The organism is Stappia albiluteola, from assembly GCF_014050225.1.
Lineage (GTDB): Bacteria > Pseudomonadota > Alphaproteobacteria > Rhizobiales > Stappiaceae > Hongsoonwoonella > Hongsoonwoonella albiluteola.
Genome location: NZ_JACFXV010000048.1, coordinates 292,608 through 349,105, shown reverse-complemented (window position 1 = coordinate 349,105; position 56,498 = coordinate 292,608). Strand labels below are relative to the sequence as shown.

At 64.0% G+C, this 56,498-nt stretch carries 51 protein-coding genes (1 of these 51 only partly in view); 23 read left to right on the top strand and 28 right to left on the bottom strand.

Going from position 1 to position 56,498, the window contains the following annotated elements; genetic code table 11:
- The first annotated feature begins 75 nt into the window (after nt 1-75).
- A complete protein-coding gene (locus H2509_RS09775; protein WP_182164774.1) occupies nt 76-414 on the top strand; it encodes a hypothetical protein in 339 nt (112 codons plus the stop codon).
- A gap of 674 nt (nt 415-1,088) precedes the next feature.
- On the opposite strand, the gene hppD is transcribed toward H2509_RS09775, so the two are convergent.
- A complete protein-coding gene (gene hppD / locus H2509_RS09770) occupies nt 1,089-2,201 on the bottom strand; it encodes a 4-hydroxyphenylpyruvate dioxygenase (RefSeq protein WP_182164772.1) in 1,113 nt (370 codons plus the stop codon).
- 135 nt (nt 2,202-2,336) lie between these two features.
- Between hppD and H2509_RS09765 the strand changes: the two genes are divergently transcribed.
- Complete coding sequence (locus H2509_RS09765; RefSeq protein WP_182164836.1) at nt 2,337-2,801, top strand: Lrp/AsnC family transcriptional regulator; 465 nt, start codon at nt 2,337-2,339, stop codon at nt 2,799-2,801.
- A 12-nt stretch (nt 2,802-2,813) separates the two neighbouring features.
- On the opposite strand, the gene H2509_RS09760 is transcribed toward H2509_RS09765, so the two are convergent.
- The 7 genes from H2509_RS09760 to H2509_RS09730 all read right to left on the bottom strand — a co-directional run bounded on the left by H2509_RS09760 (nt 2,814) and on the right by H2509_RS09730 (nt 10,644).
- Entirely contained in the window at nt 2,814-4,157 is a 1,344-nt protein-coding gene (locus tag H2509_RS09760) for a sigma-54-dependent transcriptional regulator (protein WP_182164770.1), read from the bottom strand.
- A 20-nt stretch (nt 4,158-4,177) separates the two neighbouring features.
- On the bottom strand, nt 4,178-5,998 hold the full coding sequence (locus H2509_RS09755; RefSeq protein WP_182164768.1) for a sensor histidine kinase: 1,821 nt from the start codon (nt 5,996-5,998) through the stop codon (nt 4,178-4,180).
- A 66-nt stretch (nt 5,999-6,064) separates the two neighbouring features.
- Nucleotides 6,065-7,150 (bottom strand): molybdenum ABC transporter ATP-binding protein, encoded by a 1,086-nt coding sequence (gene modC, locus H2509_RS09750; RefSeq protein WP_182164766.1) that lies wholly within the window; start codon nt 7,148-7,150, stop codon nt 6,065-6,067.
- Nucleotides 7,147-7,845, bottom strand: coding sequence for a molybdate ABC transporter permease subunit (modB, locus tag H2509_RS09745; RefSeq protein WP_182164764.1), 699 nt, complete (start codon nt 7,843-7,845; stop codon nt 7,147-7,149). The genes modC and modB overlap by 4 nt, the downstream gene beginning before the upstream one ends.
- Before the next feature lie 7 nt (nt 7,846-7,852).
- Complete coding sequence (gene modA, locus H2509_RS09740; RefSeq protein WP_209001890.1) at nt 7,853-8,617, bottom strand: molybdate ABC transporter substrate-binding protein; 765 nt, start codon at nt 8,615-8,617, stop codon at nt 7,853-7,855.
- Between the two features lie 36 nt (nt 8,618-8,653).
- Nucleotides 8,654-9,034: a winged helix-turn-helix domain-containing protein gene (locus tag H2509_RS09735; protein ID WP_182164759.1), complete on the bottom strand. Its 381-nt coding sequence runs from the start codon at nt 9,032-9,034 to the stop codon at nt 8,654-8,656.
- Nucleotides 9,031-10,644 carry a GMC family oxidoreductase gene (locus tag H2509_RS09730; protein WP_182164757.1) on the bottom strand — a complete coding sequence of 538 codons (1,614 nt, stop codon included), beginning with the start codon at nt 10,642-10,644 and terminating at the stop codon, nt 9,031-9,033. Before H2509_RS09730 ends, H2509_RS09735 begins: the two co-directional genes overlap by 4 nt.
- A 308-nt stretch (nt 10,645-10,952) precedes the next feature.
- Between H2509_RS09730 and H2509_RS09725 the strand changes: the two genes are divergently transcribed.
- From H2509_RS09725 to denD, 5 genes are all read left to right on the top strand, one after another.
- Nucleotides 10,953-13,184 (top strand): heavy metal translocating P-type ATPase, encoded by a 2,232-nt coding sequence (locus tag H2509_RS09725; RefSeq protein WP_182164755.1) that lies wholly within the window; start codon nt 10,953-10,955, stop codon nt 13,182-13,184.
- Between the two features lie 87 nt (nt 13,185-13,271).
- Nucleotides 13,272-15,071, top strand: a complete 1,800-nt coding sequence (locus H2509_RS09720; RefSeq protein ID WP_182164753.1) for an IlvD/Edd family dehydratase — start codon at nt 13,272-13,274, stop codon at nt 15,069-15,071.
- Between the two features lie 168 nt (nt 15,072-15,239).
- A complete protein-coding gene (locus tag H2509_RS09715; RefSeq protein WP_182164751.1) occupies nt 15,240-15,521 on the top strand; it encodes an SCP2 sterol-binding domain-containing protein in 282 nt (93 codons plus the stop codon).
- A 122-nt stretch (nt 15,522-15,643) separates the two neighbouring features.
- Nucleotides 15,644-16,483, top strand: coding sequence for an isocitrate lyase/PEP mutase family protein (locus tag H2509_RS09710; RefSeq protein ID WP_182164749.1), 840 nt, complete (start codon nt 15,644-15,646; stop codon nt 16,481-16,483).
- Nucleotides 16,484-16,572: 89 nt separating this feature from the next.
- Nucleotides 16,573-17,550, top strand: coding sequence for a D-erythronate dehydrogenase (gene denD / locus H2509_RS09705; protein WP_182164747.1), 978 nt, complete (start codon nt 16,573-16,575; stop codon nt 17,548-17,550).
- Here the strand turns inward: denD and H2509_RS09700 are convergent.
- A complete protein-coding gene (locus tag H2509_RS09700) occupies nt 17,547-18,722 on the bottom strand; it encodes a citrate/2-methylcitrate synthase (RefSeq protein WP_182164745.1) in 1,176 nt (391 codons plus the stop codon). The genes denD and H2509_RS09700 overlap by 4 nt on opposite strands.
- Nucleotides 18,723-18,807: 85 nt before the next feature.
- On the opposite strand from H2509_RS09700, the gene H2509_RS09695 reads away from it, so the two are divergent.
- Entirely contained in the window at nt 18,808-19,914 is a 1,107-nt protein-coding gene (locus tag H2509_RS09695) for a citrate synthase/methylcitrate synthase (protein ID WP_182164743.1), read from the top strand.
- Between the two features lie 60 nt (nt 19,915-19,974).
- Here the strand turns inward: H2509_RS09695 and H2509_RS09690 are convergent, their stop codons facing one another.
- The 9 genes from H2509_RS09690 to H2509_RS09650 all read right to left on the bottom strand — a co-directional run bounded on the left by H2509_RS09690 (nt 19,975) and on the right by H2509_RS09650 (nt 31,030).
- Entirely contained in the window at nt 19,975-21,378 is a 1,404-nt protein-coding gene (locus tag H2509_RS09690) for a TRAP transporter large permease (RefSeq protein WP_182164741.1), read from the bottom strand.
- A 9-nt stretch (nt 21,379-21,387) separates the two neighbouring features.
- Nucleotides 21,388-22,008: a TRAP transporter small permease gene (locus tag H2509_RS09685; protein WP_182164739.1), complete on the bottom strand. Its 621-nt coding sequence runs from the start codon at nt 22,006-22,008 to the stop codon at nt 21,388-21,390.
- A gap of 100 nt (nt 22,009-22,108) precedes the next feature.
- Complete coding sequence (locus H2509_RS09680; protein ID WP_182164737.1) at nt 22,109-23,110, bottom strand: DctP family TRAP transporter solute-binding subunit; 1,002 nt, start codon at nt 23,108-23,110, stop codon at nt 22,109-22,111.
- Nucleotides 23,111-23,341: 231 nt separating this feature from the next.
- A complete protein-coding gene (locus H2509_RS09675; protein ID WP_182164735.1) occupies nt 23,342-24,337 on the bottom strand; it encodes an ABC transporter ATP-binding protein in 996 nt (331 codons plus the stop codon).
- 11 nt (nt 24,338-24,348) lie between these two features.
- Nucleotides 24,349-25,365, bottom strand: coding sequence for an ABC transporter ATP-binding protein (locus tag H2509_RS09670; RefSeq protein WP_182164732.1), 1,017 nt, complete (start codon nt 25,363-25,365; stop codon nt 24,349-24,351).
- 8 nt (nt 25,366-25,373) lie between these two features.
- Nucleotides 25,374-26,318, bottom strand: coding sequence for an ABC transporter permease (locus H2509_RS09665; RefSeq protein ID WP_182164730.1), 945 nt, complete (start codon nt 26,316-26,318; stop codon nt 25,374-25,376).
- 25 nt (nt 26,319-26,343) lie between these two features.
- The gene (locus H2509_RS09660) at nt 26,344-27,321 is read right to left on the bottom strand and encodes an ABC transporter permease (RefSeq protein ID WP_182164728.1); all 978 of its coding nucleotides are present in this window, start codon (nt 27,319-27,321) and stop codon (nt 26,344-26,346) included.
- A 130-nt stretch (nt 27,322-27,451) separates the two neighbouring features.
- A complete protein-coding gene (locus H2509_RS09655; RefSeq protein WP_182164726.1) occupies nt 27,452-29,038 on the bottom strand; it encodes an ABC transporter substrate-binding protein in 1,587 nt (528 codons plus the stop codon).
- Nucleotides 29,039-29,323: 285 nt separating this feature from the next.
- Nucleotides 29,324-31,030 (bottom strand): adenylate/guanylate cyclase domain-containing protein, encoded by a 1,707-nt coding sequence (locus tag H2509_RS09650; protein WP_209001889.1) that lies wholly within the window; start codon nt 31,028-31,030, stop codon nt 29,324-29,326.
- 254 nt (nt 31,031-31,284) lie between these two features.
- On the opposite strand from H2509_RS09650, the gene H2509_RS09645 reads away from it, so the two are divergent.
- Together H2509_RS09645 and serA are read left to right on the top strand one after the other, a co-directional pair.
- Nucleotides 31,285-31,650, top strand: a complete 366-nt coding sequence (locus tag H2509_RS09645) for an ArsC family reductase (RefSeq protein ID WP_182164722.1) — start codon at nt 31,285-31,287, stop codon at nt 31,648-31,650.
- 122 nt (nt 31,651-31,772) lie between these two features.
- A complete protein-coding gene (gene serA / locus H2509_RS09640; protein ID WP_182164720.1) occupies nt 31,773-33,017 on the top strand; it encodes a phosphoglycerate dehydrogenase in 1,245 nt (414 codons plus the stop codon).
- A 60-nt stretch (nt 33,018-33,077) separates the two neighbouring features.
- Here serA and H2509_RS09635 read toward each other — a convergent pair whose 3' ends face one another.
- The gene (locus tag H2509_RS09635; RefSeq protein ID WP_182164718.1) at nt 33,078-33,887 is read right to left on the bottom strand and encodes a creatininase family protein; all 810 of its coding nucleotides are present in this window, start codon (nt 33,885-33,887) and stop codon (nt 33,078-33,080) included.
- 187 nt (nt 33,888-34,074) lie between these two features.
- Here H2509_RS09635 and H2509_RS09630 point away from each other — a divergent pair, with 187 nt between their 5' ends.
- Complete coding sequence (locus H2509_RS09630; RefSeq protein ID WP_182164716.1) at nt 34,075-34,923, top strand: putative metalloprotease CJM1_0395 family protein; 849 nt, start codon at nt 34,075-34,077, stop codon at nt 34,921-34,923.
- Between the two features lie 58 nt (nt 34,924-34,981).
- Here the strand turns inward: H2509_RS09630 and H2509_RS09625 are convergent, their stop codons facing one another.
- Both H2509_RS09625 and H2509_RS09620 read right to left on the bottom strand, forming a co-directional pair.
- Complete coding sequence (locus tag H2509_RS09625; RefSeq protein WP_182164714.1) at nt 34,982-36,325, bottom strand: 8-oxoguanine deaminase; 1,344 nt, start codon at nt 36,323-36,325, stop codon at nt 34,982-34,984.
- 167 nt (nt 36,326-36,492) lie between these two features.
- Nucleotides 36,493-36,882 (bottom strand): RidA family protein, encoded by a 390-nt coding sequence (locus H2509_RS09620; protein ID WP_182164712.1) that lies wholly within the window; start codon nt 36,880-36,882, stop codon nt 36,493-36,495.
- A 354-nt stretch (nt 36,883-37,236) separates the two neighbouring features.
- Here H2509_RS09620 and H2509_RS09615 point away from each other — a divergent pair, with 354 nt between their 5' ends.
- The 7 genes from H2509_RS09615 (at nt 37,237) to H2509_RS09585 (ending at nt 44,098) form a co-directional block, all read left to right on the top strand.
- Nucleotides 37,237-38,238 carry an ABC transporter substrate-binding protein gene (locus H2509_RS09615; protein WP_182164710.1) on the top strand — a complete coding sequence of 334 codons (1,002 nt, stop codon included), beginning with the start codon at nt 37,237-37,239 and terminating at the stop codon, nt 38,236-38,238.
- A gap of 36 nt (nt 38,239-38,274) precedes the next feature.
- The gene (locus tag H2509_RS09610) at nt 38,275-39,090 is read left to right on the top strand and encodes an ABC transporter ATP-binding protein (RefSeq protein WP_209001888.1); all 816 of its coding nucleotides are present in this window, start codon (nt 38,275-38,277) and stop codon (nt 39,088-39,090) included.
- Entirely contained in the window at nt 39,087-39,962 is an 876-nt protein-coding gene (locus H2509_RS09605) for an ABC transporter permease (RefSeq protein WP_182164708.1), read from the top strand. Before H2509_RS09610 ends, H2509_RS09605 begins: the two co-directional genes overlap by 4 nt.
- 7 nt (nt 39,963-39,969) lie before the next feature.
- The gene (locus H2509_RS09600; protein ID WP_182164705.1) at nt 39,970-41,274 is read left to right on the top strand and encodes a cytosine deaminase; all 1,305 of its coding nucleotides are present in this window, start codon (nt 39,970-39,972) and stop codon (nt 41,272-41,274) included.
- A gap of 5 nt (nt 41,275-41,279) precedes the next feature.
- Nucleotides 41,280-42,680 (top strand): FAD-binding oxidoreductase, encoded by a 1,401-nt coding sequence (locus H2509_RS09595; protein WP_182164703.1) that lies wholly within the window; start codon nt 41,280-41,282, stop codon nt 42,678-42,680.
- Between the two features lie 48 nt (nt 42,681-42,728).
- Nucleotides 42,729-43,319 (top strand): NAD(P)H-dependent oxidoreductase, encoded by a 591-nt coding sequence (locus tag H2509_RS09590; RefSeq protein ID WP_182164701.1) that lies wholly within the window; start codon nt 42,729-42,731, stop codon nt 43,317-43,319.
- Nucleotides 43,320-43,579: 260 nt separating this feature from the next.
- Complete coding sequence (locus tag H2509_RS09585; protein ID WP_182164699.1) at nt 43,580-44,098, top strand: MarR family winged helix-turn-helix transcriptional regulator; 519 nt, start codon at nt 43,580-43,582, stop codon at nt 44,096-44,098.
- 5 nt (nt 44,099-44,103) lie between these two features.
- On the opposite strand, the gene chrA is transcribed toward H2509_RS09585, so the two are convergent.
- Together chrA and H2509_RS09575 are read right to left on the bottom strand one after the other, a co-directional pair.
- A complete protein-coding gene (gene chrA / locus H2509_RS09580) occupies nt 44,104-45,450 on the bottom strand; it encodes a chromate efflux transporter (RefSeq protein ID WP_182164697.1) in 1,347 nt (448 codons plus the stop codon).
- Nucleotides 45,447-46,256, bottom strand: a complete 810-nt coding sequence (locus H2509_RS09575; protein ID WP_182164695.1) for a chromate resistance protein ChrB domain-containing protein — start codon at nt 46,254-46,256, stop codon at nt 45,447-45,449. The genes chrA and H2509_RS09575 overlap by 4 nt, the downstream gene beginning before the upstream one ends.
- A gap of 302 nt (nt 46,257-46,558) precedes the next feature.
- Here H2509_RS09575 and H2509_RS09570 point away from each other — a divergent pair, with 302 nt between their 5' ends.
- Nucleotides 46,559-47,476, top strand: coding sequence for a DMT family transporter (locus tag H2509_RS09570; protein WP_182164693.1), 918 nt, complete (start codon nt 46,559-46,561; stop codon nt 47,474-47,476).
- A gap of 95 nt (nt 47,477-47,571) precedes the next feature.
- Nucleotides 47,572-48,636, top strand: coding sequence for a LacI family DNA-binding transcriptional regulator (locus tag H2509_RS09565; protein ID WP_182164691.1), 1,065 nt, complete (start codon nt 47,572-47,574; stop codon nt 48,634-48,636).
- A 25-nt stretch (nt 48,637-48,661) separates the two neighbouring features.
- Here H2509_RS09565 and H2509_RS09560 read toward each other — a convergent pair whose 3' ends face one another.
- The 4 genes from H2509_RS09560 to H2509_RS09545 all read right to left on the bottom strand — a co-directional run bounded on the left by H2509_RS09560 (nt 48,662) and on the right by H2509_RS09545 (nt 52,274).
- Nucleotides 48,662-49,570 carry a LysR family transcriptional regulator gene (locus tag H2509_RS09560; RefSeq protein WP_328805041.1) on the bottom strand — a complete coding sequence of 303 codons (909 nt, stop codon included), beginning with the start codon at nt 49,568-49,570 and terminating at the stop codon, nt 48,662-48,664.
- Between the two features lie 76 nt (nt 49,571-49,646).
- Nucleotides 49,647-50,624, bottom strand: a complete 978-nt coding sequence (locus H2509_RS09555; RefSeq protein ID WP_182164689.1) for a WD40 repeat domain-containing protein — start codon at nt 50,622-50,624, stop codon at nt 49,647-49,649.
- A 3-nt stretch (nt 50,625-50,627) separates the two neighbouring features.
- Entirely contained in the window at nt 50,628-51,692 is a 1,065-nt protein-coding gene (locus tag H2509_RS09550; RefSeq protein ID WP_182164687.1) for a CobW family GTP-binding protein, read from the bottom strand.
- A 126-nt stretch (nt 51,693-51,818) separates the two neighbouring features.
- Nucleotides 51,819-52,274 (bottom strand): methylated-DNA--[protein]-cysteine S-methyltransferase, encoded by a 456-nt coding sequence (locus H2509_RS09545; RefSeq protein ID WP_182164685.1) that lies wholly within the window; start codon nt 52,272-52,274, stop codon nt 51,819-51,821.
- Nucleotides 52,275-52,532: 258 nt separating this feature from the next.
- On the opposite strand from H2509_RS09545, the gene H2509_RS09540 reads away from it, so the two are divergent.
- Nucleotides 52,533-53,714 (top strand): pyridoxal phosphate-dependent aminotransferase, encoded by a 1,182-nt coding sequence (locus H2509_RS09540; protein ID WP_182164683.1) that lies wholly within the window; start codon nt 52,533-52,535, stop codon nt 53,712-53,714.
- 20 nt (nt 53,715-53,734) lie between these two features.
- Here H2509_RS09540 and H2509_RS09535 read toward each other — a convergent pair whose 3' ends face one another.
- On the bottom strand, nt 53,735-54,841 hold the full coding sequence (locus H2509_RS09535; RefSeq protein ID WP_182164681.1) for a Leu/Phe/Val dehydrogenase: 1,107 nt from the start codon (nt 54,839-54,841) through the stop codon (nt 53,735-53,737).
- Between the two features lie 316 nt (nt 54,842-55,157).
- Here H2509_RS09535 and H2509_RS09530 point away from each other — a divergent pair, with 316 nt between their 5' ends.
- Both H2509_RS09530 and H2509_RS09525 read left to right on the top strand, forming a co-directional pair.
- Nucleotides 55,158-55,814, top strand: a complete 657-nt coding sequence (locus tag H2509_RS09530; protein WP_182164679.1) for a DUF1007 family protein — start codon at nt 55,158-55,160, stop codon at nt 55,812-55,814.
- A gap of 17 nt (nt 55,815-55,831) precedes the next feature.
- On the top strand, nt 55,832-56,498 hold the 5' portion of the coding sequence (locus H2509_RS09525) for a nickel/cobalt transporter (protein WP_182164677.1). 356 nt of this gene lie beyond the right edge of the window; only the first 667 of its 1,023 coding nucleotides appear in the window; the start codon lies at nt 55,832-55,834; the stop codon falls past the right edge of the window.

Genomic DNA, 56,498 nt, shown 5'->3' with positions numbered 1-56,498 from the left:
GGTGTCGGCTTTCTAGCTCCCCGGTCGCCAGAGGTCTTCCTCTGGCGTTCACCGTTTCATTCGGGGAGGAAAGCCATGGCCGATGGCTACAACTTCGCTGCGGATCTGCTGACCACCTGGCGCTCGACAGCTGACTGGGTGAAGGCCATGGGCGTCACTGCCTTCGGCATCACCACCATCGCCTTAGTCAATGCATGGCTGGACTACCGCCTGCGCCGCTACGAGCTTACCCTCGCCGACAAGCACCATACGCCGCCTGTCGAGGGGGCTGCGCATCTATCCCCTCACCCGGCGCTAACGCGCCGACCTCTCCCACATGGGAGAGGTGAAGCCCCACATGGGAAAGGTGAAGAGCGCGTGGGGACCGCCCTTCCGAAAATGGTCGGTCGCTCCGGCTGGGGAGCTGCTGATTGAAGCCGGCGGCGCCTCCTGCGCCCCCTCTCCCGATCGGGAGAGGGTTGGGGTGAGGGGCGTGCCCGCCAATTCACGAAACACGCCCTGACGGGCGAAGCAATCGTCATGTCCAGGCCCAGTTGGACACCCGCTCGCCCCACGCGCCACCCGCACCTCAACCAGGCGCGGCGGGCGGGTCGCCGGTCAATGGCCCGGCGATGACGACCTTGTCTATCGGGCGGGCTTCGCCCGCACTGATTTCCGGGTCCCGGCTCTCGCGATGCGCTTGCGCGCACGCGGGCCGGGATGACGTCGGAGGATCGGGGCATGGAATTGCCCACACTCCGGTGTCATCCCCGTGAAAACGGGGATCCAGTAAACACATGCGCCTAAGGCTAGACCTCCGGCGTTGGCGGTTACTGGATGCCCGGTCGAGCCGGGTATGACAGAGATTGTGGGTGCTCTTCTGCCGCAACCTCTCGGCTCGTCATACGCGGGCTTGACCCGCGTATCCAATCGGCGTTTTGACGCGTCGCAACCTTCCATGGATCGCCGGGTCGGTTCCCTGTACTGGGCCCGGCGAAGACGAGGGGAGAGGGGGGCGTCACGTCGAAGGTCGGCGGTCAGGCAAACCGCTTGCTCGGAACTCTGGTGTCATCCCGGACGTCGCGTCGATCTTCGTGCTGGCCTGCCTGTTACTCCGCCGCATCCGCCTTGAGGACGCCGCGACGGATCTGGTCTTCCTCGATCGATTCGAAGAGCGCGCGGAAGTTGCCTTCGCCGAAGCCTTCGTCGCCCTTGCGCTGGATGAATTCGAAGAAGATCGGTCCGATCACCGTCCTGGAGAAGATCTGCAGCAGGATTTTCGTCATGCCGCCATCGACCACGCCTTCGCCGTCGATGAGAATGCCGTGGCGCGTCATGCGCTCGATCGGCTCTTCGTGGTCGTGCACCCGTTCGCGGGAGCGTTCGTAATAGGTGTCGGGCGGGCCGGGCATGAACTTCAGCCCGTTATCGGCAAGCCGGTCTGTCGCATCGTAGATCGCGTCGGTGCCGACGGCGATGTGCTGGATGCCTTCGCCCTTGTATTTGCGCAGGTATTCCTCGATCTGGCTCTTGTCGTCGGTCGACTCGTTGAGCGGAATGCGGATCTTGCCGCAAGGCGACGTAATCGCGCGCGAGACGAGGCCGGTGAGCCTGCCCTCGATATTGAAGAAATGGATCTGCCGGAAGTTGAACAGCGTCCGGTAGAAATCCCACCACTTGTCCATGTTGCCGCGAAAGACGTTATGGGTGAGGTGGTCGATATAGTAGAAGCCGACGCCTTCCGGCTTCGGGTCGACGTCGCCCAGCCAGTCGAATTCCGCCGAATAGGGCGAGCCTTTCGCGCCGTATCTATCGACGAAATAGAGAAGCGATCCGCCGATGCCCTTGATCGCGGGGACGTCGAGCGTCTTGTCGTCGCCGGTATATTCCTCCGCGCCCATGGCCACGGCATGGGCAAGGGCGTGGTCGGCGTCGACGACCCGCCAGGCCATGGACGGCGCGCAGGGGCCATGCTTTTCCACGAAGCGGGCGGCGAAGGAGCCGGGCTCCGCATTCACGATGTAGTTGATGTCGCCCTGGCGATAGACGGTGATCGCCTTCGTCTTGTGACGGGCGACCGGCCGATAGCCCATGCGGCGGAAAAGCGCGTCCAGCTTGCCGGCTTCGGGATGGGCGAATTCCACGAACTCGAAACCGTCGGTGCCGGCGGGGTTGCTGTCGGAAATGACGGCCGGCGGCGCATCGTGCGGAAACGGACCCATCTTGACCCTCCTCGGTCGGTGAATGCTCGATGCTGTCAGTTTCGCGCAGGATGACCGCAATGTGCGTGAGAAAGCTCTTGCCGAACGGCTAGCCGGCGCATCATTCTCGCATCGATTGGCTGAATGGTGCACGACATGACGGAAATGGACGGTTTCGACCTGAAGCTGCTGGCGGAGTTGCAGGCGGACGCCTCGGCCACCAACCAGGCGATCGGCGAGCGGATCGGCCTGTCCGCCTCGCAGGTCTCGCGCCGCCGGCAGCGGCTTGAGGCTGAGAAGGTCATCCGCCGCTACCGTGCCGACCTCGATCCGGCAGCCCTCGGCCTCACGGTGACCGCCTTCATCGGCGTGGCGCTGGCCACGCACAGTCCGCAGAATGCCAGCCGGTTCCGGGCGCTCGTGAAGGCCATTCCCGCCGTGCAGGAAGCTCATACGATGACGGGGGACATGGATTATCTGCTGAAAGTGGTGGTGAAGGACCTGAAGGCGCTGGGCGCCCTCATCAACGACGACCTGTTGCCGCATGATTCGGTGCGCAACGTGCGCTCCTTCATCGCGATGGAAACGCTGAAGGACGATTGCCTGCTGCCGCTCGACTGAGCGCGGGCCGGTTCAGTCGAACAGCCGGACATCCTTGTCGAGGTCGTATTTCTTCATCTTCTCGTAGAGCGCCTTGCGGGAGATGCCGAGCGCCTCGTAGGTGGCCTTCAGGCTTCCCTCGTTGCGCGCCAGTTCCGTGGCGATGAGCGAGCGTTCGTAGGCGCCGACGCGCTCCGGCAGGGTGGAGCCGTTTGCGGTTCCGGCATCCGCATCCTCCTCGCCGGTCTCCAGGCCGAGCACGAAGCGGTCCGCGACGTTGCGCAATTCGCGCACGTTGCCGGGCCAGTTGCGGCCCATCAGCTTCTCGATGAAGTTGCGCGGCGTGTCGGGAATCTCGCGCCGATAGCGGGCACGGGCCTCGCGGGCCAGGTGATGGAAGAGAAGGGGAATGTCTTCCTTGCGGTCGCGCAGGGGCGGGACCCCGAGCGTCACCACGTTGAGCCGATAGAAAAGATCCTTGCGGAAGCGGCCCTCGTTGCCGGCTTTCTCCAGGTCTTCCTTGGTCGCCGCCACGAAGCGGACGTCGAGGGGGATTGTCCTGTTGGAGCCGAGACGCTCGATGGTCCGTGTTTCGATGACGCGCAGGAGTTTCACCTGCAGGTCGAGGGGCATGGATTCGATCTCGTCGAGAAACACCGTGCCGCCATGGGCATGCTCCAGCTTTCCGATACGTTGCCGGCTCGCCCCGGTAAAGGCGCCCTGTTCGTGGCCGAAGAGTTCGGATTCGATGATTTCGGCCGGCAGTCCGCCGCAATTAAGCGCGACGAACGGGCCGTTGCGGCGGGCGCCTTCCTCATGCAGCGCGCGGGCGACGACTTCCTTGCCCGAGCCGGTCTCGCCGAGGATCAGCACGTCGGCATCGGTGGAGGCGAGTGCGGCGACCATCGAGCGCAGCCGCTCCATGATGGCGGAGCGGCCGACCAGCCGAGCCTCCAGTCCTCCGCTTGCGCCGAGCTGTTCGCGCAGCGCCCGGTTTTCCAGCACCAGCCGGCGCTTTTCCAGCGCCCGCTCGACGACGGCCGCCAGCTGGCCGACGGGAAAGGGCTTCTCGATGAAATCATAGGCGCCCGCCCGCATCGCCTCCACGGCAAGCGGCACGTCGCCGTGACCGGTAATGAGCACCACGGGCATCGCGGGATCGACCTCGAAGGCGGTGCGCATCAGTTGCAGGCCGTCGGTCCGGGGCATGCGGATATCGGTGACGAGCACGCCGTAGAAATCGCGGCCGAGATGCTCCGTCACCCCGTCCGCGGCGGCGAACGGCCTGACCCTGTGGCCGTGCAGTTCAAGCCCCTGCGTCAGGGCTTCGCGCAGGTCTTCCTCGTCGTCGACCAGCAAAACGGATGCCTGATCCATCAACTCGCTTTCCGTTCCCTTCACTCCGCCGCGGCGCGGCTCGCGGTGTCGCAACGCGGCAGCCGAACCGTAAAGAGGGCGCCGCCTTCCGGCGCTGCCGATACCGTCAGCGTGCCGTCGAAGTCATGGACGATCTTGTAGGCGATGGAAAGCCCGAGCCCCAGTCCTTCGCCAACCTCCTTGGTGGTGAAGAATGGGTCGAAAATGTTGGCAATGGCGTCCTGCGGCACGCCCGGTCCGTTGTCGGCGACCTCGATCACCGCGTGCTCGTCGGTCTCCGCCAGGGAAAGACGAACGATACCGTCGGCTCGATCACCCACCGCATCGAGCGCGTTGGAGAGGAGATTCAGCACCACCTGCTCGAGGCGGATATGGCCTGCGAGCGCGACGGGATCGCCCGCCGGCCGCTCGATGACGATCTCGATTTCGCTGCGCTTGATGCGCGGCGAAAGCAGCATCAAGGCTTCGTCGATCACGGAATTGAGGCGCACCGGCTTGGTTTCGGTGCCGGCACGGCGGGTGAAACCCTTCAGGGTGCGCGAGATCTCCGCCATGCGCTCGACCATCGCGATGATCTTGGCAAGATTGCCTTCCGCCTTCGCCCCCATGTCGCGCGACAGCAGGATCTGCGCGTTTTCCGCATTGGAGCGGATCGCAGCGAGCGGCTGGTTGAACTCATGGCTCAGGGCGGCCGACATCCGCCCGAGGGTTGCGAGCTTTGCGGCCTGCACCAGTTCCGCCTGCGCGCGGCGCAGCTCGACTTCGGCGGCTTCCCGTTCCTCGACCTCGCGGGCAAGCTGGCGATTGGCTTCCGAAAGGTCCAGGGTGCGCTCGCGCACACGGCGTTCCAGCCGCAATGCGGCGGCCCGGTCGTCGCGCATGCGGCGCAGCGTCGCCCGGCGGCGTTCGAGCGCCACCCAGCCGACGCCGGAAATAAGCAGGCAGGCCAGAAGGGCGATGATCGTTGCCTTCTCCGCCTGCGAATGGGCAAGCGTGGTGTCGAAGAAAGTGCCGACGCTCCAGCCGAGCACGGTCAGGGGCTGGGACAGGTGAAGCGCGTTGAGCGTCTCGCGACCGTCGTCGAGACGGATCAGGCTGAAGCCGGAGCGCGGCGAGCGCTGGAAACTGATTTCCGGTGTCGGCGGCACCCTGCCGCGCGGCTGGCGCGCCGTGATGTCGACAAGTCTGCGGCCGCGCCATTCGGGGCGATTGGTGACGATGATCTCGCCGGCCTCGTTGGTGGCGACCAGCGGGTCCTTGCTCAGCGCCCAGGCCTGCTCGACCGATGCCAGGTCGACGCGCACGGCGACGACGCCGACCTCGATTCCATTGGTCCTGACCGCTGAGGCAAAGACGTAGCTCGCCGTGGAGGCGGCATCGCCCGGCAGTAACTCGCGTCCGAGACGGCCTTCCATCGCTTCGGCGAAGGCGGCGGGAAATGCCGGAAGCGGCTGCGGCGACAGATTGCGGCCGGCCCAGGCGGAAGACGACAGCGGCCGGCCGAGCGCGTCGAGAAAGACTACTTCCCGCGCGCCCGACATGGCCGCGACGATCGCGGCGACCCGCTCGCCGCCGACCGGATCACGCAGGGCGATCATCGCCTGCACGTCGGGGCGTTGGGCAAGCAGGGGCGGCAGCAGGCGGAACTTGTCGAGATGCCGGTCGAGGGTCGCGGCCTGAACCGCCAGCGTCGCCTGCGCCCTGGTGCGGATTTCGTCCAGGAACAGTTTTTCGCCGGTGACGAAGGTAACGAAGGAGACCACCGCGATCGCGATCGCGGCGCAAAGCGCAATCGCGGTCAGGACGAGGTTCTGGCGGTTCTTCTTCGACAGTCGGCGCATCGGGCCAATCTAAAGCCTTTGAACGTTGTGCGCATCCCTCACGAAGGCCGACCCTCGCGGCGGGTTCTATACGCCCGTGATCTCGCGGCGGTCGATGGCGATGGTCTTGATCAGCGCCGTGACGGTCTTGCCGGGGTGGAGATCGAGATCGGCGACGGATGCGCGGGTGAGGCGAGCGCGCAGCGGCTGGCGCCCGACGCGGCAAAGCAATTCCGCATAGGGGCCGCTTTCATCGGTAATTGCCTCGATGGACACCGACAGACGGTTGCGGATGCTCAAGCCGTCGGTGGCGCCGATGGCGATGGAAACGTCGCGGGCGCGGATGCGTAGGCGCACCGTGGCGCCCACGGCGATTTCGCGGGAGGGAACCTGCAGGAGCTGATCCTCGACGGAAAGGGTGGTCAGGCCCCAGTCGGCGTCCTGGCCGACGACCCTGCCTTCGATGATGGAGCCGGCCTCGTGCCGCCCTGTCGCCACCCCCAGGTCAAGCCGCGTCATGATCTCGGCGATCGGGCCGGTCGCCACGGTCCTGCCCTGCGAGACGATGGTCAGCGTGTCGGCAAGGCGCGCCACCTCCTCCAGCGCATGGCTGACATAGATGATCGGGATGCGGGACTCGTGGCACAGCCGGTCGAGAAAAGGGAGGATTTCAGCCTTGCGGCCCGGGTCGAGCGAAGCGAGCGGCTCGTCCATGACAAGCGCCCGGGGAGAGGAAAGCAGCGCCCTGCCGATCGCCACGCGTTGCTTCTCGCCGCCGGAAAGCGATCCGGGTCGGCGGGCGAGCAGCGGCGCGATGCCAAGCAGCTCCACCACCTCGTCGAATGCGGCCGGTTCGATACGCCTGCCGGCGAGGCGGGCGAACGTGAGGTTGGAACGCACGCTCAGATGCGGAAACAGGCGCGCCTCCTGAAAGACATGGCCGATCCTGCGCCGGCGCACCGGAACGTCGATACCCTTGCCGCTGTCGAAGAGCGTATCGCCGTTGATGGCGATACGGCCGGCATCCGGGCGGATCAGGCCGGCGATCATCTTGGTAATCGTCGACTTGCCGGCGCCCGACTGGCCGAAGAGCGCCATCACGCCCTCGCTGGAGTGGAAATCCGCGGCAATCGGCAAATCGCCGGCGCGGCCGAGGATCGATATGTCGATCATGCGCCCCCCTTCACGGCACGCGCGAGCCTTCGGGCCACGACCTCGGAGGCGATCAGCGCGGCAAAGGCGACGACGGTGGACAGGATCGTCAGGCGAAACGCGGCCAGTTCACCGTCCGGGGTTTGCGTTGCCGTATACAGGGCAAGCGCGAGCGTACGGGTTTCGCCGGGAATGTTGGAAACGAAAGTGATCGTTGCACCGAATTCGCCCATCGCCTTGGCGAAGCCGAGGATCGCCGCCGCAAGGATGCCGGGCAGGGCAAGAGGCAAGGTGACGACGGCGAGAACGACGACGCGGGGGCTGCCCAGCGTGGCGGCGGCTTCTTCCAGCTTCGGATCCACCGCCTCGATGGCAAGGCGGATCGGGCGCACCATCAGCGGAAACGCCATCACGCCGGCGGCGAGCGCCGCACCCGTCCAGTTGAAGGCAAAGGTGATGCCGAAGGTTTCTTCCAGGAAGGAACCGATCGGACCGCGCCTGCCGAACAGGATCAGCAGCACGTAGCCGGTGACCACGGGAGGAAGAACGAGCGGCAGATGGATCAGCCCGTTGAGGATGCCGTGGCCGGGGAATCTCAGCCGCGCCAATACGTAGCCGGCAAGGATGGCGACCGGCAGGGTGACGATAAGCGCCGTTGCCGCGACCTTGAGTGTCAGACTGAGGGCCTGCCATTCGGCCGGATCTAGGCTTGGCACGGTGTCGTCAGTCCACGGGTTGCAGGCCGGCGGATATCAGCGCCTTCCGGCCTTCCGGCCCTTTCAGGAAGGCGATGAAATCCACTGCGCCCTCCTGGGCTTCGAATGTCGCCGCCGCCGGATAGACGATTGCCGGATGGCTGTCGCGGGGAATACTCGCAACAACCGCAACATCGTCCTCCACAGCCGCGTCAGAAGCATAGACGATGCCGAGCGGCGTTTCACCTCGCGCAACGGTGGCAAGCGCGATGCGAACGTTTTCCATCGGCGCAAGCTTCGCCTCGACGGCGCTCCACAGGCCGAGATTGGTCAGGGCTTCCCTGGCATAGCGGCCGGCGGGAACGCTGTCGGGTTCGCCTATGGCGAGCCGCCCGCCGCCGAGCCTTGCGTCAATGGCATGTTTATCAAGCGCGAGAGGAGAGGCCTGGTTCCCGGGGGCGACGAAAACGAGCGAATTGGTCGCGACGATAGCGACCGTCGCGGGATCGACGGCGCCGGCCCGCGCGACATGGTCCATCCAGTGCTGGTCGGCGGAAAAGAACAGATCCGCCGGCGCGCCGGCCTCAAGCTGCCGGGCCAGCGCGGAGGTGCCGGCAAAGGAGAAGACGATCCGGGTGCCGGTCGTCGAAGCGTAGGCTTCCCCGGCGGCCTCAAGGGCGTCCTTCAGGCTTGCAGCGGCAAACACGGTCAGCTTTTCCGCGCCGGATGCCGGGCTGCCGGAAAGACTTGCCAACGCTATCAGGGGCAGAAGGAGTGAACGCAGCAAGGTCATCGCGGATCTCGATATGTTCAATAGAACATATCGAACCTAGCCGTCGCCCCGTGGCGGATCAAGAGGCGAAATCACCCTCTCGATCAAGGGCGAAAGCTCGGGAAGGGCGGCTGCGGCAAGCGCCTGTTCGGCGGCGCGGAACCGACCGAGGACATCCTCGCCAAAGGGCGTCAGTCTCGCACCGCCGCCACCGCCGGCACCTCCCTTGTCGGTTTCGACGAGCGGTGTGTCGAAGCCGCGGTTGAGTTCGCCGACCAGCGTCCAGGCACGCTTGTAGCTCATGGAAAGCCGGCGGCCCGCCGCACGAATCGATCCCGTATCGCGAATGCCTTCCAGGAGGTCGGCCTTGCCCGGGCCGAGCGCCACGCCTGGCGCCAGCACGGCGCGCAGCCGCAATTTCGGGAAGCCCGCGCTCACGCGCCTGCCCGACGGTCGGCGCGGATCATCTCCGATGCCTTCTCGGCGATCATCATGGTGGGCGCGGCGGTGTTGCCGGAGGTGATGGTCGGCATGACCGAGGCGTCGACGACCCGAAGCCCGCCGATCCCGCGCACGCGCAGCCTTTCGTCGACGACGGAGGCTTCATCCGCTCCCATCCGGCAGGTGCCGACGGGGTGGAAGATCGTGGTGCCGATATCCCCGGCAGCCTTGGCCAGATCCTCGTCCGTGTGGACTCGCGAACCGGGCAGGTGCTCGACCGGCTCGTATTTCGACAGCGCTTTCGATGCCATGATCCGTCGGGTGAGGCGGATCGAATCCGCGGCCACACGCCGGTCGGTTTCGGCGGAAAGATAGTTTGCGCGGATTTCCGGCTGACTGCGGGGATCGGCCGAGGCGATGTGGATATGGCCGCGGCTGTCGGGCCGCAGGTTGCAGACGCTGGCGGTAATCGCCGGGAAGGAATGTAAAGGTTCGCCGAAGCGGTCGAGGGACAAGGGCTGGATGTGATACTCGACGTTCGGCGTTTCGAACGAATCGTCGGATCGGGCGAAGACGCCGAGCTGGCTGGGCGCCATCGACATCGGTCCGGACCGCTTCAGCGCATATTCGAGGGCGATCTTCGCCTTGCCGGCGAGCGAATTGGTCAACTGGTTCAGCGTCAGCGCATTGCTGACCTTGAAGATTGTCCGGATCTGCAGGTGGTCCTGCAGGTTTTCGCCGACTGCAGGGTTGGCGACTGCCGTCTGGATGCCGTGCTTGCCGAGGATCTGCGGGTTGCCGATGCCCGACAGCTCAAGAATCTGCGGCGAGCCGACAGCGCCGGAAGAGAGAATGATCTCGCCACTGGCATCGGCCCGCGCCGGCTCGCCGTTCACTGTCAGGTCGAGGCCGACCGCCCTGCCGTCCTGCATGCGGATGCGGGAGACCTGCGCGCCGGTGACGACGGTCAGGTTCGGCCTTTTCATCGCCGGTTTGAGGAATCCCTTCGCGGCCGTCCAGCGGATGCCGCTCGTCTGCGTGACCTGGAAATAGGCCGACCCGAAATTGTCGCCGAGATTGAAGTCGGCGATCTTGGGAATGCCGTTTTCCTCGCAGGCATCGCGGAAGGCATCGAGGATTTCCCAGGAAAGCCGCTGCTCCTCCACCCGGCAGCCGCCACCTCTGGCGTGGAATTCGTCGTCGAGCGCGTAGTGATCCTCGCCTTTTCGGAACAGCGGCAGGACGTCGTCCCAGCCCCAGCCGGCAAGGCCCATCTGCCGCCAGCGGTCGTAGTCGGCCGCCTGGCCGCGCATGTAGATCATGCCGTTGATGGCCGAGCAGCCGCCGAGCACCTTGCCGCGCGGGTAATTCAGGGAGCGGCCGTTGAGGCCCGGTTCCGGAGCGGTGGAAAAGCCCCAGTCGGTGCGCGGATTGCCCATGCAGTAGAGATAGCCGACCGGAATGTGGATCCAGATATAGTCGTCCTTGCCGCCTGCTTCGAGCACGAGCACCTTGATGTCCGGATCGGCGCTGAGGCGATTGGCAAGGACGCAGCCAGCCGATCCGGCGCCGACGATGATATAATCGAAATGCCCGAGAGCCTGCATATCTTCCCCCACGACCCCCGTTCACCTCGTGCCGGGGATAATGTTATTGTTTGCACGGGTTGGCATGCTGACGCACCAGGCCGCCCGCGGCCACGTCTCAAACGCGCCGAACGATGCCGCCCCGCCGGGGAAATGGCAAGTGCGGGCACGCCGCCGATCGAACCGCAAGCAGACAAGCTGTGGGTCGGGGCCTTGACCTTCCATTGACTGGAAGCTCCATCTGGATACCAAATCGAAACAAGCAGGGGGCATCGAATGGCGCGAAGGCCACGAAGCTCCCGGCCCTGAAACGTTATGGAGGTCCTCCCATGTCGGAGGCGCATGATCTGACGGAGCGGACGAAACTCGTTCGCCTGGATGTTACGGGAATGACCTGCGCGGCGTGCTCCGCCCGCATCGAGAAGGTGCTCTCCAGAGTGCCGGGCGTGGAACATGCCGCAGTGAATCTTCCGCTTGAGACGGCCGAAATCGAGGTTGCGGAGGGTGTCGATGCTGATGGCCTGATCGCGGCCATCGAACGCGCAGGTTACGGGGCGACGGAGCGCCGCAAGTCCAGGGGAACGAGGCGGGCCGGCACCGACGAAATGGATGCCAAGGCGCGCGCCGCAGAGCGCAAGACGCTGGTATTGCTCATATTTTCTGCTGCACTTTCGCTCCCGCTCATTGCGCCGATGATCGCATCGCCATTCGGCGTCGATCTTGCCCTTCCCGTCCTCGTCCAGCTTGCCCTGGCAACGCCGGTGCAGGTCTTCGCCGGCAGGCGGTTCTATGTGGGCGCCTTCAAGGCGCTGCGTGGCGGCGGAGCCAACATGGACGTGCTGGTCGCGCTGGGCACCTCCGCCGCCTATGGATACAGCCTCTATCTGGTGGCGAGCGGCTCGGCTCATCATGGTCAGCACCTCTACTTCGAGGCGTCCGCCGTCATCCTGACCCTTATCCTGTTCGGCAAGCTTCTGGAGATGCGGGCCAAACGGACCACGACGTCCGCCATTCGGGCGCTGATGGCACTGCGGCCCGATGTTGCGCACAGGATCACGCCGCAAGGCATCGAAACGGTGCCCGTGTCGGAACTCGAGGTAAAGGATCGCATTCTCGTGCGTCCGGGCGAGCGGGTGCCCGTTGATGGTGTGGTTGTGAAGGGCGAGAGCGAACTCGACGAATCGCTGGTGACGGGCGAAAGCCTGCCGGTGGCAAAGAGCGAAGGCGACGACGTTATCGCCGGCACGATCAACGGTTCGGGCGCTTTGACCGTGGAAGCGGCCGCGATTGAGGACGACACCACGCTTGCCCGGATCATCCGGCTGGTGGAGGCGGCCCAGACCGGCAAGGCGCCGGTGCAACATCTGGTCGACCGCATATCGGCGATCTTCGTTCCGATCATCGTTGCGGTCGCGGTCGCGACCTTCGCCGCGTGGCTCGTCTTCGGCGGCAGCATCAATGAAGCCGTGGGTGCGGCGGTGGCCGTTCTCGTCATTGCCTGTCCCTGTGCGCTCGGGCTGGCAACGCCGACGGCCCTTGTCGCGGGAACGGGTGCGGCCGCGCGTGCCGGCATCCTGATCCGCGACATCGATGCGTTGGAGATCGCGCACAAGGTCGGCACGATCGTCTTCGACAAGACCGGTACGCTGACGGAGGGCAAGCCCGCCGTTACCGACATCAAGGCTTTCGACCGCAATGAGGACAGGTTGCTTCGGATTGCGGCCTCCGCGCAAACCTCCAGCGAGCATCCGCTTGCGCAGGCGATGATCCGCGAGGCGGAAACGCGGGATCTTCCCTTGTCGGAGCCGTCGTCCTTCCGCGCGGTTGCGGGGCGCGGCATCGTTGCCCAACTGGCCGGGGAGACGGTGTTGATCGGCAACGGACGGCTGATGGACGAGCAGGGGGTGGACCGCTTCATGGCAGGGCAAATCACCCGCACCTACGAAGCGGAAGGCAAGACCTGTGCGATCGTCGCGGTCGCCGGCCGGGTGGTCGGCGTCATCGCCATGGCCGATACGGTGCGCGACGAAACGCCGCGAGCGCTGAAGCGCCTGGCGGATCTCGGCTTGAAGTCGATCATGCTGACCGGCGACAGTGCCGTCGTTGCCCGTTCGGTTGCCCAGGAGATCGGTATCGACGAAGTGGCGGCCGAAGTGCCGCCCGAAGGCAAGGCGGAAAAGATCGAGGAGCTGCGCAGGAATGGAAAGACCGTCGCCATGGTGGGCGATGGCGTCAACGACGCGCCGGCCCTGGCGGCGGCGGATGTCGGTATCGCCATGGGGTCGGGCGCGGATGTGGCAATGGAAACGGCGGGCGTCACGCTGATGCGGGCCCGGCCGGAGCTGGTCGCGGATGCGATTGAAGTGTCGCGGGCGACGGTCGCCAAGATCAGGCAGAACCTGTTTTGGGCCTTCATCTACAATGTCATCGGCATTCCTCTGGCCGCCTTCGGACTGCTGACGCCGGCGGTCGCCGGAGCGGCCATGGCGCTCTCCTCCGTATCCGTGGTGACCAATGCCGGATTGCTCGCGAGATGGAAGCCGAAGGCCGATCGTCAATAAATGCTATTTAATCGTACAAATGAGCCTGCTACAGAAGCCGGACGGCACTGAAGCTGGTATGATGCCGGATCGGCATGGAGAAAGAGCATGACCAACACGGGACGACGCCCATTGCGTTCAGCGGCCTGGTTCGACAATCCTGACAATCCGGGCATGACGACGCTCTATATCGAGCGCTACCTGAACTACGGCCTGACGCGGGAGGAGCTACAGTCGGGCAAGCCGATCATAGGCATCGCCCAGACCGGGTCGGATCTTTCGCCCTGCAACCGCCATCACATGGAACTGGCCAAGCGCGTGCGTGAGGGCATCCGCGCCGCAGGCGCCATTTGCTTCGAGTTCCCGGTTCACCCGATCCAGGAGACCGGCAAGCGGCCGACGGCGGCGCTCGACCGTAACCTTGCCTATCTCGGTCTCGTGGAGGTGCTCTACGGCTATCCGATCGACGGCGTGGTGCTGATGATCGGCTGCGACAAGACGACGCCGGCCTGCCTGATGGCGGCTGCGACGGTGAACATCCCCGCAATCGCACTTTCCGTCGGCCCGATGCTCAATGGCTGGCATCGTGGCGAGCGCACCGGCTCGGGCACGATCGTCTGGAAGGCGCGCGAGTTGCTCGCCTCCGGCGAGATCGACTATCCAGGTTTCATGGATCTGGTCGCCTCGGCGGCGCCCTCCGTCGGCTATTGCAATACCATGGGCACGGCGACGACGATGAATTCGCTGGCCGAGGCGCTGGGCATGCAGCTGCCCGGCTCGGCCGCGATCCCCGCGCCCTATCGCGAGCGCGGCCAGATCGCCTATCGGACCGGCGAACGGATCGTCGACATGGTGTGGGAGAATCTGAAGCCCTCCGACATCATGACCCGTCAGGCCTTCGAGAACGCCATCGTCGTCAATTCGGCGATCGGCGGCTCGACCAACGCGCCGATCCACCTGAACGGCGTCGCCCGCCATCTCGGCATCGAACTCGACAATGACGACTGGCAGCGGGTGGGCCTCGACGTTCCGCTTCTCGTCAATCTGCAGCCCGCCGGCGAATATCTTGGCGAGGACTATCACCATGCCGGCGGCGTGCCGGCGGTGGTCGCCGAACTGATGAAGGCGAACCTCCTGCCGCATCCGGATGCGGTGACAGTTAATGGGCGCTCGATCGGCGAGAATTGCGGCGACGTCGAAAATCTCGACACGAAGGTGATCCGCCCGGTCGCCTCGCCGGTGATGCAGAAGGCCGGCTTCATCAACCTGAAGGGCAATCTCTTCGACAGCGCGATCATGAAGACGAGCGTGATCTCCGACGAGTTCCGCGCGCGCTACCTTTCCAACCCGGACGACCCGGAGGCCTTCGAAGGTCGCGCTATCGTCTTCGAGGGGCCGGAGGATTATCACCACCGGATCGACGATCCGGAACTCGCGATCGACGAGCATTGCATGCTCTTCATTCGCGGCACTGGCCCGATCGGCTATCCGGGCGGCGCCGAGGTGGTGAACATGCAGCCGCCGGCGGCGCTTCTGAAGCGCGGCATCCACTCGCTGCCCTGCATCGGCGATGGCCGCCAGTCGGGAACGTCCGGCTCGCCGTCGATTCTCAACGCGTCCCCGGAAGCCGCCGCCATGGGTGGCCTGGCCCTGATCCAGACCGGCGACCGCGTGCGCATCGACCTGAAGAAGGGCACGGCGGACATCCTCATTTCCGATGGGGAACTTGCCAGGCGGCGCGCCGATCTGGAAGCGAAGGGCGGTTTCCCTTACCCGGCGAGCCAGACGCCGTGGCAGGAAATCCAGCGCGCCATCGTCGACCAGTTCGACAAGGGCATGGTGCTCAAGCCGGCGGTGAAATATCGAGACGTGGCGCATACAAGCGGTCTGCCGCGCGACAATCACTAAAGCGTGGTCCTGCCTTCCCGGAAGGGCGAGGCAGGAAAATTCCGGTACGCCGGTGCTTGACCTTTACGTAATGGTCAGCAATCTTGCCGGCGTTGCGGCGGACGCTGTTCCGCCGGGCCGGAGGACGCCCGATGCTCCCCGGCAGCGGAAAATCAAGCGGAGGACGCAATGACGATTGCCGATGTTACGGAAAAGGTTCGCCAGAAGGTCGCTGGCGGCGGAATCGACGAGACCGTTAAGTTCGATTGCGGCAGCGACGGCGTGATCTTCATTCAGGGCTCGACCGTCACGAATGAAGATGCCGACGCCGATTGCACGATCCAGATCTCGCTGGACAACCTGAAGGATCTCATTGCCGGCGAGCTGAACCCGACCGCCGCCTTCATGACCGGCAAGATCAAGGTGCAGGGCGACATGGGTGTCGCCATGAAACTCGGCAGCATCGTCTGAGAGTTTGAAAATCGCGAAATTGATCGACGCCGGACCCTTGGTCCGGCGTTTTTGCTGCTTCCTGGCACTTTGCGTTTTTCATCCAGGCTATAGCTTTCCTCCAAAGACCGGAGGAAATCTCGATGCCGAGCCACGCCGAAAAAAGAGCTGCATTTCGCGCCCTGCACGAGAAGGGCGAAGCCTTCCTGATGCCGAACCCGCACGACGTTGGAACGGCGCTCATACTGCAGGGGCTTGGCTTCAAGGCGATCGCGACCACGAGCTGGGGCTTTGCCTTTGCCCAGGGCGTTGGCGATGTCATGGGACTGGTGAGCCGGGATATGGCGCTGGCGCATGCGCAGGAGATCGTCGCGAATACGGATATCCCCGTCAACGGCGACCTGGAAAACGGTTTCGGCGATGCGCCGGAGGATGTTGCCGAGACGATTCGCGGGGCGATCGAGGTCGGTCTTGCCGGCTGCTCGATAGAGGATCTGTCGCAGACACCGGAAGGCGGCTTCTACGCGTTCGATCATGCGGTTGAGCGAATCCGCGCCGGGGTGGCTGCCAGGAAGGCGCTTGCTGCGGATTTCGTGCTCACCGCGCGCGCCGAAGCCCCCATTCGTTCCGACGAGGATCTTGACGAAACGATCCGGCGATTGCGGGCCTATGCCGAGGCCGGTGCCGATCTGGTCTACGCGCCCTTGCTGACGAAACGCGAACATATCGGGCGAGTGCTGCGCGAAGTCCCGGCGAAGCTGAATTTCCTCGGCGGCCGGGCGGGGCTTTCCTATTCGCTGGCCGAGTTGTCAGTGCTCGGGGTCACGCGGGTCTCCATCGGCGCCGGGCTTTCGAGGGTCGCCTTCGGGGCGTTCTACACGGCGGCGCAAGCTCTCGCGGAAACGGGCGACCTAGGCCTTTTCAGCGATGTTGCCGGCGCGCGGGAGATCGGCCGTTTCATGCGCGGGAGAGAACAGGCCTGATTATGCCGGAGAAGGACCGAATGCCGCTTTCGCGTCATCGCCGCCTGCCATAACCTTCCTGCTCGACATGCTTCAGGAGGCGGGTGGAAATGAGCCACGTATTGGTGATCGGCGCGGCCGGGATGATCGGGCGCAAGCTGGTGGAGCGTCTCGTCGCCGACGGGCAGGTGGCCGGAAAGACGATCACACGACTGACGCTTGCCGATGTGGTGGAGCCGGAACATCCGGCGGGTCTCGCCCTGCCGGTGACGAGCATCGCCACGGATTTCTCCGCGCCCGGCGAAGCCGAGCGGCTGATCGCGCACGCGCCCGACGTGATCTTTCATCTCGCCGCCATCGTTTCCGGCGAGGCGGAAGCCGATTTCGAGAAGGGCTATCGGATCAATCTCGACGGGACGCGGCTTCTGCTTGAGGCGATCCGTTTTGCCGGCGACGGCTACCACCCGCGGCTCGTTTTCGCGTCGTCGATCGCCGTCTTCGGCGCCCCCTTCCCGGAAATGATCGCCGATACGTTTCACCGCACGCCGCTGACCTCCTACGGCACACAGAAGGCGATTTGCGAACTGCTTCTGTCGGACTACACGCGGCGCGGCTTTCTCGATGGCGTCGGCATCCGCCTGCCGACCATCGTGGTGCGGCCGGGCAAGCCCAACAAGGCTGCCTCGGGTTTCTTCTCCGGTATTATCCGCGAACCGCTGAACGGTCAGGAGGCGATCCTGCCGGTAGAGACGGACGTGCTGCACTGGATGGCGAGTCCGAGGGCCGCAGTGGGCTTCCTCTTGCATGCGGCGGAAATCGACAGCGACAGGATCGGCGCGGATCGCGGCCTGACCATGCCGGGCCTCGCGGTGACGGTGCAGGAGGAAATCGACACCCTGTCAAAACTCGCCGGCCCGGAACGAACAAGGCTCATAAAGCGCGAGCCGGACGCGACGATCCGCCGGATCGTCGCCGGCTGGCCGCGCAGCTTCGATGCGGGTCGGGCGAAGGGGCTCGGCTTCAAGGCGGACAAGAGCTTTGAGGAGATCGTGCGGGCCTATATCGAGGATGAAGGCATCAGGCTCTAGCTTCGCGGCCGCTCGCCCGTATAGATCGCCCGAGGCCGGATGCGGTCGGCGCGCTGGTATTGTTCCAGCGCGTGGGCGATCCAGCCGGTGAGCCGCCCGGCACAGAAGATCGACATGCCGGCATGGGCCGGCAGCTTCAGCAGGCGCTGGATTGCAGCGAAGGCAAAGTCGATATTCGGCGCCTTGCCGAAAAGCGCATCGGCCGTCGCAATGATCTGCGGCAGCAGGCCGGCAAGCGGATGGTCGAAATTCCCTTCGGCGATCAGTTCCAGAAGACAGGCTGCGCGGGGATCGCGGGTTTCGTAGATCACGTTCCCGAAGCCGGCCAGTTCCTCGCCGCGAATAAGCAATTCCTGCATGACCGGCTCGATGTCGTCCGCACTCCCGATCTTCTCCAGCCATGCCCCGACGCGTTCGGAAGCCGCCCCGTGGCGGGGGCCGGAGAATGCGCCAAGGCCCGCGATCAGGGCCGCATGCAGCGGCGCGCGCGTCGAGGCGGCGCAGCGTACGGCGAAGGCGCTGGTGTTGAATTCGTGGTCGGCGGAAAGGACGAGAGCGGCTCTGATGAGGTCGATGGCTTTCGGATCGACGACATTCCAGCCGCGGGCGAGTGTCAGGTGAACCGGGTCGGAACTTGGCGCCTCGCCGATCAGGGCGCCGATTCCGGCGCGCAGAAGGGCAGCGCCCTTTTCGATCAGCAGACGGTGAGAAAGCGTGAAGGCGGCCCTGTCGATCGCGGGCCATGCGGCAAAGGCCATCATCACCCGCTCCAGGGGGCGCAGGTCCGGGATCGTCATCTCGGGCGCCTGGGGGGCGGGGTTCGCGAATGGATCGTCCGTGCAGTCCCAAAGCAGGGTCGCGACGGCTTCCAGGCTTGAGGTGCGGGCAAGCTTCACCGCCGGCTGGCCGCGATAGACCGGGCCCTGTTCGGTGATCAGCGTGAGCTGCGTTTCAAGCAAGGGCCCCGTTGCCCCTGACTTGTCGGAGGAGGGCTCGCCGGCGTCGCGCCGGTCGCGAAGCGCGCGAACGTCCTCGGCGTGGTAGCGCCGCTGGCGGCCGGGACCGGGGATGGAGCGGATCAGGCCGCGGCTGACATAGGCGTAAAGCGTCGCCTGGCGAACGCCGAGCTCGGTGGACGCCTCGCCGGCGGAAAGGTAGATGGGCGATTTCATGAGTTGATTGTATTTATCAATATTGACGATTTCAAGCGGCCGGCCAGATGCTTTGCAATGACATCCGTTTCACAAGGAAAAGGTCATGACCGAGAGATTTGAGCCTTCTGAAGGATGCCTGCCGCTCTACGCGCCCGGGCTTGATGGAATTATCGCCGCCGAAACCGTATTGTCGGATGTGGATGGCGCCGGGGGACGTCTGGTGTTGCGCGGCAGGCCCATTGAGGAGCTGGCCGGCAAGCTCACCTTCGAGCAAGGCGCCGCTTTCCTCTGGCGCGGGTTCCTGCCCGACGAGGACCTGAGCGACGTGAAAGCCGGTTTCGCCGCGGCCCGGGTCGCGGCACGGCAATGTCTGCCGGCAATGAAGGCGGCACCCGGGGGGCTCGGCGTCTATGAGCTGATGCGTCTTGGGCTGGAGGCTTTGCCTCTCACGGGAACCGTCCGGGATGCGATCGTCATTTCCGGGTCGCTTGGCTATCTCCTGCCGGCCGCTGACGCGCTTGCCCATGGGCGGCAAATCGGTGCTCCGGACCCGTCCCTGTCGATCTCAGCTGATCTGCTGCGACTGCTTCGGGGCAAGCCGGCGCGGCAGGCCGAGGTGGCAGGGCTCGACCGATATCTGGTCACGATCCTCGACCATGGCCTGAATGCCTCGACCTTTGCCGCACGCGTGATTGCCTCGACGGGGGCCGACATGCGTTCGGCGGTGCTTGGCGCCTTCGGTGCGCTCAAGGGGCCGCTGCATGGCGGCGCGCCGGGGCCGGTGCTCGACATGCTGGACGCGATCGGCGACCCGGAAGATGCGGCACGCTGGATCGACGAGGAACTGGCGGCCGGGCGCCGGCTGATGGGCTTCGGCCACAGGATCTACCGCACGCGCGATCCGCGCGCCGATGTCCTGCGCGAAGGCCTTGCCCCGCTAAGGCAGCAGTCCGGGCGCCTGCGGAGTGCGGAGGCGATAGAGAGCGTGGCGCTTGCCGCCTTGAAGCGTCATCGCCCGTCCCGCGTTCTGGAGACGAATGTGGAATTCTATACCGCCGTACTGCTCGATGCGGTCGGCGTGGACCGGTCGCTTTTCACACCGCTATTTGCCCTTGGGCGGTCGGTCGGCTGGTGTGCCCATATCCTTGAGCAAGGGAAAGCGGGAAAACTGATCAGGCCGATGTCGCGTTATGTCGGCCAGGCCGGATGACAAAAAAAGGCCGGCGCTCGAACGGGCGCCGGCCGTCAGGTTTGCCGTTTCTAAGCCGGCTTATCTGTTGGTGATGATCTCCGGCCCCATGAGAGCGTAGGGCAGCGTCGTCGAGATGCCGGGGATATAGGTCACCAGGATCAGGAACAGGAACAGGATCGCCACGAAGGGCAGGGACGCCCTCACCACCTGAATGAGGCTCATTCCGGTAATGCCCGACGTGACGAACAGGTTCAGGCCGATCGGCGGCGTGATCATGCCGATTTCCATGTTCACCACCATGATGATGCCGAGATGGATCGGATCGACGCCAAGCTGGATCGCGATCGGGAACACCACCGGTGCCACGATCAGCAACAGGCCCGAAGGTTCCATGAACTGTCCGCCGAGCAGCAGCAGCAGGTTGACCGCGATCAGGAAGGTGAACCAGTTGAAGCCGGCTCCGATCATCCAGTCGGTGATCGCCTGGGGGATGCGCTCCGAGGTCAGCACATGGGCGAAGAGCAGCGCGTTGACGATGATGAACATCAGCATAATCGTCGTCTTGGCGCTGTCGACGAGCACCTTCTTTGTGTCGCTGTGGAAGCATCCGGGCAGGAACTTCCAGGCGATGAGGCCGAGATTGCGCACGAATGCCGCAGCCTGACCCTCGCCGGGCCGGCGCCATGGAATGTCCTTCAGCGGGCCCATGTCGCGATAGATGAAGATCGCGATGAAGAAGGAATAGACGGCGGCCACTGCGGCGGCTTCGGTCGGCGTGAAGACGCCGCCATAGATGCCTCCCAGGATGATCACGATCAGGAAGAGGCCCCATCCGGCCTCGCGCGCGGCGCCCAGTATCTCGCCAAAGCCCGCAAAGGGCTGGCCCTGCAGGCCGCGGATGCGTGCATTGACGTAGATCGCCGTCATCAGCATCAACCCGGCGACGAGACCTGGAATGACGCCGGCGAGGAACATGCGGCCGACGGATACGTCGGTGGCCGCGGCATAGACCACCATCACGATCGAGGGCGGGATGAGGATGCCGAGGGTGCCTGCGTTGGCAATGACGCCGGCGGCGAATTCCTTCGAATAGCCGACCTGCCGCATGCCGGCGATGGCGATTGTGCCGATCGCCACCACGGTCGCCGGCGACGAGCCGGAAAGGGCGGCAAAGAGCATGCACGAAAAGACGGCCGCGATCGCCAGCCCGCCGCGAACGTGGCCGACGGACGCGATTGCGAAGCGGATGATGCGTCGCGCCACGCCGCCCGTCGACATGAAGGCCGAGGCCAGGATGAAGAAGGGGATGGCGAGCAGGGTGTAGTTCTGCGAGGCGGTGAAGAGCTGGATCGCCACCGACGACATGCTGTCTTGCGAGAAGAAGGCAATCGCCAGCACACTCGAAAGCCCGAGGGAGATGGCAATCGGTACGCCCAGGAACAGGAGACCGAGGACGAGGATGAAAAGGACGGCTGCTTCCATGGTCGTTCCTCAGTCCTTCAGTTCGTCTTTGTGTTCGGCAACGAGTTCCTCCGCCTCATGGGCGGCGATCATCGTTTCCTGCTTGCCCTGGATGATGGCGATCATCGCCTGCAGGCAGCGGAAGCCGAACAGGGTGAGGCCAAGCGGCAGGATCAGGTAGGCGATCCAGCGCTGCACCCGTTCCTTGGTGCCGAAAGTCTCCTGGATGAATTCGGGATAGCGCAGGTCGTCGAGGCCGATGCCGATCTTGTACATGCGCGACCAGTAGTCGATCGCGCCGCCCCGCGTGTCGATGCCGAAGATGGAAAGCCAGTCGGCGGACAGCAGGATCGCCGCGTAGAGAAGGCCGCAGGCCGCGCCGAATACGGCGATCACCCGGAAGACTTTTTTCGGCAACAGGCGGATAAAGGCGTCCACGCCGAGATGGGCGCCGATTTTCACGCCGTAGCTCATGCCGAACAGGATCAGCCAGGCGAAAAGGATGCGCGTGAATTCCAGCGCGCCGGTCCAGCCGGTGTTGAAGCCGTAGCGCGCGACGACTTGAGTAAAGGAAACGATGGTCATCGCCGCGAGGAGAAGAGCAAGCACGCTCTCCTCGAAGCGGGTGACCCAGTTGTCCACCCTCTGCATGACAGGCTCCCCCCGTCGCTCAGGAAGTAAGGTCTTCGGCGACGTTCAAGAAAGGCCCCCGCAGGGGCCTTTCGAAGTTTCCGATCGATCTGATGCGCAATCAGTCGTTGGAGGCGACAGCGGCGTTGATCAGGTCCTCGCCGATATCTTCCTGGAACTTGCCCCAGACCGGCTTCATGACCTCGACCCACTTGGCGCGCTGCTCGGGCGTCAGTTCGCGGATCGTGGCGCCGGCTTCGAGGATGCGCTGGCGGTTCTTGGCTTCCGCATCGGCGACGGCGTCGTTACCGGCCTTCGTCACTTCCTCGGTGATCTTGAGGAACTGCGTCCGGGTCTCGTCGTCGAGGCTGTTCAGCCACTCGGTCGAGGTGACGAGGAGATAGGCGAGAACCTGGTGGTTGGTCTCGGTGATGCCGTCCTGCACCTCGAAGAACTTCTGGGTGTAGATGTTCGACCAGGTGTTTTCCTGCCCGTCGACGACGCCCGTCTGCAGCGCGCCGTAGACTTCCTTGAAGGCGAGCTTCTGCGCGTTGCCGCCAATGGCCTCGATCATCGCTTCCGCGACGTCCGAAGTCTGGATGCGGAACTTCAGGCCGTTGGCGTCGGAGGGCTCGAGCAGCGGCTTGTTGGCCGAGAACTGCTTCAGGCCGGACAGCCAGTAGCCGAGGCCCTGGTAGCCGACATCCTGCATGGAATCGAGCAGGCCCTTGCCGGCCTCGGACGAGTTGAAGCGGTCGACGGCACTGAGGTTCGCAAACAGGAAAGGCAGGTCGAAGACGCGATATTTCAGCGTGTAGGCTTCGAACTTGGAAAGCGAGGGCGCGGCGAGCTGGACGTCGCCAAGCAGCAGCGCTTCCATCACCTTGTCGTCGTCGAAGAGCTGGGAATTCGGGAACACCTGCATGCAGGCCTTGCCGTCCATCTCCTTGTTGACGCGGTCGGCGAGCATCGTGGCGGCATCGCCCTTCGGGTGGCCGGTCGCGGCGACGACGTGGCTGAACTTGATGACGATCTCGCCGTCGTCGCAGCCTTCACTGGCGATTGCGGGTGCGGCGAACGCAAACGAGGCGGCCGCGGCGGCGGCCACTACGAACTTTTTCATGGATGTCCTCCCAAGCGTGTTGGCTGGCCGATGTCGATCGGCGCAGCACCAATTGAGCAACTAGCGTGCCAATTGCCATCGTCGATCAAAAACCGTTGTCCTGCAAGCAAACGTGCGCCGACTCGGTGCCGCGGCCACTTCCGGATGTGTCGGGTTCGACACATCCGCAGGCGACGAATGTGTCGGTGTGGGTACATCCGCCGTGCCGGTGTCCCGGGCAGACCGGAGGGCTCAGGCGCGGCCCTCCTCCACCGCGTGACAGGCCACGCCCGTTGCCGGCTGGCGTGTCAGGAAGGCAGGGCGTTCGATCCGGCAGCGCTCGTTTGCAAGCGGGCAGCGGGGATGGAAGCTGCAGCCCGGCGGCGGATTGATCGGATTGGGAATTTCGCCTTCCACGGCCTTTCGGGGACGGCCGGTCATGTTGAGATCCGGAATCGCCTCAAGCAGCATCCGCGTATAGGGATGTTGCGGATTGCCGAACAGCTCCCCGGCCTTGGCGACTTCCACCAGGCGGCCGAGATACATGACGCCGATGCGGGCAGCCATATGCCGCACCACAGCGAGATCGTGGCTGATGAAGAGATAGGTCAGGCCGAACTCGTCCTGAAGGTCGCGCATGAGGTTGAGGATCTGCGCCTGAACCGAAACGTCGAGCGCCGAGGTCGGTTCGTCGCAGACGATGAATTCCGGGCGGGACGCCAGTGCGCGGGCAATGCAGATGCGCTGGCGCTGGCCGCCGGAGAACTCGTGCGGGTATTTCGCCCCGTCGCGCGGATTGAGGCGGACGAGTTCCAGCAGTTCGCCGACGCGGGCGGAGATCGCCTGCTCGCCTCGTTCCAGGCCGAAGGCGCGGATCGGCTCGGCGATGATCCGGTCCACCCGCCAGCGCGGGTTGAGGCTGGCATAGGGATCCTGAAAGATCATCTGGATGCGCCGCCGCAAGCCGCGCATGGCGGCGGTGTTGCGGGACTTGCGCATATCGACGCCGTCGATGCGGATTTCGCCCTCGGAGGCGGCGAGGAGGCCGACGACCATCTTGGCGACGGTGGATTTGCCGGAGCCGGATTCGCCGACCAGCGCGAATGTCTCGCCCTTGCCGATCGAGAAGGAAATATCCTGCGCGGCCTTCAGGTAGGCTTTCGGTGCCCGTTCCAGCACGCGGTTGAGCCACGGCTTCGAAACGTCGAACGTGCGCGAGAGGTTTGACACCTCGACGACAGGCGGCATGCCGGCTTCCCTCATGACAGTTGGTCCGCCTTTTTCTTGTCCACAATTGTCCGGCTGCCGTCCTCTTCGGCCAGCCAGCAGGCGACCTTGCTGCTTCCGACGTCAATCGGTTCCGGGCGTTCCTGGCGGCAACGGGCGAAAACATGCGCGCAGCGCGGATTGAACGCGCAGCCGGACGGGATGGCATCCAGTCTCGGCATTGAACCAGGGATCTGCGTCAGGCGATCTTCCGTTGCATCGAGCGTCGGGATCGCGCCCATCAAACCGATCGTGTAGGGATGGCGCGGCGCCCTCACCACGTCGGCGACGGGACCGATTTCGGCGATGCGGCCGGAATACATGACCGCGACCCGGTCGCATGTCTCGGCGATAACGCCCATGTCGTGGGTGATCAGCATCACCGAAGCGCCGTGATCGCGGCAGATCCGCTTCAATAATCGGATGATCTGGGCCTGCACCGAAACGTCGAGGGCGGTGGTGGGCTCGTCGGCGATGACCAGTTCCGGCTCGGCGCAAAGGGCAAGCGCGATCACGACGCGTTGGCGCATGCCGCCGGAAAACTGGTGCGGATAGGCGCCAAGGCGCTGGCTCGCGGCCGGAATTCCGACCTCGTCGAGGAGGTGGACGGCTCTCTCTCGCGCCTCGCGTTCGGAGACCGGCAGATGCGCCATGATGGTCTCGACAATCTGCTCCCCGATCGTGAAGAGCGGGTTCAGGCTCGTCAGTGGGTCCTGGAAGATCATGCCGATCCGCTTGCCGCGGATATGGCGCATGGCCTTTGCCGGAAGATTGTCGATCCGGTCGCCCTTGAGGCGGACCTCGCCGCCCGAAATGCGCCCCGGCGGCTCCAGGAGCCCGATGATGGCGCTGCCCGTCAGCGACTTGCCGGCGCCGGACTCTCCGACGACGCCCAGGATCTCGCCCCGAGCGATGTCGAAGGAAATACCGTCTATCGCTTTCAGCGTGCCGCGCCGCGTCGGGAAATCGACCTTGAGATCGCGGACCGAGAGGAGGGGGTGTTCCGACATGCTTCCTCCTAGCGAAGCTTGGGGTTGAGCGCGTCGCGCAGCCAGTCGCCGAGCAGATTGACGGCCAGCACCAGCAGCGCGAGGGCGGCGCCCGGAAAGATCGCGATCCACCATTCGCCGGAGAACAGGAAGTCGTTGCCGATGCGGATGAGCGTGCCGAGCGAAGGCTGGGTCGGCGGGACGCCGACACCGAGGAAGGAAAGCGTCGCTTCGGTGATGATCGCGAGCGCCAGGTTGATCGTGGCGATGACGAGCGCGGGACCGAGCACGTTCGGCAGGACATGCCGGATCATGATGAGAAACGGCGGAATGCCGATCAGCCTGGCCGCCTGGACGTATTCCTTGCCGCGCTCGACCAGCGTCGAGCCGCGCACGGTGCGGGCGAATTGCACCCAGAGCGATAGCGAGATCGAGAAGACGAGGATCCAGAAGACGTATTTCTCGCGGTCGAGATTGCCGAATATCCCTCGGGCGGCGCCATCGATCAGCAGTGCGATCAGGATAGCGGGAAAGGTGAGCTGCACTTCCGCGATGCGCATGATGAAGGCATCGATCCGCCCGCCCATGTAGCCCGCCGTAAGCCCCAGCAGGATGCCCACGGTCGCGGCGAGGATCACCGACATGAAGCCGACGGCAAGCGAGATCCGTGAGCCGTAGAGGATCGCGGAGAAGACATCCCGCCCCTGATCGTCGGTGCCGAGCAGGAAGCGGGCATCTCCTCCTTCCATCCATGCGGGCGGCAGGCGGGCGTCGAGAATGGAGATGCCTGCAAGGTCGAACGGATCGTGCGGGGCGACGATCGGGGCGAAGATCGCGCCCGCGAAGAAGAGGAGAGTGAGGAAAGCCGCCGCAATCGTGACTTTCGACCTGAGAAACGAATGCAGGATATCGCTGTCGAGGAGCCTTGCGATGCGGCTTGTCGCTGCGGTTCTGGGGGAAGCCATTTCGGTCATGTAGTGTCTGGGCCTCTCCTGTCCGTCAGTGGACCGCGCGCTCGGCGCGCAGCCGCGGATCGACGAGGAAGTAGAGAATGTCGACGATCAGGTTGATCACGACGAAAAGGAAGGCGATCAGCATCAGGTAGGCCGCCATGATCGGGATATCGACGTTCTGTACGGCCTGCAGGAAGAGAAGTCCCATGCCCGGCCACTGGAAAACCGTCTCGGTGATGATCGCGAAGGCGATGATGGTGCCAAGCTGCAGGCCGGCGATCGTGATGACCGGAACGAGGGTGTTCTTCAGCGCATGGCGGAAATGGACGATGCGGTCCGGCAGGCCGCGTGCGCGGGCGAACTTGATGTAGTCGGTACGGATCACCTCCAGCATCTCCGCCCTGACCAGTCGCATGATCAGCGTCATCTGGAACAGCCCCAGGGTGATTGCGGGAAGGACCAGGGCCTTAAGGCCGCTCGTGGTCAGCAGCCCGGTCGACCACCAGCCGATCTGCACGACCTCGCCGCGCCCGAAGCTCGGCAGCCATTGCAGGTTCACCGAAAAGACGAAGATGAGCAGGATGCCGATCAGGAATGTCGGCAGCGAGATGCCGATCAGCGAGACGGACAGGAAGAATTTCGACAGCGCGCTGTCGCGGTTGAGGCCCGTATAGACGCCCATCGGGATGCCGACCAGCAAGGCGAGAAGAGCGGAAACCAGCGACAGTTCCAGCGTCGCGGGAAGCCGTTTGCCGATCATGTCGGCGACCGGCTGCTTGAACTGGTAGGACGTGCCGAAGTCGAAAAGGGCGGCATGACCGATGAAGCGGGCGAACTGCACCATGACCGGCGCGTTGAGGCCGAGCCGTTCGCGCAGGGCCTCCCTTTCCTCGGCGGACGTTTCGACGCCGACCATCTGGTTGACCGGGTCGCCGACATAGCGAAACAGCGTGAAGGCGATCAGCGCCACGACCAGCATGACGAGGATGGCCTGCAGCAGGCGCCGGATGGTGAAGGCAAGCATGAATTCTCCGCGACGGGATTGGCCGATGAGCGCCGAACCGCTTGAGCGCGCCGAAGGAACTGTCGCCAGCGGGTAAACGCCCCCGGCCTCGGGCGAAAGCCGGGGCCGGGGGGTATTTCCTGATTGTGGCTCAGTGCTTCTGGACCGAGCGGAAAAGGAACTGGTTGTCGGCGCGCTGCACGACATCCACCTTGTCCGATACGCCCCATGCCAGACCCTGCTGATGCAGCGGAATGTGCGAGACGTCACCGATCGTCAGCCGGAAGGCCTCGGCGATCAGGTCGTCGCGCTTTTCGGGGTCGTTTTCTTCCAGGATCCGGGCGGCGAGCTTGTCCACCTCGGGGTTGCAGTAGCCGCCGAGATTGAACTGTCCGCCGTTTCCTGCATCGTCGCGGCAGCCTTCGATATTGGCGAGCACGTTCCAGCTGTCGAAGGAGCTTGGCGTCCAGCCGAGCAGATAGAAGGACGTGTCGTAGCCGCCCGAAGCCAGCACCTTGGCGAAGTATTTCGCCTTGGGCTGGGCGTTGAGATCCACCTTGACGCCGACCCGGGCCAGGAAGGCGGCAACCGTCTGGCAGATCGCCTCGTCGTTCACGTAGCGATCGTTCGGGCAGTCCATGCCGACCGAGAAGCCATCCGGGTATCCGGCCTCGGCGAGCAGTTTCTTCGACGCTTCCGGATCGTAGGGATAGCGCTTGAACTCATCCGCGCGCGAGAACAGGAACGGCGAGATCATCAGGGCGGACGGCGTCGACAGGCCGCGCATGACCTTGTCTTTGATCGCCTCCATGTCGATGGCCTGGTAGAACGCAAGTCGGACACGGCGATCCTGGAATGGGTTCTTGCCCTTGACGCTGGAATGGAGGAGTTCGTCCCGCCGCTGGTCCATGCCGAGGAAGATCGTGCGCAGTTCCGGGCCGGTCAGCGCGCGCGTGCCGTCATTGTCCTCGACGCGTTTGATGTCCTGCACCGGGACCGGGTAGACCATGTCGAGTTCGCCTGAAAGAAGCGCGGCGATGCGGGTCGCGTCGGACGCGATCGGAGTGAACTCGACCGTATCCAGGTTGTGCGTGGGCTTGTCCCACCAGCCGTCATATTTGCTGTAGACGGTCTTCACGCCGGCTTCGTGGGTGTCGATGCGGAAAGGTCCGGTGCCGTTCGCGTGAAGGGCGGCATGGTTGGGATTGGTATCGGAGGCGGATGTGACCTTCACGGCGTTGTTCGCCTCGGTCCACTCCTTGTCCATGATGTACCAGGTGTCCCACTCGTAATGCAGGATCGGGTTCGGACCCGGCAGCACGAAGTCGACGGTATGGTCATCGACGATCTCGACCTTCACGTCCGCGCCAAGACGCGTTTTCAGGTCGGAGCCTTCGGCACGCAGCCGCTCGGCCGAGAAAACGACATCCTCGGCGGTGAAATCGTTGCCATTGTGGAACTTGACGCCCTTGCGCAAGTGGAAGCGCCAGCGGTTGGGCTCGACGATCTCCCAGCTTTCCGCCAGCGCCGGCTCGATCTCCAGATTGGCGCCCCGGCGCGTCAGGCCTTCATAGGCATTGCCGAGCATGCCGAGCGTGAACGTTTCGTTCAGGCTATAGGGGTCCAGCTGATTGAGGGTTCCCTGAAAGGCAAATTTCAGTGTTTCCGCCGATGCCGCGGTGCTGGCAAGCAATGCAGCGAGTGCCGTCGCGGCCGCGACGGATTTTATTCTTCGCATATCCCCTGTTCTCCCCTCTAGGATCGCATTCAGGAAGGCTGTAGGCAGGCTCCGTTCTTTTGTTTATTGGCTCTATGAACGAAACCGGAAGTCGAACTCTAAACAGGCAATTCGATGTCCGTCCAGTATAAGGTGACGTGACCCAGGGAGAGCGGTGCCTGCCGAGGCGAGATGCCTCGCCTGCCGTTCCTCCGTGCCCTAATCACATGACGCAGAAGCATAAATTCTGGCGGATCGCCGCTGCCGCCCTTGTGGAAAGGACATCACGCGCCAGCGGTTGCCCCGTCATGCCGCGGATTCTATTCCTGCACTGTCCCTCTCGGCCACCAGTGCTTCGGCAAGCGCGGTGACATCGCTGATTGCGGCGACTTCAAGCGGCGCCGACCGCCCTCTGACGAAGAGCTCGCGCGTCGTACCGATGTCGGTCGGCTCCATGCCGGCGGTTGCCAGGACATCATGCGAGACGAGGGCGAATGCGCCTTCTTCCTTCGTGGCGGCTTCCAGCCGGCTCGCCACGTTGACCACATCGCCGAGCGCCGTCAGCCCGGATTCGACACCGGATCGCCCGTCCAGCCCTATGCGGCCGAGAATCGATTGGCCGCCATGGAGCCCGATGCCGATCCTGAGGGGAGCGTCGAGGTGGTTGGCAAGGTCCCGGTTTATCGTGTCGATCTCCTCCGAAAGAGCGACGATCGTGGCAAGGGCCTGTCTCAGGCCCGCCTGGAACTCCACTTCCACGCCGAAGAGGGCCATCACGCCGTCACCCATCACCTTGTCGACCATGCCGCCATTGTGCCGGATCGTGCGCACCATGCCGTCGATATAGCGGTTGAGGATGAAAACGACGTCGAAGGGCAGGCGTCCTTCCGTCAGCCGCGTGAAGCCGCGCATATCGATGAACATCACACCGATCGGGCGTTCGACGCCCCAGCGGTAGCGGTCGTGGATGGCGGAAGGCGGCAGCGGCTTCGCGGAGGGGATGAGCGGGCGCACCACGAGATCCGATGTCGGCCTGATCTGGCAGGCAAGCCTGACCCCGGGTCCGGCATGAATGCGTTTCAGCACGCCCTGTTCGGCCGCGCTGATTTCGTTCAGGGTTTCGCCTCCCGCAAGGACGAGGGTCCGGCAGGTGGAGCAGCGCCCCCGCCCGCCGCAGACGGACATGTGCGGGATCCGGTTCAGCCGGCTGATCTCGAGCAGGGTCAGTCCCTTGTGGGCCTTGATCGTCCGCCCGCCGATATAGGCGATACTGACCATCGGACCGAATCGGCGCCATATCTTCAGGCCGAAATAGGCGGCGACCGTCAGGCCGACGAGCCCATAGGCGAGAAAGATGCCGGCCGTCGCATAGTCGGAAAGCCGGGCCAGCTGTTCGGGCGTTGCGTTGATTTTGGTGCCGCCCTCGGCAACGAGGCGCTGGGCCGCGGCTATCCAGCCGGTGAGCGCAAGCAGGGGCACCGCCACGGCCAGGGCGAACAATGTCGGCTGGACGGCCTTGTACCAGCCGTGGAGCCGCAGCCAGTAATGCAGGCCGATCATGCCGTGCAGCCAGACGATCACCAGCAGCAGCGATTGCTGGATCGCGCTGCCCGGCCACAGCAGCGAGAGCTCGTGCCGGTAGTCGACATAGGTCGAATAGAGCACCTCCGAGCCGCGCGTGCCCATGATGTGGCGGATCAGGAAGAACGGGATCAGGAGCCCGAGCCCGAGCTGGAACGCCTGCCACTTCGGAATATGGAGCGTGCCGCGCCGGGCCGTCCGCCACAGGGCGAGAACGACATGGGTGAAAAGCGCGGAATAGAGGAGCACGGTGCCGGGCAGCGAATGCCAGACGGCATAGCGCAGGTCCTGCCCGGCCTGCATCACGCCAAGGGAAATGTGGCCGAGCGCGTGATTGAGGAAATGCGTGAGCACGAAGACGATGAGCACAAGCCCGCTTGCCAGGCGCAATTGCTGCTCGAGCGTGCCGTTGCCGGCCGGTCCCTTCTTCATGCTTTGTCGGGAAGCGCTCGCTGCCATTTCCGCAATCCTCCTGGGAGGGCGATCGCCCATGTTGCAAGGCTGCATCCGAGGCGAGTTTCCCGTCAAATGGATATGATGCCGGTCACGAATCTTTGCCTGCTTCGCGAGGTGCTGCAACGGAAGGATTGGCAAATTTGCCAGTCGGACGAATGAGAAAGCGGGTGGACGCGGCGAGATGATTGCGGCATTGGCTATTGCCGTCTGGAACAGGGAGAACCTGCAATATGGCGGTCACAGTCTACGGCATAACGAATTGCGACACGATCAAGAAGGCGCGCCGTTTCCTCGAGGAGCGCGGCGTCGAATACACATTTCATGACTATCGCAAAGCGGGCGTGGACAGCGGCAAGCTCGACGGCTTCATGAAGGAGTTCGGCTGGGAGAAGGTGCTGAACCGCGGCGGCACGACCTGGCGAAAGCTGCCCGACGAGGTGAAGGAGCAGACGACGAACGCCGATGCCGCCCTCGCGTTGATGCTGGAGCAACCGTCGATCATCAAGCGCCCGATCGTCGAGACGGGCGCCCGCAACTTCATCGGCTTCGACCAGACCGCATGGGAGCTGGCCTTCGAGATGGGCGAATTCGCCTGAAGGCGCGCGCCGGCAACGTCCGCCGTTGTTTTGCATTGCGGTAAGAGCTAAGACAGCGCCAATTTCCTGCCGGCTGGATCGTGCTGAGAAGGGCCGGCGCAATCCGCGATGAAGGAACGGCAATGAACAAGGGCCTGTCTCGTCCCAAGCACCAGATCCGCTGGCTGCTCCTGGAGGGAATTTCCCAGACGGCGCGCGATATCCTGGCGCAGAACGGTTACACGAATGTCGAGGCGCTCAACACGGCGCTCGACAGGGACAGCCTGATCGAGGCCCTGAAGGGCGTGCAGATCGTCGGCATCCGGTCGCGCACGCAGCTGACGGAGGACGTGCTTGCGGCCGCAGGCAGCGTTGTCGCCGTGGGGTGTTTTTCCGTCGGCACGAATCAGGTCGCGCTTGGCGCCGCGGCAAGGCGGGGCGTTCCCGTCTTCAATGCCCCCTTTTCGAATACGCGGAGCGTGGCGGAGCTGACGATCGCCGAGATCGTCATGCTGATGCGCGGCGTCTTCCAGAAATCGACCGTGGCCCATGCCGGCGGATGGCTGAAAAGCGCGGCGGGCAGCCGCGAGGTGCGTGGCAAGACGCTCGGCATCGTCGGCTACGGCAACATCGGCTCGCAGCTCGCCGTTCTCGCCGAGGCGATGGGCATGCGCGTGATCTATCACGATCACACCGACAAGCTTCGCCACGGCAATGCGGAACCGGCTGTCTCGCTCCATGATCTGCTCTCGCGCGCCGACGTCGTCTCGTTGCACCTGCCGCAGACGCCCGAGACCCGGAACATGATCGGCGAAGCGGAAATCCGGGCGATGAAGCCGGGTGCTTTCCTGATCAACAACGCACGCGGTTCGGTGCTCGACGTCGAAGCGCTCGCCCGCGCCCTGAAGGACGGTCATCTCGCCGGCGCGGCGGTCGATGTTTTCCCGGCGGAGCCGAAGTCGAACAGCGAGGAATTCGTCAGCCCGCTGCGCGGGCTCGACAACGTCATCCTGACGCCTCACGTCGGCGGCTCGACCGAGGAGGCGCAGGAAAGGATCGGCGAGGAAGTGGCGCGCAAGCTCGTCGAATATTCCGATGTCGGCTCCACGGTCGGCGCGGTCAATTTCCCGCAGGTGCAACTTCCCAAGGGGACCGCGAACACCCGCTTCATCCAGGTGCAGAAGAACGCGCCGGGCGAACTTGGCCGCCTCAACGATCTGTTCGCGAGCTACCAGGTGAACATCGCCGCCCAGCACTACCAGACCGATGGCGAGATCGGCTACGTGGTGCTCGATGCCGACGGGCCGGTTGCCAACGCCGTGGAAATCCTGGAAGCGGTGCGCAAGCTGCCGGGCACCATCCGCGCGAGACTGCTCAACCGCGTCTGACCGCGGCGGATTGCGGTGTGAAGCGCCGTGCCGGCCCCGGCGCTTCCTCGCCTGTCTTGCTCAGGTATCGTCCCGCCAGATCCTTTTCATGTCGAAGGCGTGGATATCCTTCAGCAGATCCACGAAACCCTGCGCCGCGTGGTCCAGCGAGGCCTTGCCTTTTTCCGCCGTTGCCGCAGCCGCGTTGCCGACGACGCCGAGCGGGTTGAGATCCTGCGACTTCCAGCCGAACTGGGCCGGGCCGTGGCCCCGCAGGTGCTTGAACTCCCGCAGGAAATCCTGCTGGGCCGAAGGGAAGTCGGCAGCCTTTTCCATGCGCACGAGGTCGGGGCGCAGGTGAAGCATGATCGAGGTTTCGATGTCCCCCCCGTGGATGCCGTAGCTGAATTCCTGCCGGGGAAAGACGCCGTCCGGCTGGCCGAAGCGGCTCCAGGCGGTCGCAACCGCCAGCATGTCGTATTTCACCCTTAGTTCGCGGGCGACGATATCGATGATCGGGACGTTGCCGCCGTGCGAATTGATGAGCACGAACTTGCGGATGCCGGCGCGGTGCACGCTGTCGCCGATCTCCTCCCAGGCCTTGGTCACCGTATCCCAGGAAAGGGTCAGCGTGCCGGGCGAGGAAATGTGCTCATTCGACTTGCCGATGGCCTGCACGGGCAGGAAGGTTGCCGGGACGTCGTCCGGCAGCAGTTCGAGAACGCGGGCGATCTGGCCTTCGGCAATGCAGGTGTCCGTGAAGACGGGCAGATGCGGGCCGTGCTGTTCGATCGCCGCGACCGGGAGCACCGCGATCCAGTCGCGGGTGTCGGCCTCGGTAAAGTCGAAGGTGGTCATCTCATGCCAGAAACGGCGCGGCAGTGAGGGCATTGAGGTCTCGTGAGGCTGGTTGACGGGCGCCGCAGGGCGCATCGGGATCGTCTTTGGACCTTAGCGCCTGCCCGGTTCCGATCCAAGCCGATCCGGCATGGATCGCCCCACTCGTTCACGCTGAACTGAATGCGCACAGGGTCGTTCCTTAAGACTTCGGTTACCATCGCCTGGCGATCCTTGCGCCATGTCACTGGCGATTGGAGGTTCCTTCCCGCTTCCGTTCCAGCGACCTGCGACACCCGTGCCTGGCGCGGGCGGGGCGGGCCCGCTGCCGATCGCGCGCGCGCCGGCGCAACCGGCGGAAGCTTCCGTTGCCTCCAATGTCGAAACCCAGCGCGCCGACGCGGTGCGCGCCGCCGACGGAACCGAGCGCTCCTCCTTGCGCAGCGACCCGCGCAAGGACGCGGAGGAAACCCGCAAGCCCGGCGAGATCGAGGATGGATCGACCGAGAAGGCCGCCGACGGCGAGGAACTGACGGAGGAGGAAGAGAACCAGGTCCGCGAGCTCAAGCAGCGCGACACCGAAATCCGCCAGCACGAGCAGGCCCATGCCGCGGTCGGCGGACCCTATGCCGGTTCGCCGCAGTATGAATTCACGACCGGGCCCGACGGCAAGCGCTACGTATCGGCCGGCGAGGTGCCGATCGACGCGTCGCCTGAGCGCACGCCCGAGCAGACGATCCGCAAGGCGGAAATCGTCATTCGCGCCGCTTTGGCTCCCGCGGATCCGTCGTCGCAGGATCGCCAGGTCGCAGCCCAGGCCCAGAAGTTGCGAACCGAAGCCCAGGCGGAGCTTCGCAAGCAAGGTAATGCCGAACTGACCGGCGCCGCGGAAGAGGGCGAAGGCGAGCCGCAGAACCTGCTGGACCTTTTTTCCGACCTGCTCGAAGGCGACCAATCGGATGGCGAAGGAGAGGCCACCGGCTCAAGGCGCTCCGAAGCCCGGGTCGCGAATGCGGCCTATCAGGACGCGGCGAACACCATCTTCCGGCAGGCCAATGCCGCCGCAGCCCTTTTCGGCGTCGTGGCGTGAGCGCTATCGGGCCGGCTTGAGCCGGCCCGAATTGCCAGGCGCTGCCAATGCGCAAGGATCAGAGGCTCTCCAGGAAACGCTTCGCCGCTTCGCCGTGCTCATGGCGCAGCCGGGCGACATCCATGTTGACCGGCAGCCCGTCGACCACGCTCCAGTCGCCGCCGATCATCACCCTGTCGGCGCGATGTGCGCCGCAAAGCACGAGTGCCGCCAGAGGATCGCCCGCACCCGAAAAGCGCAATTCGTCCAGCGTGTAGAAGGCCAGATCGGCCTGCTTTCCGACCGAGATGGAACCGATATCGTCACGCCCCAGGCACCGCGCGGAGCCTTCCGTCGCCCAGCGGAACACGTCGAAATGCGTGACGCTTGCCGCATCGTATGTCAGCCGGTTGATCATCAGCGCGTGGCGCACGCCTTCCATCAGATTGGAATTGTCGTTCGAGGCCGAGCCGTCGACGCCGAGACCGACGGGCGAGCCGGCGGCTTCCAGCTCCTTCGTCCGGCATTGGCCGGAAGCGAGTACCATGTTGGAGGTCGGGCAATGGCAGACGCCGACCCGGTGGCGACCGAGGCGCTTCACCTCGTCGTCGGTGAAGTGGATGCCGTGGGCAAGCCACACCCGCTCGTTCATCCAGCCGCATTCTTCGAGATAGTCGACCGGCCGGCACTGAAAGTGATGCAGGCAGTAATCGTCCTCGTCTATGGTTTCGCCAAGATGGGTGTGCAGGCGGCAATCGTATTTCTCCGCCAGCGCCACGCTTTCGCGCATCAGCCGCTTGGTGACCGTGAAGGGGGCGCAAGGCGCCAGCGCGACCTGAATGCGGGAGCCTTTCGAATTGTCGTGATAGCGGGAGAGCACGCGTTCGCAATCGGCAAGGATGGTGTCCTCGTCCTGCACGACGGTGTCGGGTGGCAGGCCTCCGTCCTTCTGGCTGAGGTTCATCGAACCGCGCGTCACCGTCATGCGAATGCCGAGACGGTTCGCTTCCTCGACCTGGATATCGACGGCTTCGTTCAACCCGGCGGGAAAGAGATAGTGGTGATCGGCGGCCGTCGTGCAGCCCGACATCAAAAGCTCGGTCAGCGCGAGGCGGGTGCCGAGGCGGAATGTTTCCGGCGTCACGTTCCTCGCCCAGATCGGGTAGAGCGAGGTCAGCCAGGGAAACAGTTCCTTATTGATGGCCGAGGGATGTGCCCGCGTCATCGTCTGGAAGAAGTGGTGATGGGTGTTGACGAGACCCGGAATGATGACGTGGGCCGACGCGTCGAAGGTCCGGTCGACGGGAGCGGACGGCTCCTGGCCTCGCGCCACGCATTCGACGATGGCGCCGTCTTCGACGACGATGCCGCGTTCGGCGCCGTCAGCGAGAATTGCAATCGGGTCTTTGATCCACAAGCGCATGGGATGGTCCTGTTCTTTCGGACCTGCAGGCTTAGATAGCGGCAGTCAAGCCGCCCGAGTTCCGCGCAGGGGGAGGGATATCTGCCGCCGCTTTCAATGAGCGCCGACCGTCAAGAATTAGCACTGCGGTAGGCTTTTCGGCAATTGCCGCGGGCCTGCGAGGCGCCTCATTCGGCACATGCCGCGATCGCCTCCACTTCCACAAGGAATGCCTCGCGCGCGAAGCCGGACACGATCATCAGCGTTGAGGCCGGGGGCGGCGAGGCGGTGAATTCGTCGCGCACCTTCATATAGCCGGGCAGATCTTCCCGCCGCGTCACGAAAGCGTTGATGCGGACGATATGCTCGAATCCCATTCCGGCTTCGCGCAGGATCGCGCCGATATTCTCGAAGCAGAGCCGCGTCTGGCCCTCGACATCGGCAGGTATCGTGTCGTCCGGCGCGATGCCGAGCTGCCCGGAACAGACGAGCAGCCTGTGGCCGGCCGGAACCTCGACGGCGTGACTGTAGCGGGCAAAGGGCGGGCGGATCGTCTTCGGTGTTACGGCTTTCGTCATTCCGTGCCTCGCGGGTCATTCTCTGAGTGCAGACCTTGGCGCCATCACGCCCGGTCCCGCCAAATTAATGGGTCCCGACCTTCACGGCTTGCCGCTTTTTTCGGCAGTGATCGTGAGTTAGTCTTTGCCGAGGAGCGGTCAGGGAACCGGTCACGCCTGCATTTTCCGCGAGGATGGCGGTCTCATGGGAACTGGCATGGCGATTGCTCTTGATGGCAGAGAGAATACTGATGCCAGAGAGAATATTGATGCCAGGGACATTCCCGCCAGTTTAGCCGGTATGGGCAGGCGGCCGGCAAGGCCGTGGACGGCACAAGGGAAATTCGGCGGGGTCATTCAGCAGGAGGGACGGCAATGCGATTTCTTGCGGGCTTTTGTGCGGGCCTTGCGCTGCTTGGGGCATCCACGGCGGCCTCGGCGCTCGATCAGGTCAGGTTCGGCACAAACTGGCTGGCGGAGGCCGAGCATGGCGGCTTCTATCAGGCGGTCGCCGATGGCACATACGAGAAATACGGTCTCGCTGTCGAGATCGTGCAGGGCGGGCCGCAGGCGGCGAACCAGGCCTTGCTGATGGCCGACAAGATCCAGTTCTACATGCAGGGCAACCTGATCGGCTCCTTCTCCGCCGTCGAGCAGGGCGTGCCGGTCGTCGAGGTCGCCGCGATCTTCCAGAAGGATCCGCAGGTGATCATTGCCCATCCCGATCAGGGCATCGAAACCTTCGAGGATCTCGCCAAGCTGCCGACGATTTTTCTCGGCAAGGACCTCTTCGCCACGGGTTTCCAGTGGATGAAGGCCAATTTCGACGGTTTCCGGGACGAGCAGTACAAGCCTTATGCCTTCAACCCGGCGCCCTTCCTTGCCGACAAGCAATCGGCGCAGCAGGGCTACATTACTTCCGAGCCCTTCGCGATCGAACAGCAGGGAGGTTTCAAGCCGAAGCTTTTCCTGATGGCCGATGCGGGCTTCGATACCTACTCGACCATGATCGAGACCAAGGCGGACTATCTCGCCGCCAATCCGGACATCGTGAAGCGTTTCGTCGAAGCATCGATCATCGGCTGGTATAATTACCTTTATGGCGACAATGCCGAAGCCAACGGGCTGATCAAGCAGGCCAATCCGGAAATGACGGATGAGCAGATCGAGTTCACCATCGCCAAGATGAAGGAATACGGCCTCATCGAATCCGGCATCGCGCTGGAAAAGGGCATCGGCTGCATGACCGACGAGGGCGTCAAGGGGTTCTATGACAAGATGGTCGCCGCCGGCGTCGTCAAGGCGGACCTGGATATCTCCAAGGTCTACACGACCGAGTTCGTCTGCAACGGTCTCGGCATGGACCTCAGGAAATAGCCCGGCATAGCTCCGGAAAGGAATCTGGAAAGAAGAATGCTGCAGTCCTCCAGGGAACCGATGACGCAGGCCGCTCCGCTGATATCCCTGCGTCATGTCTCCAAGCGCTTTGCCAATGGCACGCTGGCGCTGAACGATCTGTCGCTCGATATCGCCCAAGGGGAATTCGTCAGCCTGCTCGGGCCGTCGGGCTGCGGCAAATCGACGGCCTTGAGGATTATCGCAGGGCTCGCCAATGCCTCGGGCGGCAAGCTCGAATGGCCCTCGGCGTCCGGTGCGACGCCGGTTGCCGAACACGGCGCGGAGATCAGCTTCGTCTTCCAGGAGCCGACGCTGATGCCCTGGGCCACCGTTTTCGGCAACGTTCATCTGCCTTTGAAGCTGAAAGGCGTCTCCAGAACGGCGGCGCGGGACGACGTGATGGCGGCCCTCGACATGGTCGGTCTTGCCGGCTTCGCCGACAGCTACCCGCGCGAGCTTTCCGGCGGCATGAAGATGCGGGTGTCGATCGCCCGTGCGCTCGTTACCAAGCCTCGGCTGCTGCTGATGGACGAGCCTTTCGCCGCGCTGGACGAAATCACCCGCTTCAAGCTCAACAACGATCTCCTCCATCTCTGGAGCACGTTCGGCTGGACGGTGATCTTCGTCACCCATTCCGTCTTCGAGAGCGTTTACCTGTCCAACCGGATCGTCGTGATGGCGGCGAGACCGGGGCGGGTCGTCGAGGACATGACCGTGGATGCGCCCTATCCGCGCGAGGAGGAATTCAGGACCTCGAGCCTCTACAACGACTATTGCCGCAAGGCCTCGGAAGCTCTTCACCGGGCGATGGAGGCGAGCGAGGGGTCATGAGTTTCCCTGCCAGCGAAACAGATCTGGGTGCAGGCGTTTCCGCGTCGCCGACGTCGCTCGCGACGGATGGCGGGCGAAGCGGCGGCGGTCGGTCGAGGATCCTGCGATTTGCGGTACCGGTCTTCATGCTCGTGCTGCTGGTTGCGGCCTGGAGCCTGTACGTTGCGGCTTACGATGTTCCCCATTACATCCTGCCGAGCCCGCGTCGGGTTGCCGAAGCGCTTGTGGCCGACTGGTCGGTTTTGGGGCCGGCTCTGCTGGTGACGCTGAAGATCACCTTCCTGGCTTTGCTGATCGCGCTGGTCGGCGGCGTCGCGCTTGCCGTCCTGCTTTCGGAATCGCGGCTCGCGGAACTGGCTCTCTACCCCTACGCCGTCATCCTGCAGGTGACGCCGATCGTGGCGATCGCGCCGCTGATCCTGATCTATGTTCCCTCGACGCAGGCGGCCTTGCTGATCTGCGCCTGGATCGTCGCCTTCTTTCCGGTGCTCTCCAACACCACGCAGGGACTGAAGTCGACGGACCACAACCTGCTCGATCTCTTCCGGCTCTATGGCGCAAGCCGCTGGCAGACGCTCGCCTATCTCAAGATGCCGAATGCCTTGCCCTATTTCCTGGCGGGTCTGCGCATCGCCGGCGGCCTGGCGTTGATCGCCGCGGTGGTCGCGGAATTCGCCGCCGGCTCGGCCGGTGCCGGGTCGGGCCTTGCCTTCCGCCTCATCGAGTCGCAATTTCGGTTGAACATCCCGCGCCTTTTTGCCGCGCTGATCCTGCTTTCGATGACCGGCGTTCTGATATTTGCTGTCACGAGCTTCGTTTCGCATCTCTTGCTGCGCCGGTGGCATGAAAGCGCCCTGAAGCGGGAGGTCTGAATTTGCAATGGCCTTTCTCGATATTCCCAACGGAGCCTATTGCCTCGTAAACGCGACGGTTCCCGACTGCCTGACCAGCGAACCCGTCGCCTATCGGGGCGAGGGGCTGGCTCGCGCGGATATCGTGATCGAAGCCGGACGGATTGCCCGCATCCTGCCCGCGGGTGCGGCGACGCCCCGCGATCTCGCCCTTGTGGATCTGGATGGCGGTCTCGTATTGCCCGGCCTCGTCGACATGCATACGCATCTGGACAAGGGCCATATCTGGCCGCGAAAGCCCAATCCGGACGGAACGTTTGCCGGAGCGCTGCAAAGCGTTGCCGAGGACCGGATGGCGCGGTGGTCCGCTTCCGATGTCGCCCGCCGCATGGATTTCGCCCTTCGCTCCGCATTCGCGCATGGCACGGTGTTCATGCGCACGCATATCGACAGCATTCCGCCCCAGGATGGGATCTCCTGGCCGGTCTTCCTGGAGATGCGCGAGCGCTGGGCCGGGCGGATCGCCCTGCAGGCGGTTGCCCTGTTCGGCATCGAAGCGGTGGCGGACGACGGGTTTCTCGATCGGATCGCGAGGCGCGTGGCAACGTGTGGCGGCGTGTTGGGCAGCGTCACCTACATGGTCGACGGACTGGTCGACCATCTCGACCGGGTGTTCCAGACGGCGGCCCGTCATGGGCTGGATCTCGACTTCCATGTCGACGAGACGCTGGACCCTTCCGCCCATTCGCTCCGCCTCATCGCCGAGGCGGCGTTGCGCAATCGCTTTGCGGGCAAGGTGGTCTGCGGCCATTGCTGCTCGCTCTCGACGCAGGATGCGGACGAGGTGGAGCGCACGCTGGATGCGGTTGCCGAAGCCGGCCTGGGCATCGTCGCCCTGCCGATGTGCAATCTTTATCTGCAGGATCGCGCCGCCGGCCGTACGCCGCGCTTCAGAGGCGTGACGCTGCTGCATGAACTTAAGGCGCGCGGCGTTCCGGTCGCGGTCGCCTCCGACAATACGCGGGATCCGTTTTACGCCTATGGCGATCTCGACATGGTCGAGGTCTATGCCCAGGCAACCCGTCTCCTGCATCTCGATCATCCTGTCGGCGACTGGATCAAGACGGTGACGCTGACGCCGGCCGAAATGCTGGGAAGCGCCGAGGCGGGGCGTATCGAGGAGATGGGGGCAGCCGATCTCCTCCTCTTCCGGGTGCGCGACTGGAACGAGCTTCTGGCCCGGCCCGGCGGCGAACGCATCGTGCTGCGTTCGGGCCAGCCGATCGACAGGACGCTTCCCGACTACCGGGAACTCGATGACCTGATGGAGTGATGCCGATGAACGATCTGGCCAAGCTGAAGAAGGATCTCGACGGCCTGGAGGTCGAGGACAATCCCCAGATCGTCAAGCAGAAGAGCCGGGATTTCTTCTGGTACTCGCCGGTTCTCAAGCGCCAGCTCGATCACGTGACCGCCGATCTGGTCGTGACGCCGAAGTCGGAAGAGGAGGTGATCCAAGTTCTCAAGGCCTGCTTCGCCCACGACGTGCCGGTGACGACGCGCGGGGCGGGCACGGGCAATTACGGCCAGGCCATGCCGCTGTCGGGCGGTGTCGTCCTCAATCTGGCGGCCCTGAACGAGGTGCTTGAAATTTCGCCCGGCGTGGTGCGGGCGCAGGCCGGCGCCATCATGGCGGCGATCGACGAGGCTGCCCGCCCGGGTGGCCAGGAATTGCGCATGCATCCCTCCACCTACAGGACGGCGACGGTCGGCGGCTTCATCGCCGGCGGTTCCGGCGGCGTCGGGTCGATCAACTGGGGAGGGTTGCGCGACCTGGGCAATATCATCAGCCTGAAGGTCGCGACGATGGAGGCCGAACCGCGCATCCTGCACATGAAGGGCGAGGATCTTCACAAGGTCAGTCATGCCTACGGCACCAACGGCATCATTCTCGAGGTCGAGGTGCCCCTGACCGCGGCCTATGACTGGGTGGATGTCATCGTCGGCTTCGACGAATTCATGGACGGCGTTCATTTCGCCGACGCGCTCGCCAACCAGGACGGCATCCTGACGAAGGAGATCGCGCCGGTCGCCGCTCCCGTCCCGCATGACTATTTCCTGCGCCACCAGAAATATCTCCGCAAGGGCCAGTCGGTCGTCCTGCTGATGGTCGCCCCCTTCGCCATGGACGCCTTCCTTGCCTTCGCGTCGCGGTTTCGCGCGGCTTCGATCTGTTATCGCAGCGACGTCGGCCGACCGGAGGAAAGGAAGGGGTTGCCGCCCGTCTACGAGCTTGCGTGGAACCACACGACGTTGCGGGGCCTCAGGGTCGATCCGACGATTACCTATCTTCAGGTGCTCTATCCATTTCCGGACTATGTCGAGAAGGTAGGCAGGATGACCCGGCTCCTCGGCGACGAGGTGCCCGGGCATCTCGAATTCGTGCGTTTCGACGGCAAGATCACCTGCTTCGGCCTGCCGATCGTCCGGTACACCTCGGAAGAGCGCCTCAACGAGATCATCCGCCTGCATGAGGATCACGGCTGCCCGATCTTCAATCCCCACCGCTACACTCTGGAGGAGGGCGGTATGAAGCAGACGGATGCGGTGCAACTGGCCTTTAAGCGCGAAGCCGATCCCAAGGGGCTGCTCAACCCGGGAAAGATGATCGCCTGGGAGGATCCGGACTTCGATTTCTCCGCGCAGAAGACCTATCTTTTCCCGGGGCTTGCCCGATGACGGGTCCGCGGCGGGAGCCGGCAGGGATCCGGGAGGGCGGCGGCTAGCATGCGGGTGCTTGTTGTCTACTGCCATCCTTGTGCCGACAGCTTCAACGCGGCGACCCGGGATGCGGTGTTGTCCGGATTGCGGCGTGGCGGTCACGAGGTCCGCCTGATCGATCTTTACCGCGAGGGTTTCGAGCCCGTCATGTCTGAAGCGGAGAGGCGGCTCTACCATGACCCCGTTCGCAACCGCGAGCCGGTCGACGAGCATCTGGATCACCTTTCCTGGGCGGACGGGCTGGTCTTCGTCTACCCGACCTGGTGGTTCGGCCTGCCGGCCATGCTGAAAGGATGGCTCGACCGGGTATTCGTGCCGCATGTGACCTTCGAACTGCCGGTAAACGGCAGGCCCGCGCGGCCGCTGATGACCCATATAAGCCGCATCGCCGTCGTGACGACCTGCGGGGCGTCGTGGTTCGTTTCCAAGCTGATGGGCGAGCCTGGCCGCAAGACCCTGCTGCGCGGCATTCGCAGCGTATGCGCGGGCAATTGCCGGACGCTCTATCTCGCCCATTACAAGATGGATTCCTCCACGCGTGAGAGTCGGCTGCGCTATCTGCGGCGGATCGAAAGAGCGCTATCGCGTTTTGCCTGAAAGCCCGGTTTGGTTTGCCGGGTAAGGGCGAGCGTCTTGCAATGCAAGGAATCTTCGCCGGCGAAGCGAAGCTGTCATCTAACCTTCATGCGTGGCTGCTAGAGCATATCCCGCCAAGTCCGAACAGGAGTTGGCGGGATATGCTCAAAGCATTAGTCGTGAAGCGCGTTCGCGAAAAGCGCTCCAGAGAATTCGCGCTTGGAAAGCAGCTCGCGAAACCGTGTGCGTGAGGCGGGCGACAGAGCGGGAAACCGATTGCCATGGCATTCAATCACAAAAAGAGCGTCACGTTCCGTCTTGCGCAGGCGTCGAAGGCTCATCGGGCCCGCTCAGGCACTCATCTGGCGCGCATCGGCCTGCATCCGGGCCAGGAAGCCGTGCTCAAGGTTCTCGGCGAAACGGATGGCCTGACGATGAGCCAGCTGGCTCTCGCTCTCGGCGTGCAGCCGCCGACCGTCACCAAGATGATCACCCGCCTGTCCACGCAGGGTCTGCTCAGGCGCGAGATGTCCGCCACGGACGGGCGCCTGGCCAAGGTTTTCCTGACCGAAGTTGGCAAGGAGCGGATTGCCGCCGTCGACAAGGCCTGGAAGCGGCTCGAGCGCGAGGCGCTCGCCGGCCTCGATGATAAGGACCGCAAGAAGCTTCGCAAGCTGCTCCGCCTCGTGGAAAGAAACCTCTCCGCGAGCGCCGACAGCGATCCCGAGATCGACGGCGATCCTGAAGACGCCGACACCGACGCGCCCGCCGTTCGCACCGCCGAAACGGTCGACGCCTGAGCGGGTCAGGGCATCCCGATCGCGGTCCTTGCGGCGAGCCCGAGGACGGCGCTTGCGCCGACGACCGTCGCAACGCCAAGCTTCCTGAAGAAGACCAGCCAGCCGGCGACGAGCGCGAGGGCCACCGCCAGGGGATCGATGCTCGTCAGGGTCGGGATCGGCGCTGCGATCCACCACAGGGGCGCGTTTGTCGTTTCGGCAAAGAAGACGTGCAGCGCGAACCAGAGCGCCAGATTGGCGATGGTGCCCGTTACCGCCGCGGTGATGCCCGAAAGTGCCGCCGACAGCCGCCTGTTGCCGCGCAGGCGTTCGATGAACGGCGCCCCAAGAAAGATGAACAGAAAGCTCGGTGCGAAGGTCACCCAGGTTGTCATTGCGGCGGCAAGGGTGGCTGCAATCGCCGCCGGGAAGGGCGCCGGGGCATGAAATCCTGCAAGGAAGCCGACAAACTGCGTCACCAGTATCAGTGGCCCGGGCGTTGTTTCGGCAAGGCCGAGACCGTCCAGCATTTCTCCCGCGCTCAGCCACCCGTAGCTTTCGACAGCCACCTGCGCCATGTAGCTCAAGAGAGCATAGGCCCCGCCGAAACTGACAACCGCAAGGGTGGAGAAGAAGCCGGCGACATCGACAAGCAGGTGGTCCGGGGAGATCAGGACCGCTGCGCCGACGACGGGCAGTGCCCATATCGAGAGCCCGACTGCGAGCGTTCCGAGAAAACCGGGGCGCGGCGGCGTTGCCGCGTCCTGAGGTGGAATTGCCGCTCTCTTGCCCTTTTTCCGGTCGGCGGCCACCGCGACCAGGGCCGCCGCCACGATGACTGCGGGAAAGGGTATCCCGAACAGGAAGAGCGCCAGGAAGCTTGCGATGGCGATTGCGATGGAAAGGCGGGACTTCAAGGCGCGGCTGCCGACCTTCAGCAGCGCTTGCAGGACGATCGCCAGGACGCCTGCCTTGACGCCGTAGAACAGGCTTTCGACCAGCGGCAGCCTGCCGAAGAGGACGTACACGAAGCTGAGGCCCAGCATGGCGACGGCACCGGGCAGGATGAACAGCAGCCCGGCCGTCAGCCCGCCTTTCACGCGGTGCAGCAGCCAGCCGCAATAGGTTGCAAGCTGCTGCGCCTCGGGACCGGGCAGGAGCATGCAGTAATTCAGGGCATGCAGGAAACGGTCCTCCGCGATCCAGCCGCGCTCTTCGACGAAATAGCGATGCATCAGTGCGATCTGCGCTGCCGGTCCGCCGAAGGACAGCAGACCGACCCGCAGGCTTATGCCGGCCAGTTCCGTGAATGAGGGCGGAGAGCCGGCTGGCGATTCGATTTTCCCGTGCATGTCGATCGCCTGCTCTTTCATGGATTGACCACCCAGCTGTGGCTTTCGCCGACAGCGTCGCGGCACCAGCGGTAGAAGGCGTCGCAAAGCGTCATGGCGGCATCGAGTTGCGCCAGGTCGTCCTTGTACATCCGCGACAGGCCCAGTGCCGCGGCCAGAAATCCCGGAGACTGCCGCGTGAGGTCGAGCCGGTCGGTATCCGCTCCGCGGACGATGCGTGCCATATGAAGCAGCGGTTCGCTGGTCAGGCCGAATTCCTCGACCATCGTGTCGAAAGTGCAGGATTCGCCGCGATGACTCCAGAAAACACCGGCTATGTCGAAAGGTGTCGCCTCAAAAATTTCGGCAACGGCCTCGACTTCGCTCTGGTCGACATAGAGGAATATGGCGTCGGGATCCACAAAGCGGCGGATCAGCCAGGGACAGGCGACGCGGTCGATTTTGGGCCGCGCCCGGGTCACCCATACGGTCCGGCCATCGGCACGGGATTTCGGGACTGCGTCCGCATGGACGAGCAGGCCTTCATGCTCCCGCCATGCCACGAATCCGCCTTCAAGTGTCTCGGCGGCAATGCCTCGCTCGCGCATCACCGCTGCCACGCCCTGCGACAGTTTGCGCCCCTTTTCGCATACGACAACGACGCGGTCGCCGGCGGCCATGTCCTCGCAGTCAATGGCTTGTGCGTGGCTCATGCGTTTGGATGCGGGAATGAGCCGGCGGTCCAGCTGAAAATCCTCTTCCAGCCGCACATCGATGATGCGGGGCTGATCAGGCAACCCGACAAGACGGCTCAATTGCTGAACTGTGATTTCCGTATTCGACGGCATGGCGTCCCCTCCGGTGCAAGAGGCTGCCCTTCCGGCGCTGCCGAAAAGGCAATGAAGGACGCGAAGCTTGGGCTGCCGCCTCACGGGGCGCTCGCGAATGGCCCCTTGGACAAATCATCTCTCATGGTGGTGCGGCCGTCAATTCCGTTGGTGTCTGCATGCTCGATCCACCGGCGGCCGACCTGTGCTTCGCGCGGAGCTGCCATGCGCTCGCGGCTCTAGGCCGTTTTTCTCTTCATGGTATAAATCACCATTCGTATTTGTCGGACAAATGCGCGCTGGTGAGGGATTAAGAGAGCAGAATGTCTACCGATGCTTCGGAACTGCGCGATGCGGGGCGCCCTGACGCCCAGGCTGCCAGGAATGCGCTGACCGGCATCGCGCTGATGTGCGCGGCGGTGTTCTGCTTCGCCGGTCTCGATGCCACGGCCAAGTTCCTCGTTCGGGACCTGCCTGCGGTGCAGGTTGTCTGGATGCGGTTCCTGACGCATGTGGTCCTGGCGATGATCATTTTCCGCGTGTGGCGGGACATTGCGATATTCCGCAGCCGTCACTGGGGCCTGCACCTCATCCGCTCCCTCTGCCTGCTCGGCTCGACGGTCTTCAATTTCCTTGCGGTGCGCTATCTCCAACTGGCCGAGACCGTATCGATCATGTTTGCGGCCCCGTTTGTCGTGACGGCGCTCGCCGGACCGATACTGGGCGAGTGGGCCGGGTTGCGCCGCTGGCTTGCCATTGCCGTCGGCTTCCTTGGTGTCCTGGTCGTTGTGCGTCCGGGCGTGGGCGGAATGCATTGGGCGGCGATCTACTCGGTCGCAGCGATGGGCTGTTACGCATTTTATGCGCTTCTGACCCGGAAAATGGCCGGTACCGACTCTGCCGCCGGCATGCTGATCATCTCCGGGGCGGTTGCGGCTCTCGCGATGACGCCGGTTGCGATCGATGCATGGGTGATGCCGAAAGATGCCTCGACCTGGCTGCTCCTGCTGTCGACCGGAGCCTACGGGTCGATCGGCCACCTGGCCCTGATCCAGGCGCATCGCCTCGCTCCGGCCCCGTTGCTGGCGCCCTTCATGTATACGCAGATCGTCTGGATGGTCGGACTTGGATACCTCGTCTTCAATGACGTGCCGGGCCCCTGGACGTTTCTGGGCGCGGCGATCGTCGTGAGTTCCGGTCTCTATATTCTCTATCGGGAACGGGTCACCGGCAGGGGCTAGGGAAACTCGATCTCGATTGCTGCATCTATCGTGACGAGGCCCCCGCTTTCAGGTCAGGCGGGGGCGATTGATCCGGACGGGGGAAAAGCGGGGGAATGAACCAAACGAATGGCGGACGAACGCCGGGTCAACAGAAATCAGGGCGCAGGGTCACGCTTGGCGATATTGCCGCCGATCTGGGAGTGTCCACCGCAACCGTCTCTCTTGCATTGCGCGATTCGCCACTCGTCGCCGAAGAGACGCTTCGTCGGGTCAAGGCGCATGCGCAGAGCATAGGATATATCTATAACCGTCACGCCGCGACCTTGCGGACGGCACGCTCCGACATGATCGGCATCGCCGTTCACGACATCCTCAACCCCTATTTCGCCGAGATATTTCAGGTCCTTGAGGATGAGCTCGGGCAGCGGAAACGGGTCGTGCTCATCTGCAACCACCGTGACGAAATCGAACGGCAGGGCCGTTTCATCGATGCGTTGCTGCAGCATCGCGTCGACGGCCTTGTGCTATGCGCGGCCATCGGCACGACGGCGAGCGATCTGGCGCGGCTTGAGGCGGCAGGCATCCCCGTCACCCTGATTTGCCGGGAAGTCGAAGGTGCCATGTCGCCGGTCGTGCGTGGCGACGACCTGACGGGCAGCTATCTGGTGACCCGGCACCTGCTGGAACAGGGACATCGCCGGATATCGATGATCGGCGGGCGGCAGGAGAGTTCCACCGGCCGGGACCGGTTTTTGGGTTGGCGCAAGGCCCTTGCCGAATTCGGCGTCGATCCGGACACGCAGCATTATATTCCTGATCTCATGACGCAGGCGGACGGCTTGTCCGTGGCGGAGGACCTGTTGCGCTGTCCCACCAAGCCGACGGCCGTCGTCGCCTTCAACGATCTTGTCGCCGCCGGCCTGTCTTCGGGCCTTCGCCGGGCGGAGCGAAACATCTCCATCGTCGGATACGACGACACGCAGCGGGCGCTTGAGCAGTCCCCGCCGCTCACGTCCGTGGACAACCGCGCCGGCGAGATCGCCCGGCGGGCCGCTGCCATGATGCTGCGCCAGATCGACGGCGAGGATCTGCAGGGGGAAAAGGTCTTCACCAGACCCGAACTCAAGGTCCGGGAAAGTTCGCCGCCACCTGGTGACGGGATTTTCATCCAGCCATGAACGGCCGCCGGCCGATTGTTGCCGATCAGCAGATTTCGCCGCGCTTGCGTGCCTCGTTGAACCAGTCCGCGAGATAGTCGACGAAGGCCCTGACCTTGCCGGAAAGATGACGGCGATGCGGATAGACCGCATAGATTGCCTGATCCTGCGGCTGGAATTCCTGCAGCACCTCCACCAGCCTGCCGTCCTGAAGTTCGCGGTGCACGAAGCCTTCCGGGGTCCTCAGGAATCCAAGGTTGCGGAGCGCTGCCTCGCGGGCCGATTGCGCGCTGTTGACCTCGACCCGGCCCTTTACCTGGATGCTCACCCGGGCGCCGTCCGACTGGAACACCCAGTTGGAGCGGAAACGATAGTTGGTGTCGATGATGCAGGGCAGATTTGCCAGATCCTGCGGCCGCTCCGGTATGCCATGCTGCCTGAGCACTTCGGGCGTCGCGCAGACAACGCCGCGGATCGGCAGCAGCTTGCGGGCGATCAGGCTTGAATCCGCCAGGTCCGAGACCCGGATTGCAACGTCATAGCCTTCGTCGACGAGATCGACGAACCGGTCTTCCAGACGAAGGTCGATGGAGATTTCAGGCTCCGCCACCACAAAATCCATGATGGCGCGGGTCAGCATGTCGTCGCCCATGGACCGGGGCGCGCTGACGCGCAGCAAACCGCGCGCCGCCTGGTTGGCATGCTGGATGGATTCGCTCAGGTCGTCGATCCGCTGCAGGATGTCGGCTGCCTCGCGATGGAACACCTGCCCGGCTTCCGTCAGCGAAAGCTGCCTTGTCGTCCGGTTCAGCAGCCTGACGCCGAGTTCGTCTTCGAGCTCGCTCACATATTTGGAGACGAGCGCCTTGGAGCGCCCCATGTCGCGGGCGGCTGCGGAAAATCCGCCCGACTGCACCACCTGCAGGAAGCATCGCATCCGGATGAGTGAATCCACGCCGAAGCCGTCCCGATCTCGTTGTCCGTCGCCGGATTGTTATCAGATAGGTGAACGAACCGGAATAGGCCCGGGTCTAGTCGGTGAGCGTGATGATGCCGGCCTCGCCTTCCTCGCTGCCATAGGCCAGACGCCCGCCGGCGGTGTGCCAGGCAAGTGTCGATATGGGAGCATTGCCTGGCCGTTTGAGTAGCACTTCCGCTCCATCTTGGAACCGCGCGGCGAGCACCATGCCGTCCTGATAACCGATCGCCACCACGTCCTCGCTCGGATGGCAGGCAACGACGCTCACCAGCGCGTCGGAGCGCGCTCCGAGCTGCAACGGCTGCTGCCCCATTGGCCCTGTCTTGCCGAAGAAGGGCCACAGGATCGCAGCATTGGCGCCGGACGTGGCGAGATATTTGCCCTTCGCGGAGAAATGCATCGACTTCACCTTGGCGGGATAGCCGGTCATGCGCATGTCCTGCTGGTCGGCAAGCCGCCACCCGTGCAGGGCATTTTCCTGCATTGTGGTGACGAGATATTTGCCGTCCGGCGAGAAGGCGATTGCTGCATGGGCGCCCTTCCAGGCGAGCTCCTGCGGCGGGGCGTCCACATTGACCCAGTAGAGCGAAGCGCCGTCATAGCGTGCGATCGCCAGCCGCAAGCCTTTGGGGGCAAAAGCGATTCCGCCAATCGCACGGCTGATCGCAAACTCCTTTTCCGTGCCATTTGCCTGTTTCACCCAGGCGGTACGGCCGGATGCGTAGGCAATGGCCCCCTGCGGTGCCACGGCCAGAATGTCGATCCATTTGCGGGGCTTTTCGGCAATTTCCGCAATCTCGCCCGAGGCATCGAGCGTCAGCACCCTGCCGTCGTCGCCGCCGGTAACGATCAGGCGGCCATCAGGTGCCGGGCAGGCGGCGAGCAACGCGCCCTTGTGCAGGCGGATCGTCTCGTCGCCGGCGCCCACCAGCCTCACCGTGCCGTCACCCAGGGCAAAGGCCGTCTTGTCACCAATAAAAGCTGCGGCGACGACGAAGGCGTCGCAGTCGAACGGGGCAATAACGGGCATTCGTCAGGCCTCGCAGGCCTTCAGGCCGGTGCGCAGGGCCGCCTCGTCGAGGTCGCGCCCGATGAAGACGAGCCGGCTAAGCCGCTCTTCTCCCGCCTTCCAGTCGCGCTGGTGATCGCCTTCGATGATCATGTGGACGCCCTGCACGACATAGCGCTGCGGGTCGTCCTTGAAAGCCATGATGCCCTTGAGGCGCAGGATGTTCGGCCCCTGGATCTGCGTCACCTCGCTGATCCAGCGGAAAAAGACCTGAGGGTCGAGATCCTTTGCCGTCAGCGAGATGCTGCGCACCGAATGGGTGTCGTGGTGGTGCCCGTGATCATGATCGTGATGATCATGCCCGTGGTGATGGTGATGATGGTCGTGATCGCAGTCGGGACCGCATTCGTGATCGTGATCATGGGCTTCCAGGAATTGCGGGTCGAGCGACAGGATGCGATCCAGATCGAATGCGCCTCGGTTCAATACGTTGGCAAGGTCGATCGCGCAGCGCTCCGTGCGGTGGAGTACCGCGTAAGGATTGATGGAGTGGATGCGCTCCTCCACCGCCTTCAGTTCTTCCGCGGTCACCAGGTCGGTCTTGTTGAGCAGGATGACGTCGGCGAAGGCGATCTGGTCTTCCGCTTCCGTCGTGTCTTCCAGCCGCTTCAATACGTGCCGGCAGTCGACGACCGTCACGACGGCGTCGAGCCTGGCCTTGTCGCGCACGTCCTCGTCCATGAAGAAGGTCTGCGCTACGGGAGCGGGATCGGCAACGCCGGTGGTCTCCACCAGGATTGCGTCGAAAGTGCCCTTGCGCTTCATCAGGTTTTCGACCGTGCGGATGAGATCGCCGCGAACGGTGCAGCAGATGCAGCCGTTGTTCATCTCGAAGATCTCCTCGTCGGATTCGACGAGCAGGTCGTTGTCGATGCCGATTTCGCCGAATTCGTTGACGATCACCGCATAGCGCGTGCCGTGGTTCTCGGTGAGAATACGGTTCATCAGCGTCGTCTTGCCGGCACCCAGATAGCCGGTCAGCACGGTCACCGGGATTTTCGCATCGGTTCCGGCAGGGGTAGCACTCATGTGGCCTCTCCTGAGGGTCATCTGAAACAGGCGCAGCTGGCATGTCGCCAGGCGCCTTGATCGTTGTCCGGCACTATACAGTTTCGCGCTGCCGCGAAAAGCCGTGTCTTGCAGGGTGTCTTCGGCTCAGAGCAGGTAGGGATAGCCGCCTTCAAGCTTCAGCAGCTCGATCTTCATTTCCACGCCGCCCTTGCCCGAATAGCCGCCAAGGCCGTTGGCCGACAGGACCCGGTGACAGGGAATGATGACGGGGATCGGGTTCATGCCGCAGGCCTGGCCCACGGGCTGGCCGTAGGTGTCGAGCTGCCTGGCGAGCTCGCCGTAGGTGCGCGTTTCGCCGAAGGGAATCGCGCTCATCAGCTTGTAGACGGCTTGCTGGAAGGCGTTGCCGCGCGGCGCGAGCGGCAGGTCGAATTCCTTCCTTTCGCCGGCGAAATAGGCCTCAAGCTGCCGGATTGCCTCGTCCAGCAACGGCGTACGCTCGCCTTCATCCTCGCCGTCCCAAAGAAGTTCGACGATCGCGCCGTCTTCCTCGACGACGCCAAGGCGCCCGACGGGTGTTTGCAGACTGGCGGCCGGCATGGCTGGAATCCTTTTGAGGGATCTTTCGCTCAGGCGAATTCGATGCCTGAAATCGAGGTTGAATATGGGTTCAGGCCAGCCCGCTGGCAACCACCCAACCGTTCCGATCCCCCGTTCACAGGTGAGTGCGCGTTCGGTTTTCCGGCCGAAAGACCCGCGGAAAAGAACCCGCATTGGAGGAAGCCGATTGGAGCCTGACCGAAAAGCCGATAAAAGCGGCACAAAGACAAACATCAGTCCTCTGTGCGGGGTTGGATCATGCTCAAGACCATTGCCGGCTTCGATCGGATCGGAGAGGAAAACGCCTTCGCGGTGCTTGCGCGGGCGACAGCACTCGCCTCGCAAGGCCGGGACATCATCAATCTCGGCATCGGCCAGCCCGATTTTCGCACGCCTGACCATATCGTCGAAGCGGCGATCAAGGCGCTCCGGGACGGCCACCATGGCTACACCCCGGCAACCGGCATCCTGCCGCTGCGAGAAGCCGTGGCAGCGGATGTCGAGAAGCGCACGGGCGCGGCGGTTTCCCCGGATAACGTGATGATCGTGCCGGGCGGCAAGGTGACGATGTTCGCGGCGATCCTGATGTTCGGCGAGCCGGGCACGGAGATCCTCTATCCGGACCCGGGCTTTCCGATCTACCGCTCGATGATCGAATTCACGGGCGCGCGTCCGGTCCCGGTGCCGATCCGCGAGGAAAACGGCTTCGCCTTTTCGGCCGAGGAGACCCTGTCCCTTGTTACGCCGAAGACGCGGCTGCTGATCCTCAATTCGCCTGCCAATCCGACGGGCGGCGTGACGCCGCGCGCCGAGATCGAGAAGCTGGTGGCCGGGCTTGCCGAGCATCCCCACGTCGCGGTTCTTTCCGATGAGATCTACGGCCAGATGACCTATGACGGCGAGGCCCATGTCTCGCTGATGGGGTATGAGTCCATCCGCGACCGGCTTATCCTGCTCGACGGCTGGTCCAAGACCTACGCGATGACGGGCTGGCGGCTCGGTTTCTCGATCTGGCCCGATGCGCTGATGGACAAGGCGCGCAAGCTTGCGGTGAATGCATGGTCCTGCGTCAATGCGCCAGCCCAGTTTGCGGGACTTGCCGCGCTGACCGGACCGCAGGATGCCGTTCACGCCATGGTCGCGGAATTCGACCGTCGGCGGAAGGTGGTCGTGGAAGGTCTGAATGCGATCGACGGCATTTCCTGCCGCACGCCGAAAGGCGCCTTCTACGCCTTTCCGAACATCACCCGGACGGGATGGAAGGCGAAGCCCCTGGCGTCCGCCCTGCTTGAAAAGGCCGGGGTCGCGGTCATAGGCGGGCCGGATTTCGGCATTCTGGGCGAAGGGTATATCCGCCTGTCCTATGCCAATTCGACGGAAAACATCCTTCGCGCGTTGCAGCGCATGGAGGAGTTCCTGCGCGAAACACCGGCGGGCTGACCCGCCGGCTTTTGCAACTATCAGCGCCCGGCACTGGCAAGGCGTTCCTCGGCGATCTGATCGGCCACGACATGGGTCGGCAGATCGAGGGCGGCGGCGCGTTCGAAGATGTGCGACAGGGTCTGGCCGATCGCCATCACCTTGTCGCGCACGGCCATTTCGCCGCCGCCGGGTTTTGCAACGGCAATCGAAATGACGCCGCCGGCGTTGATTGCGTAATCCGGCGCGTAGAGGATGCCGCGATCCTTCAGCATCTGGCCGTGGCGGTCCTCGGCAAGCTGGTTGTTGGCGGCACCCGCCACAATAGGTGCCTTGATCGCGGGTATCGTTACATCATTGAGGCCGGCGCCGAGGGCGCAGGGCGCGAAGACGTCGGCTTCCGCCTTGTGCGCCTTGCCGGCTTCGATGGTCGCCGCGCCGAACTCCGCGACAGCCCTTTCGACAGAGGGTTGGTGAATGTCGGAGACGATGAGCCGCGCACCGGCGTCATGCAGCATCCGGGCGAGAATCATGCCGACATGACCAAGGCCTTGCAGCGAGATGGTGCGACCGTTCAGCTTGTCGCTGCCGAAACGATGCGCGACGGCCGCCTTGATGCCGACGAAGACGCCAAGCGCGGTATAGGGAGAGGGATCGCCGAGACCCGTTGCGCGGGTGCCGCGGGCATGCCTGGTTTCGCTGGCCACGATCTCCATGTCTTCCGCGGAGATGCCGACATCTTCGGCGGTAATATAGCGGCCGGCGAGCCGTTCCACCTGTTCGCCGAAGGCGGCCAGCAGGCCCGCCGTCTTGTCGTGGCGCGGATCGCCGATGATGACGGCCTTGCCGCCGCCGAGGTCGAGACCTGCCAGGGCGTTCTTGTAGGTCATGCCGCGCGACAGCCTGAGCGCGTCGGTCACCGCTTCGCCGGTTGTGGCATAGTCCCACATACGACAGCCGCCGAGTGCCGGTCCCAAACGGGTGTCGTGGATCGCGATGATGGTCAGGAGCCCGCTTTCGCGATCGTGGCCGAAGACGACCTGCTCATGACCCTTGAACTCGCGGTGGTCGAAAACCGAACGTTCCGGAGCCGCTGGATGGTTGTGCTCGATATGCTGCTTCAACGGCCGCTTGATCGGGGCGTTCATGATATCCTCCTCGCGGAACCGGCAAGGATTTGCCGAGAACCGTTCGTAAGGAAATATATGTGCCGATCTTGGCGGATTATCCGTCCTGAATCTTCTGAATGCCTGCTAAAGTCGGCGAAAATCAACTCAGGGGCAGCATAATCCAGGAATAGTCTTTCCCCGGTTATGTTGCGGTGCGCAGGCGCGCGTATTGTCCTGTGCAATTCGCCGCAGGCGGGACGGTTGCCACGCTCTTGCCGGAAATGTCTCTAATCTCCAGATTCGGGTGAGCGTGGACAAGCGCCTCGGCCAGTCCATAGTAAGAAGGTTACAAGCAATGCCCTGCCTTTCGCGCACGCTCCTCGCCGCCGGCGTGTTGTGCGCCTGCATTTCCGTCGCGCAAGCGCACCCGCACGTTTTCGTCGAGGCGCGCTCGGAGGTGGTGTTCGACGCCCAGAAGAGAGTATCGGCGGTCCGTCATTCCTGGCGCTTCGACGAGGCCTTCACCGCATTCGCCATCCAGGGTCTCGACGAGAACGGCGACGGGGAATTGTCGCGCGAGGAACTCCAGCCGCTTGCCGAAATTAATGTGCAGTCGCTGAAGGATTTCGACTTTTTCACTTTTTTCTATCGGGGCGAGCAGGAACTTTCCTTCCGCGAGCCGGAGGAATATTGGCTGGATTTCTACGGTGGGCGGCTCACGCTTTTCTTCACTTTGCCGCTGTCGGAACCGGTTGTCGCAGATGGCTCAAGTCTGACCTTGGATGTCTATGACCCGTCCTATTTCGTTGCATACGAGATGACGTCGGACACACCCTTTGCGATGGTGGATGCGCCGGCCAACTGCTCGATCGAATTTACCCCGCCGCCGGAACTCGATGCCGGTTCCGCCGCCGCATTGGCTGAACTGCCGGCAACCCAGCGCGACGTTCCAGAGGAATTCCAGTCCCTGACCGAGACTCTCTCCAACACGGCGACGGTCACCTGCAAATGAAAGCGAGGCTCACCCGTATGCTGCGAAAAGGGTGCCCACTGCTGCTGGCGCTTGTGATGCTGACGATGGCAGGCGTGTTCGCTGCCCATGCCGCCCAGTCGCCCTTCGGTGTCGGCCTGCAGGAACCGGCGGCAAGTCCGGGCGGGCTGTTCTCGTCATTCTTCGCCTATGTCGCGCAGGAGCAGGCCCGCTTCTACAGGGCGCTGCAGGAAGCTCTCAAGGCGATGAAGGCCGATGGAACGGCCGGTCTCTGGTTGGTCGCGCTGTCTTTCGCTTATGGCATCTTTCATGCCGCCGGGCCGGGCCATGGGAAAGCCGTGATCTCTTCCTACGTGCTTGCGAACGGCGAGACGCTGAAGCGCGGAATCGCTCTCTCCTTCGCCTCGGCTTTGCTGCAGGCGGTGACCGCCGTGGCGCTGATTTCGGTTGCCGCCGTGCTGCTGAACCTGACTTCGATCGCCATTACCGAAACGACGCGCTGGTTCGAAATCGGGGCGTCCGGCCTTGTCTTGCTGCTCGGTCTAAGCCTGGTCTGGTCGAAAATCCTGCGGCCGTCATTCCAGCAGCGGCCGGCGCTGGTTCCGGTCGGCGGACATGACCATCACGACGGTCACGGGCATCATCACCATCACCATCATCATCATGTCCACGGTGAAGCCTGCGCCTCCTGCGGCCATTCGCATG

Excerpts from the sequence above, each read along its gene's own strand:
- H2509_RS09690 (WP_182164741.1), bottom strand. The coding sequence starts at position 21,378 with ATGGAAGCAGCCGTCCTTTTCATCCTCGTCCTCGGTCTCCTGTTCCTG.
- H2509_RS09590 (WP_182164701.1), top strand. The coding sequence starts at position 42,729 with ATGCGGGTGCTTGTTGTCTACTGCCATCCTTGTGCCGACAGCTTCAAC.
- H2509_RS09550 (WP_182164687.1), bottom strand. The coding sequence starts at position 51,692 with ATGAGTGCTACCCCTGCCGGAACCGATGCGAAAATCCCGGTGACCGTG.
- H2509_RS09675 (WP_182164735.1), bottom strand. The coding sequence starts at position 24,337 with ATGCCGCCTGTCGTCGAGGTGTCAAACCTCTCGCGCACGTTCGACGTT.
- H2509_RS09595 (WP_182164703.1), top strand. The coding sequence starts at position 41,280 with ATGAACGATCTGGCCAAGCTGAAGAAGGATCTCGACGGCCTGGAGGTC.
- serA (WP_182164720.1), top strand. The coding sequence starts at position 31,773 with ATGAACAAGGGCCTGTCTCGTCCCAAGCACCAGATCCGCTGGCTGCTC.
- H2509_RS09545 (WP_182164685.1), bottom strand. The coding sequence starts at position 52,274 with ATGCCGGCCGCCAGTCTGCAAACACCCGTCGGGCGCCTTGGCGTCGTC.
- H2509_RS09570 (WP_182164693.1), top strand. The coding sequence starts at position 46,559 with ATGTCTACCGATGCTTCGGAACTGCGCGATGCGGGGCGCCCTGACGCC.
- H2509_RS09530 (WP_182164679.1), top strand. The coding sequence starts at position 55,158 with ATGCCCTGCCTTTCGCGCACGCTCCTCGCCGCCGGCGTGTTGTGCGCC.
- modA (WP_209001890.1), bottom strand. The coding sequence starts at position 8,617 with ATGACCTTGCTGCGTTCACTCCTTCTGCCCCTGATAGCGTTGGCAAGT.
- chrA (WP_182164697.1), bottom strand. The coding sequence starts at position 45,450 with ATGAAAGAGCAGGCGATCGACATGCACGGGAAAATCGAATCGCCAGCC.
- H2509_RS09625 (WP_182164714.1), bottom strand. The coding sequence starts at position 36,325 with ATGCGCTTGTGGATCAAAGACCCGATTGCAATTCTCGCTGACGGCGCC.
- modC (WP_182164766.1), bottom strand. The coding sequence starts at position 7,150 with ATGATCGACATATCGATCCTCGGCCGCGCCGGCGATTTGCCGATTGCC.
- H2509_RS09575 (WP_182164695.1), bottom strand. The coding sequence starts at position 46,256 with ATGCCGTCGAATACGGAAATCACAGTTCAGCAATTGAGCCGTCTTGTC.
- H2509_RS09775 (WP_182164774.1), top strand. The coding sequence starts at position 76 with ATGGCCGATGGCTACAACTTCGCTGCGGATCTGCTGACCACCTGGCGC.
- H2509_RS09715 (WP_182164751.1), top strand. The coding sequence starts at position 15,240 with ATGACGATTGCCGATGTTACGGAAAAGGTTCGCCAGAAGGTCGCTGGC.
- H2509_RS09610 (WP_209001888.1), top strand. The coding sequence starts at position 38,275 with ATGCTGCAGTCCTCCAGGGAACCGATGACGCAGGCCGCTCCGCTGATA.
- H2509_RS09600 (WP_182164705.1), top strand. The coding sequence starts at position 39,970 with ATGGCCTTTCTCGATATTCCCAACGGAGCCTATTGCCTCGTAAACGCG.
- H2509_RS09695 (WP_182164743.1), top strand. The coding sequence starts at position 18,808 with ATGACCGAGAGATTTGAGCCTTCTGAAGGATGCCTGCCGCTCTACGCG.
- H2509_RS09680 (WP_182164737.1), bottom strand. The coding sequence starts at position 23,110 with ATGAAAAAGTTCGTAGTGGCCGCCGCCGCGGCCGCCTCGTTTGCGTTC.
- H2509_RS09605 (WP_182164708.1), top strand. The coding sequence starts at position 39,087 with ATGAGTTTCCCTGCCAGCGAAACAGATCTGGGTGCAGGCGTTTCCGCG.
- H2509_RS09555 (WP_182164689.1), bottom strand. The coding sequence starts at position 50,624 with ATGCCCGTTATTGCCCCGTTCGACTGCGACGCCTTCGTCGTCGCCGCA.
- H2509_RS09700 (WP_182164745.1), bottom strand. The coding sequence starts at position 18,722 with ATGAAATCGCCCATCTACCTTTCCGCCGGCGAGGCGTCCACCGAGCTC.
- denD (WP_182164747.1), top strand. The coding sequence starts at position 16,573 with ATGAGCCACGTATTGGTGATCGGCGCGGCCGGGATGATCGGGCGCAAG.
- H2509_RS09725 (WP_182164755.1), top strand. The coding sequence starts at position 10,953 with ATGTCGGAGGCGCATGATCTGACGGAGCGGACGAAACTCGTTCGCCTG.
- H2509_RS09535 (WP_182164681.1), bottom strand. The coding sequence starts at position 54,841 with ATGAACGCCCCGATCAAGCGGCCGTTGAAGCAGCATATCGAGCACAAC.
- H2509_RS09540 (WP_182164683.1), top strand. The coding sequence starts at position 52,533 with ATGCTCAAGACCATTGCCGGCTTCGATCGGATCGGAGAGGAAAACGCC.
- H2509_RS09655 (WP_182164726.1), bottom strand. The coding sequence starts at position 29,038 with ATGCGAAGAATAAAATCCGTCGCGGCCGCGACGGCACTCGCTGCATTG.
- H2509_RS09670 (WP_182164732.1), bottom strand. The coding sequence starts at position 25,365 with ATGTCGGAACACCCCCTCCTCTCGGTCCGCGATCTCAAGGTCGATTTC.
- H2509_RS09660 (WP_182164728.1), bottom strand. The coding sequence starts at position 27,321 with ATGCTTGCCTTCACCATCCGGCGCCTGCTGCAGGCCATCCTCGTCATG.
- hppD (WP_182164772.1), bottom strand. The coding sequence starts at position 2,201 with ATGGGTCCGTTTCCGCACGATGCGCCGCCGGCCGTCATTTCCGACAGC.
- H2509_RS09630 (WP_182164716.1), top strand. The coding sequence starts at position 34,075 with ATGTCACTGGCGATTGGAGGTTCCTTCCCGCTTCCGTTCCAGCGACCT.
- H2509_RS09615 (WP_182164710.1), top strand. The coding sequence starts at position 37,237 with ATGCGATTTCTTGCGGGCTTTTGTGCGGGCCTTGCGCTGCTTGGGGCA.
- H2509_RS09645 (WP_182164722.1), top strand. The coding sequence starts at position 31,285 with ATGGCGGTCACAGTCTACGGCATAACGAATTGCGACACGATCAAGAAG.
- H2509_RS09650 (WP_209001889.1), bottom strand. The coding sequence starts at position 31,030 with ATGAAGAAGGGACCGGCCGGCAACGGCACGCTCGAGCAGCAATTGCGC.
- H2509_RS09585 (WP_182164699.1), top strand. The coding sequence starts at position 43,580 with ATGGCATTCAATCACAAAAAGAGCGTCACGTTCCGTCTTGCGCAGGCG.
- H2509_RS09620 (WP_182164712.1), bottom strand. The coding sequence starts at position 36,882 with ATGACGAAAGCCGTAACACCGAAGACGATCCGCCCGCCCTTTGCCCGC.
- H2509_RS09665 (WP_182164730.1), bottom strand. The coding sequence starts at position 26,318 with ATGACCGAAATGGCTTCCCCCAGAACCGCAGCGACAAGCCGCATCGCA.
- H2509_RS09635 (WP_182164718.1), bottom strand. The coding sequence starts at position 33,887 with ATGCCCTCACTGCCGCGCCGTTTCTGGCATGAGATGACCACCTTCGAC.
- H2509_RS09760 (WP_182164770.1), bottom strand. The coding sequence starts at position 4,157 with ATGGATCAGGCATCCGTTTTGCTGGTCGACGACGAGGAAGACCTGCGC.
- H2509_RS09730 (WP_182164757.1), bottom strand. The coding sequence starts at position 10,644 with ATGCAGGCTCTCGGGCATTTCGATTATATCATCGTCGGCGCCGGATCG.
- H2509_RS09685 (WP_182164739.1), bottom strand. The coding sequence starts at position 22,008 with ATGCAGAGGGTGGACAACTGGGTCACCCGCTTCGAGGAGAGCGTGCTT.
- H2509_RS09710 (WP_182164749.1), top strand. The coding sequence starts at position 15,644 with ATGCCGAGCCACGCCGAAAAAAGAGCTGCATTTCGCGCCCTGCACGAG.
- H2509_RS09565 (WP_182164691.1), top strand. The coding sequence starts at position 47,572 with ATGAACCAAACGAATGGCGGACGAACGCCGGGTCAACAGAAATCAGGG.
- H2509_RS09765 (WP_182164836.1), top strand. The coding sequence starts at position 2,337 with ATGACGGAAATGGACGGTTTCGACCTGAAGCTGCTGGCGGAGTTGCAG.
- H2509_RS09755 (WP_182164768.1), bottom strand. The coding sequence starts at position 5,998 with ATGCGCCGACTGTCGAAGAAGAACCGCCAGAACCTCGTCCTGACCGCG.
- H2509_RS09720 (WP_182164753.1), top strand. The coding sequence starts at position 13,272 with ATGACCAACACGGGACGACGCCCATTGCGTTCAGCGGCCTGGTTCGAC.